The organism is Paenibacillus nuruki, from assembly GCF_963311185.1.
Classification (GTDB): domain Bacteria; phylum Bacillota; class Bacilli; order Paenibacillales; family Paenibacillaceae; genus Saccharibacillus; species Saccharibacillus nuruki.
The window spans coordinates 323,015-380,685 of the sequence record NZ_OY725677.1 but is presented as its reverse complement, the minus strand read 5'-3'; the positions used below and the strand labels follow the sequence as shown (position 1 = coordinate 380,685).

Here is a 57,671-nt window from a genome sequence, read left to right as displayed (position 1 = left end):
CACATGTGATAAAATACCTGAACGATGTTCTAAATCAAATGAGATCGTAATAATCTGATCTTTTTCCAAACGGTTAAGCGGATGAATTCCATCTTTGTATTTATAAAAAGCACTCCGGCTTAAACCTACTTTTTCAACAGCTTCATTAATTGTCCGTGTTTCTCCAGCAGCAAGTAACTCTTTCACACGCATCGTTTTGATCACTGCTTCAGGTAAAATATCTTCCCGTACTAAATAATAGCGTTCTTTCACAACGTCCTCTCCTCAAAGACTCATGTATTCGTATAGTGGACATTATAAAGTAACCTTTGGTGTTAGGCAACTATATTGCTAAAAAAGAAGATTTTGACTATATTCTGAACAGCAAAAAGACCGAACATCATGATCTATGTTCGGTCTTTTTATTTTGATATAGAATGTGCTTAGAAGTAGCTACTACCTTCAACAAATTCAAATTCAAGTTCGCCAATACGTACAAGCGTACCATCTTTAGCTCCACGTTTACGTAGTTCACTATCGACACCCATATGACGAAGTGTACGTCCTAATTTGAGAATAGAATCATGAGAGTTCAACTGCATCCGTTTCATCATGTTCTCAATCTTAGTACTTTCCACAACAAAAGTATCGTTCTCGCGACGAATAATAAAGCCATCGTCTTCTTTCTTTTCTAAAGTATACACTTTACGTTCAGCAATCTGTTCTACTTCTTCTACAGCCACAGCATCTGGTAATTTATCCAACATGTCGACTGTTTTGTAAAGCATCTCTTGAATGCCATCACGAGTCAGTGCAGAAATAGGAAGAATTTCTATATCTGAACGAACTTCACGTACTTTTTTAGAAAACTCTTCTAAGTTTTCTTGAGCTTGTGGATCGTCCATTTTATTTGCAGCAATAATTTGTAAACGATGTTCTAGCTCTGCATTGTATAGTTTTAGTTCTTCATTAATTTTCTGCCAGTCGTCAAAAGGATCGCGTCCTTCTGAACCGGACATATCCACCACATGAATAATCACGCGGGTACGTTCAACATGACGCAAGAACTCATGTCCTAGCCCTATGCCTTCATGTGCCCCTTCGATCAATCCAGGTAAATCAGCCATAACAAAACTACGTCCATCTCCTACATCAACTACACCCAAGTTAGGCGTGATTGTTGTAAAATGGTATGCACCGATTTTGGGTTGAGCAGCAGATACTACCGATAGAAGAGTCGATTTACCTACACTCGGGAATCCTACTAGCCCAACATCAGCCATCACTTTCAGTTCAAGGACGATATAACGTTCTTGTCCTTCTTCCCCATTTTCAGCAATCTGAGGAGCTGTATTTGCAGCCGTGGCAAAACGCACATTCCCACGTCCACCACGTCCACCTTTAGCAATAACAATCTCTTGACCATGACGAGTCAAATCAGCGATCACTTCGCCATTATCATCATTCACAATCACTGTGCCTGGAGGGATACGAACAACGGTATGTTCTGCATTCGCACCATGCTGACTTTTGTTACGACCTTTAACGCCACGTTCACCTTTAAAGTGACGTTGGTACCGGAAATCCATTAATGTCCGCAAACCTTCGTCTACACGGAAAATAACATCTCCACCACGTCCACCGTCGCCACCCGCAGGTCCGCCGTTAGGCACATATTTTTCACGACGGAAAGAGATAATACCATCTCCACCGTCACCGCCTTTTACATAAATCTTCGCTTTATCTACAAACATGATTACACCTCTAATTTTTAGAATCCACTAACACTTGCAGGGAAATGGAGGCCGGATCTTCTTCCGTTCGAGTTGCTGTAATTCCTGTATCTTGAATGATCAAGTTCACAGCTTCCCATGCTCCATCGGGATTAGGATACTCTTCTTCCGGTTCAAATATAAAATGAACTGCTCCTTCATATTCGCTAACCATCAGAAATAGTGTGGGGCACTCACCCCAGGACGATCCACCAAATTGCTCATACGCAGAGACCGTCTCTTTGATGACTCGGGTCAATTCCTCACTCTGTTCCGTTCCCAATCGATCTGCAAGCGTGATTCCGTCACTTAATTCGACTTCTAATTGAATCGAACGGTTCACTGCTTTAAAAGATTGTAAATAAAAAACAAGGGAATGGATACCCAGTTTGGAAACGCGACTCTCTGCTAGCATTTGCTCTTTAATTCGTTCTACACATTCTACTTGCTTATCACGCTTGCCTAATTGAACATAACCATACAATAATTGAAGTTCGTTCATCCAATCATGCCGATGATGACTTAGAGCATCAACTGCTACTGCATAGACTTCATCCAATTGTGTATACGCTTGATCAATTTCTGCACGCTGTTTTTGATGTTCTGCTTGATACTGTTTCTTTTTTACAGCCATTTTAGATTGTCCATTATGGTATTCTCCGAGTTGCACTTGCTCACGCTTCTCATAAAAATGACGTGTATACTGCACACCTTTGGCATACACAGCAACAATCCATACGCCGAGCACGATATAAGCAATCCAAGATTGCGTCCAATAAGCAATAATTAATGGGATGATAATAGAAATAAGTAACAACGTGGGTACTTGATTGGATTGCTTCATGGTCTCTCTCCATTCTTTCAATGGCTTTTTAACCAAGAACAAGTATAACATATTGCGCAGAATTTTATGACATTATTATACTAAAAATTACGTTAACGTCCAACTTATATGCAAATATAATAAGCCCCCGGCACATCAAGTACCGGAGGCTTATCTAATCTAACCTATCAGGTTTATGATTAATTTTCGATTGCTGCTGCTACTGGTGCAACGTCAACCGGGTAGACGCTCACTTTTTTACGGTCGCGGCCCCAACGTTCGAATTTAACAACGCCGTCCACTTTTGCAAATAGTGTATCGTCTTTACCGATGCCTACATTTGTTCCTGGGTGAATTTTTGTACCGCGTTGACGGAACAAAATATTACCACCAGTTACGAATTGTCCATCAGCACGTTTTGCTCCCAAACGTTTAGAGTGAGAATCACGTCCGTTTTTTGTGGAACCTACACCTTTTTTCGATGCGAATAACTGCAAATTAATTTTTAACATGTGGTCTACCTCCTTCTTACGAGATTGTGACTTGCTTTATTTTTATATACTTATCATATTCATCTTCAATTCCAATAAGAATAACCTGCATAGATTCGAGTAACAGTTGAATCTTTTCGACATTTGCATTTTCCGAAAGCTTCGGTAAACGCGCACTTAGAAATCCGTCTTTCATTCTTGATTTCATGATTACTCCTGTTAAAGCTTCAACTGAGTTCACTGTTCCGATTGTAATGGCGGAAACAGCAGCACAGACAATATCTTCACCAGGATCGGCATAGCCGGCATGTCCTCGAGATGAAAAACCATCAATTGTACCATCTGGTCTACGTTCGATACGTACGATAATCAATTACCGCACCTTCTTATGCCTGGATTTTTCCGATAGTTACTTTTGTATATGGTTGACGATGACCTTGTTTCACGTGATAGTTCTTCTTAGGTTTGTATTTGTAAACTACAACCTTAGCTCCTCTGCCGTGTTTCTCGACAGTCGCTGTTACAGAAGCACCTTCTACCAACGGTAAACCAGTTACCAAACCATCTTCTTTAGATACTGCTAGAACACGGTCGAAAGTTACGCTGTCGCCATCATTAGCATCCAACTTCTCAATGAACAATACGTCGCCCTCTTGAACTTTGTATTGTTTACCACCTGTTTCGATAATTGCGTACATTTGAATTGCACCTCCTCATGTCTCAGACTCGCCTAATGTAGGTGTCATACGTTATACAACATATGAACTTGTACCCCATCGGAGCGGTTACAGCATGTGAAAAACTTATTACCCAGACACATACTTGACTATTCTATCACAGCCATTTTAAGAAATCAATCTTTTATCCAAGATGCTATTTTACCGGTTCCTTGACATACTGTACACGTCTCATAGGAAAAGCCACCTGTTTCTTCACGAACCTTTTTACGAGTCAATTCTAGAAGACCTAATCGTGTCCATCCTACAATATGTGTTTTGGTTCGATCTCTTTGTAAAATGATTTCCAGCGCCTCCACTACGGAGCGACGATTCGTTTCTTTATCCATATCTATAAAATCAATAATAATGATTCCACCCGTATCCCGCAAACGAAGCAATCGGGCAATTTCAGAAGCGGCTTGAAGATTCGTCTGAGTCACAGTATCTTCAAGGGTGACACCACCAGTAAATTTGCCTGTATTGACATCAATCACAGTAAAAGCTTCTGTCTGATCCCATACAATGTAGCCACCACTTTGCAACCATACTTTACGTTGAAAATCTCGATGCAATTGCTCATGTATATTCATCGCATGAAATATCGGTTCTTTTTCCGTATGAATAGATACAGGTGGATGAACATTCGCAGGCAGTAACGTTTGAAGAAAGGTAATAGCCGATGTCGCCCTTTCTTGGTTATCAATGATCAACTGATCTTGCAATGGATTAAATACATCACGAATTAATCGTTCTACCATACCTAGATCACGGTGCAACTCTGCTGGAGCTGACTTCTGTGCAAAAGATTCACGAATGCGTTGCCAGTGCTGTCTTAACATATTAAGGTCATTGGTAATTGCTTCATCATTTTCTTCTTCAGCAACTGTACGTAAAATAAGCCCTTCTTCGCCTTGCTTTAAATGAGAACCCAATTGACGTAATCTTGCTCGCTCTCCATCTGTACTAATCTTTTTGGATACAGCGATATAGTCAGCTTCAGGCATATATACAATCCATCGTCCTGGTAAAGAATAATGCGTTGTAATACGTGCCCCTTTATTAGCATAAGGTTCTTTGGTCACTTGCACTAAGATTTCTTGACCGGGCTTTAATAAATCAGCAATGCTCGGCTTCACTTTGGGTTGTTTATCTAAATGCGCATGCAGAACATCATCAATGTATAGAAAAGCATTCTTTTTCTGACCAATATCTACGAATGCAGCTTGCATACCCGGCAGAACATTCATCACTTTCCCTTTATAAAAACTTCCAGCTATTCCGCTACCGGATGATTGTTCTGAAGCAAATTCTACTAATTTATTATTATCAAGCAGTAACATACGTGTATCTTTGACACCACAGTTTACGATCATTTGCTTCATTCTATATTCCACCTCTATCTCTCCATCAAGGCTACTCATTATTCTAACAAACCTTATAGATTCCCTTGATTTCTAGACGCAATCTGTAAGTAAAATGTTTCATGATTACTATTGTATTCGCAAAAAACCGGTACCTTCCGGCACCGGCTATTCCAATTCGTATTTTTCTTGATAAATCTTAATACTCAGTACAAGTCCTATACTGAACATATTCAGCAGTAGTGACGTACCACCATAACTAATAAATGGCAATGTGATTCCTGTAATTGGCATCAGACCAATCATCATACCCACATTTTCAAAAATCTGAAATACGAACATGCTGACAATTCCGATAATAATATACGAACCTCGCCGATCGTAACACTGCAAAGCGATTAAAATCATCCTATAAATCAGTAAAAAGTATAGAAGTAGTAATACAGACGCTCCGATAAATCCAAACTCTTCTCCAATAACGACAAAGATAGAATCTGAATACGGATATGGCACAAATTTATTGTTTTTCAATTGTCCGTTCATATATCCATCGCCTAGCAACCCACCCGATCCTACAGCGATCAATGCATAACTTGATTGATGCTTATCATCGTCAGAAGCTTGAGCAGGATCTATAAACGTATTGATACGCTGGTACCAATGTAATTTACTATGACTTTCTAAATAATCATGAATCTGAGTATTAAATGTAGTAAACATCACGACAACCAATATCAATCCACCTACAATTGTCGTTAAACCAATCAATACATGGGTATACTTGGTATTTCCGATCCACAACATACCTACCAGAATAATCAGATAGATAATAGCATTTCCTAAATCCGGTTGAACCAATACAATCAGAAAAGGTACCAATGCAATAAAAGCCGTTGGTATTAGATCAGAACGAAAACGAAGAGGATCTCCATCTCTTTTACTCAGCATATGAGCCATAGTCAAAATCAGAACAATTTTTACCATTTCAGCAGGCTGGAATTGTAAACCTCCTGGAAAAGCATACCAACTTTTGGCACCATTAATCTCAGATCCAAAAGGATATAATAACAATAAGGAAAGTAAGCCTAATCCATATAAATACCAGTGTTTGCGTAATAAAATTCGATAATCAAATATACTGACTGCAAATAAAACAATGAATCCGATGACATAGAAAATGATCGTCCGCATATCATAGCCCTGAAATTTGGGATCAGGGGCAATTGCACTGCGCACGATCAACGTGCTAAACACCATAAAAATTACGAGTAAAGTAATAATACCCAAGTCTAGCTTTTTTAGCTTGTTAAGCAAAATCGATCAACCCATTCCAAAAAACTTCTTAAAGCGAGTAAATGCACTTTTCTTTTGATCCAGTGGCATCAAAGGAACTGTGTCTCCTAGAATACGACGAGCAATATTACGATAAGCAATCGCTGCTTTGGAATCAGGATTCATCACAGTAGGTTCACCTGAATTGGCAGCTTTAATCACCATTTCATCATCAGGTACTACCCCTAGAAGATCGATATTAAGCACTTGCAATACTTCATCAATATCCAGCATATCTCCTGATTTCACCATACTCTGACGAATACGATTGACAACTAATTTTGGAGCTGTAATATGTGAATTTTCAAGTAATCCAATGACTCGATCTGCATCTCGAACAGAAGCATTTTCAGGTGTAGTCATAACAATCGCTTGATCTGCACCTGCAATCGCATTTTTGAATCCTTGCTCTATACCTGCCGGGCAATCAATCAATACATAGTCAAAGTCTTTTTTGAGTTCCAAAATAATTTCTTTGACTTGTTCAGGTGATACCGAGTTTTTATCTTTTGTCTGCGCCGCTGGAAGCATGTACAACTCATCAAAACGTTTATCTTTAACTAATGCTTGATTCAGACGACAACGACCATCTGCTACATCACATAGATCATAAATAATACGGTTTTCAAGTCCCATTACAACATCCAAATTACGTAGACCAATATCTGTATCCACCAGACAGACTTTTTTACCAAGAAGCGCGAGCGCGGTACCTATATTAGCAGTAGTGGTTGTCTTTCCAACTCCGCCTTTGCCTGAAGTGACGACAATAGCCTCTCCCATGTACTACACCCCTTTGAACACATTGAAATCCCGACCAAGCCGGGCAATATTAGCCATTTTATCAATCTTCATAATTCCGTCCTGTAAGTAAGCAAATTCCATATGAGATTCTCGGCTTTCACCTTCATCCGGTGGACGACTAATCATATCTGCGATCCGAATCTGGGTAGGTGAGAAAAAAGAAGCAGCAATCACTGCTTGCTCGTTGCCATCTATTCCAGCATGAGCCATTCCACGAAGTGCTCCCAAAATATAGATATCACCTGTACTGATAATCGTACCGCCTGCATTTACATCACCTAGAAACAAAACAGTGCCTTCATGATGAAGTACCTGACCTGAACGGATCATACCACTGATCGTTTTGACCATATGCTTTTCTGGTAAAGGTGCTTCTACAGGTTCTTCATACGGAGAATCAAATGAACGAACAATCAGATTTCCTTTTTGACTAAGTATATCTAGCAATGTATCTTTTTCTTCATCTGTAATTTCCCGGTTCCCTAATTTCATATCAATATGAACTAGTGGACCTGTTAAAATATTTTGATGACTATGTTCCAGCTTATACGTCAGCTCTGTGACAAGGTCATTAAATTCACATTGATCATCAAATTGAAAAACCAATCCATCTTTGATCCCTTTGATGGTTACATATCTTGATGATTTTACAGCCATTCATCTGTCACCCCCACCTTACTATCAGTTCGTGCTAGTCGCGGGATTTTCCTGCTCCATCCGCAAATTAAGCAGGAACTGAATGTCTCTGCATGTGGGAATATTATACTTTTACTCATCTTCGGCATTCCGCTTACGCAACTTGGCTACTTTCTCTAGTTGGCGACGAACAGGAACAAACACCAGTAAAGCAAATATAAAATGAAGCAGCAAATTAGGGAACATATAATGTCCTAATGCCCAACTGTAAGGTTCTCTCGTCAAACCAAAGACCAAATAAAGTCCATACAACATATTATCCAGTAACAAGCTACCGATTAAGACCACTGTCATCATTAAAGGATAAGGTGCTCGAGGAGATTGGAACAACAGTCCTAATACATACGCAGACAGTCCCATAGAGAACGAATACGCACCAATCATATCGCCATAAAATACAACATCATGCAATAATCCAAACACCAATCCAAGCACAAGTGCTGTATGACGATGATAATAAACAGCAACAAACAATATCAAAATATACGCTAAATGCGGAATCAATCTAGTATGCAATACATCTGGAATCAGCCATGGCACGATGGTTGATTCACAGATAAATACTAGAAATAACAACAGCAACAATACGATACGACGTACCATTATTCCTGAGTCTCCTTGGTGTACACTACAAATACTTCTTTCCAGTCTTTAAAATCTGCCGCTGGTTGAATTGTAGCTGTATTGGTCAATCCAAAATCACCAACTTGACGACTAACGACTTTACCAATGATCATGCCACTTGGAAATAATCCACCACTACCCGACGAAACAATCTCATCGCCTTTTTTGAGCGGATCATTCTCTTTAATTTGTGTCATTGTAAGCATACCTGTTGCTTTATCATAGCTTTCTATCATGCCGAAAGATTCATTTTCTTTACCTACTACAGTGGCAGCAATTGCTTTGGAGTTCGAATCGAGTGGATCAAGTGTCGTTAACAACTTCACTGTTGAATGGAACGGACTTGTCTCACTAATGATTCCAACCATACCTTCTGTGGAAATAACCGGCATATCTTTACGTACGCCATCATTTTGCCCCAGATCAATCACAATTGTTCCTGTATCTGCATCTGTATCCACACTGGTTACATTTGCAATACGAAGATCGAATTGGTTTTGAGCAAGTTGCTGTTGTGTAAATTTAAGATCTTCTTTATACCGCTTATTGGCCTGTACTAATTTGTTGTAATTAGCTTGTTGCAGTAAGTACTGCGCAGCCGTCAGCTTCAACTCTTGGTTTTCTTCATACAAATTGTTCAAGTTGCCGATATCTTCAAACAAGCCCGCCATGTAAGAAGCGGGCTTGTAAAACACACCTTGAACAAAACCAACAGTATCACGGACGAATTTCTCAGGCCAGGACAAAGATGTACGATTCGTCAACGTAAATCCCATTAAAGCGATAAATAAAATGAGTCCTACAAGCAGGATAAACAGTTTCTTGTTACCCAGCAGCTTAAACAGTTTCAACACCCTCTTAATTAACGGTTTTTCTTTCCCTAGTAGGGGTTGACCATACCTGGCCGAAAATTAGCGTTTTGAACGAAGCGATGAACTGCTGCGTGATTTGAACAGGTGGATATTTTCCAATGCTTTTCCTGTACCAATTGCTACGCAATCCAAAGGATTCTCAGCAACAATAACAGGCATACCTGTTTCACCCGCAAGCAATTTATCCAGATTACGAAGTAATGCTCCGCCACCTGTTAACACAATACCGCGATCCATAATATCTGCTGCAAGTTCTGGAGGACATTTCTCCAACGTTACTTTTACAGCTTCTACAATAGCAGCTACCGTATCAGACAAGGCTTCAGCAATTTCATCTGAAGTGATTGTTAATGTTTTTGGTAGACCACTCACAAGGTCACGACCACGAATTTCCATCGTTTCTACTTTTTCAAATGGAGTTGCAGAACCCACTTCCATTTTCAATTGTTCTGATGTACGCTCACCAATCATCAAGTTGTACTGACGTTTGATGTACTGAATAATAGACTCATCCATCTCATCACCAGCAACACGCACGGAACGACTTGTTACAATACCACCAAGAGAAATAACAGCGACTTCTGTTGTACCGCCACCGATATCAACAACCATACTACCTGTAGGTTCCCATACTGGAAGATCAGCACCAATTGCAGCTGCAAAAGGCTCTTCGATTGTATAAGCTTCACGCGCACCAGCTTGCTTAGTAGCATCTTCGACTGCACGTTGTTCAACAGCTGTAATACCTGATGGTACACATACCATAACGTTTGGATGTTGCGGGAACATCGAACGTTGTTTTTGCGCTTGACGAATAAAATATTTAATCATCGTAGCTGTTGTATCAAAATCAGCAATAACGCCATCTTTCATCGGACGAATCGCACGGATATTTCCCGGTGTACGACCGATCATTTTTTTTGCTGATTCTCCTACTGCTTCGATTGTATTCGTATCTGTACGAATCGCAACAACAGACGGTTCTCTAACGACAATACCTTTACCTCTTACATATACCAACGTGTTTGCTGTACCTAAATCAATCCCTAAATCTTTTGAAAAGCCACCCAACATAACTATTAACTCCCTTTCTTCCTAAATCTCGACTATTATATTACATTAAGCCCTGTTCCTTCAAACTTACGAATTTCATATCGCCAATCACAAGGTGATCCAGCACTTCAATTCCGATAATTTTGCCTGCTTCTACAAGCCTTTTGGTTAATGCTACATCTTCCGGGCTTGGTGTAGGATCACCACTTGGATGATTGTGTGCAAAAATAACAGATGCACTACTACATTTGATCGCCGCTCGAAAAACTTCGCGCGGATGTACAATAGACGCATTTAAACTACCCATCGACAGTGTTTCTTGGGAGATAATATGATTTTTCGTGTTCAGAAACAGACATACAAAATGTTCTTTTTGAAGATAACGTAATTGTTCAATCAGTAAATCAGCTGCATCACGAGGGCTACGAATAGCTTTGACTTCTTCTTTGCCTGTACGAGTGATACGTCTGCCTAGTTCAATGCCTGCTTTGATCTGAATCGCTTTGGCTGTGCCGATTCCTTTGATCTCTGTTAATTCTTCGATGCTTAGATCAACCAGTTGCCTTATGCTGCCTACTTGACGCATAATGCGATTTGCCAAATGAACTACCGATTCATCTTTGGTGCCAGTGCGTAGTAGAATCGCTAGTAATTCTGCATGACTAAGCGCCTCTGCACCGTAATTCATCATCCGTTCCCGAGGTCTTTCTTCCTGCGGAACATCACGTAAAAGGTACTGTGGCGCCTCCATTAATATGTTCCTCTTCTCCACGACAGATTCAAATAATCTGCACACCAAATTGTTCCAACATATCGCTCAAAAGTGATACAGGCAATCCGACGACTGTAAAGTAACAGCCTTCTATTTTATCGATCAACACAGAACCTAGACCTTGAATAGCATAAGCCCCCGCTTTGTCAGCAGGTTCACCGCTAAGTACGTATGATTGAATTTTGGAAGGGGTGAGTGGCTTCATATGTACAAGAGTTCGCCGGTATTCCACACGAGTTACACCTGTAAACGTATCGATACAAGCCACACCTGTGTATACATAATGACTTCTTCCTTGTAGAGCATCTAACATCTCTACAGCTTCATTATCATCACGTGGCTTACCAAATACACGTTCATCCAAAACAACGATTGTATCGCTTCCTATAATGACAGCATTAGTTACTTGGGCTGTATGATTATGTTGGACAGCAACTGCTTTGCGCAGTGCGAGCTCTTTGACCATTTGTTCTGGTGACCAGTGTTCAGGTACCGATTCATCTGTATCACTGGGTAACACTTCAAATTCCAGTTGTAAAGAGGTCATTAATTCCTTTCTCCTTGGAGAAGCGGACGCCAAAATTAGGCGACGTGTAGATTCTCTGTTCATCGAAAGGTCCTCTCCTTTTTTTAAAAGTCAGATTTAATCTTTATAGTTTGCGATATGCCCAAATACTAGCAACAATACCGATCAAACTAAGTAAACTCACTTTAAAATGAATATCGAGATGATAACGAATCATGTCTAAATTAGCGCTCGGCTCCCAATCGATCGTTGTCGATCGAGTCAGAAAAGATACCATCGCTACAGGTTCAAGTAAAGTGGCCACCCATGTGCCAATAAACCAGCCTAGCAATAAAAATAAAATAAGCATACCTGCATTCTTTTTCATTCTTATTTCTCCTGCCTTTAATTTGACACTTCATCATTATACGTGTATTCCTACATCAATACAAACAAAAATGAAAGTAACAATTTTTTGTAACTTATCGCCTTCATTTCGCAAACTTTTTGTTATGATTCCAGTTAAAAAGACTGTCCGGAGACAGCCTTTTTGATCAAATTACTCTATTTTCTCCGTAGCTTGTAAATCAGTAGCCAGTGCTTCTGCGACTTTCCATATATCGCCTGCACCCATTGTGATCACAAGATCGCCGGGTTGAATACGAGTAGATAAGTCTGCAATAATATCTTCTTTTTGCGCAATATAGCGTGCTCCAGCATTACTGTTTTGCTTAATTAATTCTACAAGACGCGCAGAGTTAATTCCTTCAATCTGCTTTTCCCCTGCTGGTGAATAAATATCAGCAATGATCACTTCATCGGCTCCTGTAAATGCACGACTAAATGCATCTAGCAAAAAGAATGTACGTGAATAACGTTGAGGTTGAAAAACAGCAATAACACGTTTGCCTGTAGCTTGAGCCGCTACAATTGTTGCTTCGATCTCTGTAGGATGATGTGCATAATCATCTACGATTAGAATATCATTCGCATCACCAACGACTTGGAAACGACGTTTGGCACCATGAAAATGAACGATTGCTGCTGCAATCGCTGTAAATGAAATACCCGCTTCTAAACAGGCGATTACAGTTCCCATCGCATTATATACATTATGCAGTCCCGGAACAGACAATTCAATCTTACCTAGATCTGATCCTTGATATTGCATCGTAAACGAGATTTTGCGATCACCCGGCTGAATATCGGTCGCTGTGTAATCGTTGTTTGCTTCTACACCATACGTAATTGTTGTGCCTTGAATATTAGGTATAATCTCACGAATATTCTCATCATCGCCACAGACGATAGCTTTACCACCCGGTTGCAATTGACTCAAAAATTGCACATAAGCCGCTTTAAGGTTCGCAAAGTCTCCATCATAATTTTCAAGGTGATCAGCTTCAATATTCGTTACTACCGCAATCGCAGGATGATATTGCAAAAACGTTCCATCGCTTTCGTCGGCTTCAGCAACGACATAATCACCTTTACCTGCTTTGGCATTCGTACCTAAATTAACAATTTCACCACCGATAATATACGTTGGATCTGTACCACATTCTTCCATCACCAGAGCGATCATCGAAGAAGTGGTTGTTTTACCATGAGCACCAGCTACAGCTACCCCTTTACGTTCATTCAGCAATCTTGCTAGCATTTCAGAACGATGGATAACTGGAATATTTAGACGCTTCGCTTCTACCCATTCAGCATTATCATCAGATAGAGCTGTAGAATAAACAACTAGCTCTGCACCATGAACTTGCTCTGTTGCATGACCTATATGAATCATTGCTCCTTTTTGTTGCAATTTTGCTGCTAGCGCGCTCATTGCCATATCGGAGCCTGTTACTTTATATCCCATTTCTAGCATAACACGGGCGATGGCACTCATACCGTACCCACCAATCCCGATAAAATGTACATGTTCTGTCTTATTCATCTGACTCACCAGCCCTTTTCAGAATCGGTTTGATGCAAAAGAGTCGCTCTTACATCCGAAATTAAATACAGTGTTCCGGTTACGACCCCTAGATCTTCCCGTTCTGTTCGTGATTGAAGCAACTGAATACCTTGCCGCCAGTCACGCTCCACTATAACATTGACTTCTGTTCTGTTCATTTCTTGTTGTAATTTCGCTACTAATGTTGCTAATTGATCTGCATCCATTTTGCGTCGAAAATCAGGTTCTGTCAAAATAATTGTATCTGCAATAGATAACAGATGTCTAAATACAGGCTCATGGTGCTTGTTTTCTAACATTCCTACAAGCATATGAAGCTTCTTGTAATGATACGTCTGCGGTACACTTTTGACAAGCATAGCAGCCCCTTCAGGATTATGCGCTCCATCTAAAACAATCGTTGGCTCGCCCGGCATTTTCTCTAACCGTCCTGCCCAGAACGTATGCTTAAATCCCTCGAGCAATCGCTCATCATCTAATACAAAAGCAGAATATTGACGCAGTATTTCCAGTGCCATCATCGCTACACCTGCATTAGCACATTGATGTTCTCCTTGCATCGAAATCGTAATATCTAACTCACGAAAAAGACCTTTATAACGGAAAACTTGCTCTTCTTCATCACCGGATATACGCTCTGCTGTGTATTGATCACCAACGAGGTAAAGCGTAGATTTACAAGCTTCCGCTTTAGCACGTAGCACTTCAATCACTTCTGGCTGATCGACACTACTGACTACGGGAACACCTGGTTTAATAATGCCTGCTTTTTCACTAGCAATCTGCTCTAAGGTATCTCCTAGAATATCTGTATGGTCATAGCCTACGTTCGTAATGACTGACAGTATAGGATGTACGATATTGGTAACATCTAATCGCCCGCCAAGACCTGTCTCCCAGATAACAACATCGGGATAACACTCTTCTGCATAATATAAAATCGCAAGCGCAGTTGAGACTTCAAACATCGTTGGTGATCCTAGATCTGTTGTCGCCATTTGCTCCACTAAAGGATACAAACGATTAGCTAGACGGCATAACGTCTCTTCCGGAATATCTACACCGTTATATTGAAAACGATTTGTGAATTTGGTGATATAAGGTGATGTAAATGTACCTACATCATAACCGCACTCCAATAAAACACTTGTCAAAAAGGCACAAGTGCTTCCTTTACCATTGGTTCCTGCAACATGTACAAATTTAAGCTTACGATGAGGATTATTCAATAATTCCATAAGTCCTTCAATACGAGATAATCCCGGACGAATACCAAAAGGAATTAGACCATTAATCCATTCCACCGCTTGTTCATAGGTGTGAAAAGGGGCTTGTTGCCCCTCCGATGTTCTATGTTCCATCTTCTTCACCTTACCCTTTCAACTCTTCAATACGGGCAAGAACTTTTTCACGTTTTTCCGAATAATCTGCTTGTTTAGCACGTTCTTCTTCGATCACTTTAGCAGGTGCTTTGGCTACAAATCCTTGATTAGCTAGTTTTTTGTCAACACGTTCTACTTCAGAAGTCAGTGTAGCCACTTCTTTTTCCAAACGAGCGATTTCTTGACCAATATCTAGCAATCCTGCAAGTGGTAAATACAATTCTGCTCCTGTAATGATCGCTGTCATCGCTTTGTCTGGTGCAGCGAGATCAAGACCCGACTGGTACTCAGAAGTATTGCTGAAACGACGAATATATCCTTCGTTAGACTGGATAATATCGAGTGTTTTTTGATCTTTGGCTTTAACCATCAATTCTATTTTTTTGCTCATCGGTACATTTACTTCTGCACGGATATTACGAACAGCACGGATCAGATCCATCAACAGGTTCATTTCTTCTTGTGCTGTTGCATTTTCCAAAGCAGGATCAAATTCAGGCCAAGCTGCAAGTGTAATTGTGTTGCCTTCATGCGGCAAATGTTGCCAGATATCTTCTGAAATAAATGGCATAAATGGATGAATCATACGCAATGTACGATCTAATACATAAGCCAATACCGATTGCGTTGTTTTCTTCGCTACTGCATCTTCACCATACAAGGACAACTTAGCAATTTCGATATACCAGTCACATAGATCATCCCAGATAAAGTTGTATAATAAGCGACCAGTTTCACCAAATTCATAAGAATCGATTAGACGTGTAATATCACGTGCAGTCTCGTTCATACGATGTAAAATCCAGCGATCTGCTGTACTCAGTTCGCCACTCAAGTCAATATCTTCATAACGGAAACCTTCCATGTTCATCAATACAAAACGGGAAGCATTCCAGATTTTATTTGCAAAGTTACGTGCTTGTTCTACACGTTCGAGACGGAAACGTAAATCTTGTCCCGGTGTACTGCTTGTTGAAAGCATATAACGCATCGCGTCTGTACCGTACTGTTCAATCACTTCAAGTGGATCAATACCATTACCTAATGACTTGGACATTTTCTGTCCATCAGCTGCACGTACTAGACCATGCATCAATACATCTTTGAATGGAATTTGATCTGTAAATTCAAGTGCTGTAAAGATCATACGTGATACCCAGAAGTAAATGATATCGTATCCAGTTACCAATAAATCTGTCGGATAATAACGTTTCAAATCTTCGGTTTCATCCGGCCATCCCAATGTAGAGAAAGGCCATAAAGCAGAGCTGAACCAAGTATCCAATACATCTTCGTCTTGACGCAATGTTTTACCTGCATGTTCAGGCAAATGACTTGGATCTTCTGTAGCTACGATAATCTCGCCTGTTTCATCACAATGCCATGCTGGAATACGATGTCCCCACCATAATTGACGGGAGATACACCAGTCACGTACATTTTCGATCCAGTTCAAATATGTTTTTTCAAAACGATCCGGTACAAAGTTGACCCCTTCACCTTGTTTTTGCGCTTGAATCGCAACATCAGCAAGTGGTTTCATTTTAACGAACCATTGAGTAGACAAATACGGTTCTACAACAGCACCTGTACGCTCACTATGTCCTACTTGGTGTACATGATCTTCAATCTTAATCAATACGCCTGCTGCTTCCAAATCTTTAACGATTTGTTTGCGGCAATCGCTACGATCTAAGCCTTCATATTGAGCTGCATTTTCATTCATGGTGCCTGTCTCATCCATTACTACGATCTGAGGTAAATCATGACGATGTCCCATTTCGAAGTCATTCGGATCATGGGCAGGTGTAATTTTTACAGCACCACTACCAAATTCACGGTCAACATAATCATCAGCAATAATCGGAATTTCACGTCCGGTAATTGGCAAGACTATCATTTTGCCAATCATATCTTTGTAACGTTCGTCTTTGGGATGAACTGCTACAGCTGTATCACCAAGCATTGTCTCTGGACGAGTCGTTGCTACAACAATATGTCCACTACCATCTTGAAGTGGATATTGTAAATGATAAAGGTGTCCGTTCACTTCTTTGTATTCTACTTCGATATCGGATAGAGCTGTACGTGCTTCAGGGTCCCAGTTAATAATGTATTTTCCACGATAAATGAGACCTTTGTTGTACAACTTTACAAATACTTCACGAACGGCTTTGGACAAACCTTCATCCAATGTAAAACGTTCACGTGAATAATCGAGAGAAAAGCCCATTTTCGCCCATTGCTCATGAATGTTAGCTGCGTATTTATCTTTCCATTCCCATACTTTTTCTACAAATTTCTCACGACCCAAGTCATGACGAGTAATACCCTCTGCACGTAGATTCTGCTCCACTTTGGTCTGTGTCGCTATCCCTGCATGGTCTGCTCCAGGAAGCCAGAGTGCATCGAAGCCCTGCATACGTTTGGTACGTGTCATAATATCTTGTAATGTAAAATCCAGAGCATGTCCAATATGAAGCATACCTGTTACGTTAGGAGGTGGAATAACAATGGTGTACGGCTTAGCATCAGGACGTTGCCCTGCTTTGAAAAAGTCATTTTCCATCCAATAATCATACCATTTACGTTCTGCCGATTTAGGATCATACGTGGTCGGCATTGAAGTTGTTGCTTGATTCTCATTCGTATCTGCCATAGTAAATACCCCCATATTTGTAGTCATTTTGCTAAAATTCTCAATAAAAAAAGCCCTTCGTCTCAAAGGACGAAAGGACTTAGCTCTCGCGGTACCACCTTTGTTTCGCCCATGTATAAAAAAGCCCATGAACGACACTCCGAGGCAGATAACGGCTGCTACCGGTCTATTCTATATATAGTGTTAGAATAATCCTCCACTTTATATTCAAATAAACAACTCCCAGGCGACTTCAATATACCGTATCCTATAGAACCTTTCAGCGCAGCAGTTCTACTCTCTTGAGGACGATATTATCTACTATTCCCGTTCAAGGTTATTGAGATCATGAATAAATCAATATTTACTCCAAATCATACCTGTTGCTACTGTCAAAGTCAATAAAAAACCTGTCATAGAGCTGACTTAAGGACGAGGTATACCTAATTGATCGACTAATTCGGTCATATCTTCAGGTAATGGATCATTTACGGTCATCGTTTGCTCTGTAAATGGGTGTTCAAAGGTCAACTGTTCTCCATGAAGCGCCTGTCGGTAAAATTCCTGACTGCCTCCATAAAGCACATCACCTATCAACGTATGTCCAGCATCACTCATATGCACACGAATCTGATGGGTTCGTCCTGTTTCTAAGGTTAAACGAACAAGACTAGCTCGAGCTGAACCATATATTTTCTCAACATGAGTGATCGCTTCTTGCCCTGTAGGAGAAACACGGCGGCGCTGTTTGTGATGGCGATCTTTACCGATTGGTTGATCAATCACCGTTAATCCATCACTTACTTTGCCTTGCACAATCGCGATATATTTACGATCAATCGTTTTAGATCGCATCTGCTCATCTAACTTCGATAAAGCAAATTCATTTTTAGCATATAATACAGGTCCTGTTGTATCTTCATCTAAACGATGGACATGACGAACAGCACACTTCTGATCCGTTTGTTGATAATGATCTGCGACGGCATGTGCTAAAGTAATCGTTGGGTCAGAAGCTTCAGACGGATGAACATTCATGCCAGCTGGCTTATGCATCACCAGAACATAATCATCTTCATACAGTACTTTGACACGATCATGCGGCCGAGGATCAAATCCATAATCCATCGGTGGAAATAGGCGAAGCCGGATATGGGCTCCGTCTATTTTCACTTCACCTTTGGAATGAAGTCTGCCGATTAATTTAACTGGAACCGACACTTCTTCTAACCACTGCATAACTGCTTTATGTCTGGCATTGCCTTCTGCTTGTAGAAGATCATTATGCGGTGTGATTTCTAACCATTCTCCATCTCTTACCGAACATTCAGCAAGAATAGAAGGTGACTTGTGATCAGATACAGCATTAGATGCATTGATCATGATTGCAAAGACTTCATCACTTCATAATGAGCTGCTATCGTCTGTTCAATATCTTCGTCACTGTGAACACCCGATACAAACATACCTTCAAATGGAGATGGAGCTACACTGATTCCACGATCTAACATGGCTCCAAAGTAACGCTTGAACATATCCATATCACTTGCTTTGGCAGACTCATAATCAGTAACCGGTCCTGCTGTAAAGAATGGACAAACCATCGAACCTACACGATTAACAGTCAACGGAATACCAAACTCAGCCGCATTCTTTTCAAAACCTGCTTGCAAACGAGCAGAGATATTTTCTAAACGCTCATAGACTGCTGGTGTTAACAGACTCAATGTTGTATACCCTGCTGCCATCGCTAATGGATTACCGCTCAATGTTCCTGCTTGATAAATAGGCCCTGTTGGCGCAACTTGCTCCATAATCTCACGTTTACCACCGTACGCACCTACAGGTAAGCCACCACCAATGACTTTACCTAGACATGTTAAGTCTGGGGTTACACCATAACGTCCTTGTGCACAATTCAGATCGACACGGAAACCAGTCATCACTTCATCGAAAATAAGCAGACTGCCATATTGAGTTGTAATATCACGTAATCCTTGTAAAAATCCAGGTTGTGGTGGAACAACACCCATATTACCAGCAACAGGTTCTACAATAATACAAGCAATCTCTTCACCAAAGCGTTCAAAAGCCAAACGCAACGATTCAAGATCATTATAAGGAACGGTAATTGTATTGGTAGCTACTGATTCAGGAACACCCGGACTATCTGGTAAGCCTAACGTTGCTACACCAGACCCTGCTTTGATCAATAGACTATCAGAATGACCATGATATGAACCTTCAAATTTCAAAATCTTGTTACGCTTGGTATAGCCACGAGCGAGACGAATCACACTCATCGTCGCTTCTGTTCCCGAGTTAACCATACGAACAATATCCATAGAAGGAACACGTTCTACAACAAGCTTCGCCATTTTCGTTTCTAATTCAGTTGGTGCACCAAAGCTTGTTCCTTTGATCGCTGTTTCTTGTAGAGCACGTACCACATCAGGATGCGCATGCCCCATAATGAGGGGTCCCCAAGAACCGATATAATCAATAAAGACATTACCATCAATATCGTATAGACGTGAACCTTCACCACGTTCTGCATAAATTGGAGTCAATCCTACTGTTTTGAATGCACGAACAGGACTATTTACGCCTCCCGGAATATATTGTTTTGCTTCTTCAAAAGCCTCTCGTGAACGTTCATCACGACGAACAGAATGAGTAGATTCCATGAGCAAATACCTCCATCAATTTATTTATTTTTAGCTGAATTATTGTTCTTCACGTAACCAGCGTACAACGTCTTTGGAGAAATAAGTGATAATCATATCTGCTCCTGCACGTTTGAAGCCAAGCATCATTTCAGTTACGATCCCACGTTCATTAATCCATCCGTTTTGTGCAGCGGCTTTGACCATTGCATATTCACCACTTACATTATAAGCAACCAAAGGAAGATCAAAGTTCTCACGCACTGCACGCAATACGTCCATATAAGCAAGAGATGGTTTGACCATCAACATATCTGCGCCTTCAGCAACATCACTTTCTGCTTCACGCAATGCTTCACGCACATTAGCAGGGTCCATTTGATATGATTTGCGATCACCAAATTGTGGTGCCGATTGAGCAGCTTCACGGAATGGACCGTAGAATGCTGACGCATATTTAACTGCATACGACATAATCGGAATATCTTTATATCCTGCTGCATCTAAGCCTTCACGAATCGCATACACAAATCCATCCATCATATTGGAAGGAGCAATAATATCTGCACCTGCTTCCGCTTGGGATACTGCTGTTTTTACTAACAATGCTAATGATTCATCGTTATCCACTTCTGCTTCAATATGACCATCACATTCATGTGCATGCACAACACCGCAATGTCCATGATCTGTAAATTCACATAAACATGTGTCTGCAATCACTAATAGGTTCGGGTAATTTGCTTTGATCCAACGAGTCGCTTGTTGTACCAGACCATCTTGAGCATAAGCACCTGTACCTACACTATCTTTTACTTCAGGGACTGCAAATATTAATACTGCTGGAATACCCAAATCCACTATTTCTTGAATTTCAGCTTGCATCGTATCTAATGAAAAATTATATACGCCTGGCATGGACGAAATTTCTTCTTTTACATTCGTACCATACGTAACAAAAACAGGTTGAATAAAATCACTTTTATGCAATATGGTTTCTCTTACCATGCTACGAATAGCAGGCGTTTTGCGAAGACGACGGTGACGTGAAAAAGGTTGGCTCATGATAATGATATTCCTCCTTGAATGTATAGATCTTATTTGTACTTATCATTCTTGCTAGACTAGATAAATAAAACCGACCAGCACTTGCAAGGTCGGCATATCTGATGTCGATCATCAATTTACATATTACACATCTATTAATACATCAGCATTCCAACGACAAAGAACATCTAACAATCCTTCAATCGTTGCTTCTTCAGCTAATAATCCTACTTTGAGACCTGCTTGTTCAGCAGTCAAAGCGGTCTGTGGACCAATACAAGCAATCATCGAGTGCTCTAGTGCTTGTACAGGATCTTCGATGCCCATACTTTTCAAAGCAGCCAGTAAATTAGTGACTGTTGAAGAACTGGTAAATGTCACTGCATGAATGGCTTCTTCTTCCAGCAACTTACGCAATTCGATATCGTCTTCTCCAACCATAACGGTCTCATACGTATCAATCTCTGTTACTTCCATATTCATTGTACGCAGTGTATCGGGTAACCATGAGCGTGCTAGGTCGCCACGTGGTAATAGAATATGTTGTCCAGCTTGTAATTGACCTTCTAAGCTGTCCAGCAAGCCTTCTGCTTGGAACTTCTCTGGTAAAGGCATAGCTGTAATCCCATGCAATCGTAAAGCTTCTAATGTAGCAGGACCGACAGCTACAATCTTCGCACGATATAATGCACGAATATCTTGAGCATGTTGTCTCAAATGTTCAAAGAAGTACTCTACTCCATTAACACTTGTGAAGAATACCCAATCATATTTTTGCAAATTCGATAAGGCTGTACCGATATTTCGTATACTTTCTTCAGCAACAGGTAACCTTGTCTCGATCACTGGATACTCGTAAGGTTCCCCACCCAGTTCATCGATTCGGTTCACCAGTTCACTCGCTTGACTACGTGCACGAGTCACTAGAATTCGCTTCCCGAATAGAGGCAACTCTTCGACCCATTTTAAATGTTCACGCTGGTTCACCACTTCGCCTACCACAATTACAGCAGGGGGCTTGAATCGTGCGGCTTCAACTTTAGCTGCTATATCTTCAAGTGTACCTACCAATGTCTCCTGCTCCGCTCGTGTTCCCCAGCGGATCAAAGCGACCGGTGTAGAATTTGGTCGTCCGTGCTTAATCAATTGCTCGCTAATATAGCCGATCTTGGCAACGCCCATCATAAAGACAAGTGTACCTGTAGCGTTAGTCACCTTATCCCAGTGAATACTTTGATCTAATTTATCTGGACTCTCATGCCCTGTAATAATTGATAAAGAAGAAGCAAAGTCACGATGAGTTACAGGAATACCAGCATAAGCAGGCACAGCAATCGAAGAACTGATACCCGGTACAATTTCGTAGGGAATCTGATGTTGACGCAGTAATTCAGCTTCTTCTGCTACTCTACCAAAGATCGTCGGATCTCCACCTTTAAGGCGCACGACCACTTTGCCCTGTAGAGCTAAATCAACCAATAACTGATTAATCTCTTCTTGCTTCATTGTATGACGATCAGGCAATTTACCGACATAGATTTTCTCGGCTCCTGGCTTGGCTTGCTTGAGCAACCGTGGACTTGCTAGACGATCATATACAACGGCATCTGCAAGACCTATGCATTCCCAGCCCCGAAGCGTTATTAACTTCAATGCTCCCGGACCTGCCCCTACCAAATACACTTTACCGGTCATACACTCATCCCCTTACTTCTGCCAGTATCCGATCTGCTCCCTGACTTTTCAGTTGTGCTGCTACAGCAATACCCAGTGCTACAGGGTCTGTACCCTGCATCGTTTCTTTCAACATAATACTACCATCCGGTGTAGCAACCATTCCTGTTAATTGTATAATATTTTGCTCTTCAGTCCCATCCGAACTTTGTAGACGTACAGCATAGGCACCAATAGGAACCTGACAGCCCCCATTTAATTCAGACAAAAAAGTACGCTCAGCTGTTACAGTTACCGCAGTAAGATCATCATTATACAAAGACAGCAATTGCAACATTTCAATATCATCTGCACGACATTCGATTCCAAGTGCCCCTTGCCCTACTGCTGGCAGACAGATTTCTGTCGGTAAAAAAGAAGTGATTCGATCAGACCAGCCCATACGTTCCAAACCTGCCGCTGCTAACATAATAGCGTCAAAGCCTTCAGTTTCAAGCTTACGCAAACGTGAATCAATATTTCCCCGAATCGATTCGATTTGTAGATCAGGACGATATAATTTGAGCTGACTTGCACGTCTCAAGCTACTTGTACCCAGTCTAGCTCCTTGAGGAAGTTCTTCTAAGGAACAACCTGTACGTGTAATTAAGCAATCTCTAGGGTCGACTCTTGGAGGAATCGCTCCATTGATAAGCCCTTCTTGTAATTCAGAAGGCATATCTTTCATACTGTGCACAGCCATATCGATCTCACCATCAAGTAACGCTTGCTCGATCTCTTTGACAAATAGACCTTTTCCGCCGACTTTAGATAAAGTCACATCCAGAATACGGTCTCCTTTGGTAATAATCTTTTTAATTTCAAAATGAACATCTAATCCCTGCTCTTCACTAATCGCTGTTAACGCATCAATCACATGACCTGTCTGTGTCAAAGCTAGAGCACTTTGTCTACTCCCTACTACAATCGTACGCATATATTCATCTCCTGAGCTCATTGTATTCAATAGTCTATTATTCTATTGATTGGTTGATCCAGTGTTCTATTTGTTGTTCATTCCAGGGTTCAAAGATCCCCTGACGAATCTCTTCTAAAATAGAAAGTGACATCGCTTGATGTAGCAATGATTTACGTAAAGATTCATCGCTTACTTTTTGAGCAATGGTTTCTCGTAAATGATACAGAAAATCAATATAAATCTCATATTCGTTACCGAAATGTTGATTGATCTCTTTTGCAATATATCGACCTGCTAAAGGTCCTGCACCTGAGGTGGCTACAGCTATCGTCAATCGTCCACGACGAATCACATTCGGATTGATAAATGTACTTTGCTCACGCTGATGAGCTACGTTTATAGGAATACGATAAGTTTTGGCTTCGGTAGCAACCTGATTATTGATCTCTGGCACCGAAGTCACTGCATGTACTAGAAAATAAGGTCTGTAACCAAATTCACTAAGTTTCTCATCTGAAGTACAGTGATAAGCTATATCTCCTGTCTGATACTCACGAGCATGCCAGATCAGCTGTTGCTGATTGACTAACTGTTGTAACTTAGGAGTCAGTGTAGGGCTGATAATCGTAAGTATCGCTCCTGCTTGAAGTAGAGATATACTTTTACGTTCAGCCACTTGACCACCGCCTATAATCAGACAAGCTTGATCTCTACAGTCCAACATAATAGGTAGATAATGAATAGAATCACTCATACACCCACCCATTGATGAAAAGCAGACCAAGAATTAGAAACAAAATTTAAAATAAACAAGATATATCCTAAGATTGCCCAGATTGCCATCGTATTGGCTGAGTAATTGCGCATTTTCTTTGTTGCAAAGAAAGCTACATATACGCATAACGCTAACAAAGTGAACACCACTTTGGAATCGAGCAAAAGAATATATCGACCTTCTGCTACAATCGACATCAATGCCACAATCAAAGATACAATCAGTACCGGCGTACCGATTAACATCGCTGTATACGTATACTTTTCCATACTTTCTAAGCTAGGTAGACGGCGAACCGTATTATCCCATTTTTTCTGTTTTAATTTACGATGTAAAAATAGATACATTGAACCAAAAACAGCAGCTACTGTATAAGCGGCAAAACTAATATTAGCGAATATCACATGTAAAATTAATAGTCCATGAACCGTATCCCAACCTGTAGGGAGTACACCTTCACCCGGTGAATGAAGACGATTTTGCACCATAGCACAAAAGCCGATTACATTTAACAGCAATACGGCATAATCAGTCTTCAATACCTTTTCGATAAAAAAGGAAATCAATATTAAAATAAAAGTCAGTACAAAGAAAAAGTCATACGTTGAAAATAAAGGTAACGTTCTCTCCTCTATCGTTCGAATCGTAATACTGACAATTTGGATCACAAATACCAAAATAAGAAACCCTGTGCCTAACCGCTTCGCCCTCGGATTGCGACGAATGCAATCCGAGAAATAAAACAGAAGGCTCAGGGCGTATAAATAAATAATAATATCGTATAACAGGTTAAAAAGCGTCAAAGCGAATCACCTGCCTATAGGGTTGCGGGAGCGAAAGACCCAAAACTACCTTCTAATCCCAATTTATTAGCTTGCACAGGCGACTGTGCTTTAGAAACTTCGCTTTGATTGACTTGATCTGCTGCATCTTCAAGCTGATCTTCTAAAGCAAATATTCGAGTGAACAAATCAAGTGCTTCAGCCCCATCTTTCTCGGCAGCCATTTCTTTAATACGATGAATAGGTTCGTGATTCATCTGATTCACGATACTCTTGGTTAAACGACTGATCACTTTACGTTGTCTTTCATCTAACTCTGGTAATTTATTAAACAAACTTTCTAGTGTCTCTGCATGAATATCGGCTCCACGTTCTTGTAAAGCACGAATCGCTGGACGTACGCCCAATGTTTTGAGCCATTGATTAAAAGATTCTACTTCTTCACGGATCATACGCTCAATCTTAATCGATTCTGCGCGGCGCATTTCCATATTGCTTTCTACAATGCCTTCTAAATCATCAATATCATACAAAAATACATTGCTAATATCGCCAATTGCTGGATCAATATCGCGCGGAACCGCTATATCAATCATAAACAAAGGACGAGACTTACGCAATTTCATACTTTGAGCAAGCGTATCTGCACTCAGTACATAACCTTGTGCTCCTGTAGAACTGATCAGAATATCCACTTGATGCAAACGATCCATCGCTTGTTCGATTGTACACGGGGTACCGTTGAACTTATGCGCAAGCTCTTGCGCACGTCCAAGTGTACGGTTCGCTACAATCACTTCAGCTGCTCCATTTGCATAGAGATGCTTCACCGTAAGCTCACTCATTTTACCAGCGCCTAGAATCATAATCACTTTATTATGAAAAGCACCGAAAATGCGCTTGCCTAATTCTACTGCTGCGTAACTGATCGAAACTGCACTTTCACCGATCATTGTTTCTGAATGTGCACGTTTGCCCAGTGTGACAGCTTGCTTAAACAACATATTAAACCACGTACCTGTAGCTTTATTTTCTTGCGCCCATTGGAATGAACGCTTTACTTGACCCAAAATCTGAGTCTCACCGAGCACCATCGAATCCAATCCACAAGCTACACGAAAAAGATGACTAATTGCTTGTTCATCTTCATATATATATAAATGCTGTGTAAATTCCTGACGGGGAATACCGAACCACTGCTCCATAAAGGTACGAATAAAATGTCCACACATATGCAGACGATCCAGTACCACGTAAATCTCCGTACGGTTGCAAGTCGCTACAATAGTCCCTTCCAACACACTCTTAGTTTCTCTGAGCTGCCGGAGCGCCTGCGGTAAATCTTCGTCCGCAATAGCAAACCGTTCTCTCACTTCAACGGGTGCTGTGCGGTAATTCAATCCGACAACAACGATGTGCATTGCAAGTTCACCTGCCTAATCTAAAAGTCATTTCTCTATACGTTCATTAACAATACGTTAATTATATCACAGCTAAATTACGAATTTCGCCGTTTTTATGAAATGTTTATGAAATCATCATCGGAAAATAGACACAATTTCTTTATGATTGACAATAATCAAAATATTTCATATCATCCAATCCCATCTTTCAAAAGAAATAGCCATAGGTAAACCCCTATGGCTATTGTGTAAAACCTATTTCATTTTAATCTTTTGCTTGTACAAGCAAAGTTTATATTATTGATTGATAAGTTCAATGGATTTGATCTCAGGTGTTTCCACTTGAAGTTCTCCCAAACCACGAACTAATTTTTTGGCATACGTTTTCTCAGGTTTCAGAACGGATACCAGGTAGTCAATAGCTAACTGTGGATCTACGGTTTCTCCGCAGGTATAGCAGTCAATAGCCGCGAATCCTCTCTCAGGATATGTGTGAATTGAGAGGTGACTCTCCGACAACAAAACAAGTACTGTAGCACCTTGTGGTTCGAATTGTTTGGCTTGAACAGACATTACTGTTGCTCCGCATGCTTCAGCTGCATCAACCATATGAGCTTGCAAAACCTCAGCATTATTCAGCATATCAAAATCTACACCCCAAGTATCAACAGCAACGTGTCTTCCGAAAGTTGAGTATTCCATCTTCCGGTTCCCCCTTCCTAGGAATAAAATGTTTGAAAAATTTCATCCGCTAGGACCTACGTCATTCACTTCCCGAGGGTTTTAGCTCTCGCAACATTACTATGTCCTGAGTGAATCCTGGTTCCTAATATTATTTTCAACGAGATTAAAAATAACATCTATCTCCATGAAATGCAAGCCTTTTTGCAATATTCATTAAATATTTAAAGATTCATTATTACAGCAGATTGCTCATTCATTTTTATGTATAAATATAATACGGGTGAAATAAAAAAACCTGTTCTCCTTCAAAGGAAAACAGGCGTTAGATCTGATGTTAAGCTTCCATACGGAACAATTGACTTGACTGAACCTTTAATTCTTGATCAATCTGATCGTACGGTCCTTCTGAAGCTAACCGTTGATCTAATAATCGATCCACTATACTCCGTACTAATTCAATATCAGTCTCAACAGATACGGATTGCCATTCGCTCTTCATATCTATTGCTGTGTTTTTGTGTTGGTAAATCATTTTTTCATGTTCGCCTGTACATTCTACAATCTGGCGAACAGAACCCTGTTCGTAATGATATCTCATCGTAAATCCATGATAAATGCGATTTACAACACCATTACCTTTAAAAGCAACAAATAATTTGCGTACTATATTTGTTAACTGCGGATTTACCAAGCGGAAAGACAACTCACAGACATAGCTTCCTTCTCTGAGGTCAAAAGGTAAATGCACTTCTTCTCCGTTTTTCACTCCGAGAACAATTTCCTGATTTCCGTTATCAAGTATTTTCACTCGATGATGGATCTGAGGGTCTTCGGCATAATGGACAAACTGGGACATTTGAGCTTTCGACAACTGTAAACTGGCTTTAATATATTCTGTGGCTAACCGCTGAGCCATAAAAATCTCCTCAATTCTTTTAACATTCCAATATATTCATTATACATCATCTGCGAAACGCTATGCTTGTGATCAAGATGAATGATTTTCACCATATTCCAGAAAAAAACGGAACAATCCCCGTAAAGTTCTAAAGAACGGCCTGAATACTCACTTTTCTATACAAACTTCTTCGTTTTGCTGACCTGTTCGTGACTTTATTGATTGCTATGAGGGGGTTCGGACTCTTCTGTTTTTGGTTGGTGCTCTTCGTTATCATTCTCTACTTGTGCATACTCTTCTTCCTCTTCTGACTCTGGAAGTGCAAAAGCATAACGTTCGATGACGGACCATAATTCATCTTTACCCAATCCTGTTTCAGATGAAAACAGCACAAAATCATCTTCAGGTACAAAGCTCAAACCGTGCTTAACGATTTTGACATGCTTGTCCCATTTACTACGTGGAATCTTATCGGCTTTGGTCGCTACAATACATACATCACGTTCGTAGTATTTGAGCCATTCATACATAATCACATCATCTTTGGAAGGCGGATGACGAAGGTCGATTACCAGTACTACCATACGTAATGTTTCACGCTCAAGTAGATACTTTTCAATCATTTTACCCCAAGCTTCACGCTGGCTTTTGGAGACTTTGGCATAACCATATCCAGGAAAATCGACGAAATACATCGATTCGTTGATCATATAGTAGTTAAGATGTTGAGTTTTACCTGGTGTTGCACTGGTACGTGCCAGGTTTTTACGGCTAATCAAGCGGTTAGTCATTGAAGATTTACCTACATTAGATCGTCCTGCTAGAGCAATCTCTGGCAACCCATCTTCCGGGTATTGGTTCGGACGCACCGCGCTAATAATAAATTCCGCGCTATTTACTTTCATAATTACAAGTTCCCCTTTAGTTAGAAGTTGAAGGTAAATCGCTGAACAGTTAGCTTCAATCGCTCCATAAATAGATTATTCTTTCGATCGCTGTTAAGATCAAATATCTTGAAATACTGCTGATCGCAGTAGATATTTGATCTTAAAGGCGAGCGCTTCGCTTCTATCGAATAATTCTATTTACTTCGCTACGGCTAAAAAAGTTCTGCTATCCCTTACAACGGATTAGTAATAGTATAGCACATCAAATAAACGGAATCGCTCTATTTTACTGCTTATAGAACGATTCCGTTGGTTGGTTGTTATGAAGTTGAGCTTTTTTAGATTAAAGGTTGGATCGTTTCAGGTGTTTCTTTTAGAGCGATAAGTGCTTCTTCTAGTACCTGATCCATATGAGATACTGGAACAAAGGTAAGATCATTTCTTACGCTTTCTGGGATGTCACGTAAGTCGCGTTCGTTATCCATAGGAAGTAAGATTTTTTTGTATCCTGCACGGTGAGCAGCTAGCGTTTTTTCTTTTAAGCCACCAATCGGCAATACACGTCCACGTAGTGTGATCTCACCTGTCATAGCAACTTCTTTAGATACAGGGCGACCGGTCAATGCGGAAATAAGAGCTGTTGCGATCGTGATCCCTGCGGAAGGGCCGTCTTTGGGAATAGCGCCTTCTGGAATATGAATATGAATATCATTTTTTTCATGGAAATCGTCTGCGATATGCAGGGTTTTGGCTTTGGAGCGTGTGTAACTGAATGCAGCTTGTGCTGATTCTTTCATGACATCGCCTAGTTTACCTGTCAGCATTAATTTACCACTACCCGGTACAACTGTCACTTCGATCGTTAGCGTTTCTCCGCCAACTTCTGTCCATGCTAGTCCGGTTACACTACCGATTTGATCTTCTTTTTCAATCAAACCATAACGGAATTTAGGTACGCCTAAATAATCTTTGATTTGATCAGGTTCAATCGATACTTTTTCTAAATTATCTGAGACAATCGCTTTCGCTGCTTTACGACACAATGCAGCGACTTGCTGTTCTAAGTTACGTACACCGGATTCACGTGTATACTCACGAATCATGCGTAACAAAGCATCTTCGCCAATTTCTAATTGCTCAGGCGTTAGACCATGTTCTTCGGTCTGCTTAGGCAATAGATACTGCTTAGCAATCTGCATTTTCTCAAGTTCGGTATATCCCGGAATAGAAAGCATCTCCATCCGATCCAATAATGGACGAGGAATACTTTGTACACTATTGGCTGTCGTTACAAACATAACGTTCGATAGGTCAAACGGCACTTCGATGAAATGGTCACTAAACGTATTGTTTTGCTCGGGATCAAGCACTTCCAACAATGCCGCCGAAGGATCACCACGGAAATCAGAAGCCATTTTATCAATTTCATCCATTAAGAATACTGGATTGGTTGAACCAGCTGTTTTCATCCCTTGAATAATACGTCCAGGCATAGCACCTACATACGTACGACGATGCCCACGAATCTCAGCTTCATCACGTACACCACCTAATGAAATACGCACAAATTCACGTCCTAATGACTTGGCAATCGAACGAGCGAGTGACGTTTTACCCACACCCGGAGGTCCAACTAGGCAAAGAATAGGACCTTTTAGCTTTTTCACTAATTTCTGTACCGCTAGATACTCAAGTACACGTTCTTTGGGCTTGTCGAGTCCATAGTGATCTTCATTCAAAATCGCTTCTGCATGATGTAGATCCAGATCATCGTCTGTCGATTTCGACCACGGCAAGCTGATTAACCAGTCTACATAGTTGCGAATAACACTACCTTCCGCAGAACTAGCAGGCATTTTCTCTAAGCGATCGATTTCTTTTTCAATCTTCTCTTGCACTTTCTCAGGTACTGTAAGTTCAGATAGTTGCTGGCGCAATTCTTCCACTTCACCCGCTCTACCTTCTTTTTCACCTAGCTCTTTTTGGATCGCTTTCATTTGTTCACGCAAATAATATTCACGTTGTGTTTTTTCCATTTGTTTTTTAACACGTTGGTTGATTTTGCGCTCTAATTCTAGTACTTCACGTTCATTATTTAAAATATCTAACAAACGTTCCAAACGAGCACGAATATCTACAGTTTCCAAAATATCTTGTTTGTCTTTGATCTTGATCAATAGATGACTGGTAATTACATCTGCTAATCGACCCGGTTCTTCAATATCAGATACCGCTGCTAATGTCTCTGGCGTTACCTTTTTGGACAAATTAATATAATGTTCAAATTGAGTCAATACCGTCCGCATCAATGCGCTAACTTCCGGATCATTGGTTTCTTCTTCCGGTAGCTCTCTCGCTTGAACTTCATAATATTCTTCATTATCAATATATTGAATAATTTCTGCACGTTCCAGACCTTCAACAAGTACACGAATCGTTCCATTAGGCAGCTTCAACATTTGTCTGACTTTAGCTACCGTACCGATTCTAAAAATCTCGTCCTCGCTCGGCTCTTCGATGCTGACTTCCGATTGCGAACAAAGAAGAATTAAATTATCGTCAACCATCGCTTTTTCTAATGCCTTTACAGATTTATCTCGTCCTACATCCAGATGCAATACCATACTTGGATAGACAAGTAGTCCTCTCAAAGGCAGTAAAGGAAAACGACGCCCCTTATTTTTATTTGGTCCCATCGCTTTCAACCTCCTATGCTTGTGCGTATCATACTGCCTATATCATTCCTAGTTTACCAAATATCACATTGAAAAACCAATGATCCTCCAACCGATCAAATTTAGCTTAAATTCATGTAAAAAAAGATACTGATTGAGGCAACTTCCTCTACCAGTATCTTTAAGTTTACGTTATATCATTAATCAAAATATTTACTTAGCTGCAGGTGCATGACGTTCTTCGCGACCTGGAATTTTACCTGTTGCTTCAAAAGCGACAACAATCGCATCGATTTCTTTTTTCAATTCGACAACCATGTCTGCTTCTGGCACTTTACGAATCATTTTACCGTAGCGGAAAAGTAGTCCTTCTCCACGAGCACCAGCGATACCGATATCAGCTTCTTTCGCTTCACCCGGTCCATTTACTGCGCAACCCAATACAGATACTTTAATCGGCACTTTCAATTTGGAAATATACTCTTCAACCTCATTCGCAATCGAGAATAGGTCGATATCCAAACGTCCACAAGTTGGGCAAGATACCAATGTTGCTGCATTCGTAATCAATCCGAATGTTTTGAGAAGTTCACGAGCTACTTTCACTTCTTCTACAGGATCAGCACTCAAGGAAATACGTACAGTTGAACCGATTCCTAAGGCTAATAGGGCACCGATACCTGCTGAACTCTTGATTGTTCCTGCATTCAATGTTCCTGCCTCTGTAATTCCTAAATGAAGTGGATAAGGAATCACTTTAGCCGCTTGGCTATAAGCTTCGATCGCCATTGGCACATCAGATGCTTTCAGCGAAACGATAATATCGTGGAAATCCAGTTCTTCCAAAATACCGATATGGAATAATGCACTTTCTACCATTGCTTCTGGTGTTGGGTAACCGTATTTCTCAAGCAAATGATTTTCAAGTGATCCTGCATTTACACCGATACGAATCGGAATATTTTTTTCTTTACAAGCACGTACAACAGCTTCGACTTTATCACGTCTACCGATATTACCCGGGTTGATACGTACTTTGTCGATTCCATTTTCGATCGCAAGTAAAGCTAACTTATGGTTAAAATGTATATCCGCTACTAGAGGGATATGAATACGTTTTTTGATTTCTTTAATTGCTTCTGCTGCTTCTTCGTTATTAACAGTTACACGAACAAGCTGGCAACCTGCTTCTTCTAAACGAAGGATTTCAGCTACAGTTGCTTCTACATCTGCTGTTTTGGTTGTACACATACTTTGAATCAAGACTTCATTACTGCCACCAATTGTCAAATCTCCGACTTTCACCGGTCTTGTGTTTTCTCTCAAAAACATTTATTTTGCTCCCTTACATGTGGGCTTAATCGCAAACCAGCCTTTATTCCACAAAGGAAAAAGGCCGGCGCGTTATCTATGAACATCATAGAAGAAACGCATACTCAACCTTTACGTCAAGTTATTATGCACTTTCTTCTTGCTTTTTATCTTTGCCTGTCTGCAATTCTGGAACCACTTTGTCCTCAACGACTTGTTGAGTAATAACACATTTGGTTACATCGTCACGAGACGGTACTTCATACATCACATCAAGCATAATGCTTTCGATGATCGCACGAAGTCCACGAGCACCTGTGTTGCGTTTGATCGCTTCACGGGAAATCGCTTCAAGTGCACCTTGTTCGAATACTAATTCTACATTGTCCATTTCCAACATTTTGGAATATTGTTTTACCAATGCATTTTTAGGTTCGGACAAAATACGTACCAATGTCTCTTCATCTAGTGGTTCTAGAGCAGAGATAACTGGCAAACGTCCTACAAATTCAGGAATCAATCCGAATTTAAGCAAATCTTCTGGCAATACCATACTCAAGTATTCGCCTGCTTTCAATTCTTTTTGACCTTCATTGTTAGAGTTAAAACCGATTACTTTTTTACCGATCCGGCGTTTGATATATTGTTCCAGACCGTCAAAAGCACCACCTACGATAAACAAGATGTTAGTGGTATCGATTTGAATAAATTCTTGATGAGGATGCTTACGTCCGCCTTGTGGTGGAACAGAAGCAACAGTACCTTCTAGGATTTTCAGCAATGCTTGCTGAACACCTTCACCGGATACGTCACGAGTGATTGAAGGATTTTCAGATTTACGAGCTACTTTATCGATTTCATCGATATAGATAATGCCGCGTTCTGCTTTTTCTACATCATAATCAGCAGCTTGGATTAATTTAAGCAAGATGTTTTCAACATCTTCCCCTACATAACCTGCTTCTGTTAGTGAAGTAGCATCAGCAATAGCGAAAGGCACATTCAAGATACGAGCCATTGTTTGCGCAAGCAACGTTTTACCAGAACCTGTTGGTCCTACAAGCATAATGTTACTTTTTTGCAATTCAACGTCTTCGATTTTACTTTGTGAATTTACACGTTTGTAGTGATTATATACAGCTACAGACAATGATTTTTTGGCTTGATCTTGTCCGATAACGTATTGATCCAAAATCGCACGGATTTCTTGTGGTTTTGGGATATCTTTAAGATCTAACTCTTCTTCATGTCCCAATTCCTCTTCAACGATCTCTGTGCAAAGTTCGATACATTCATCACATATATAGACACCAGGACCTGCTACAAGCTTACGGACCTGATCTTGAGATTTTCCGCAAAAAGAACATTTAAGTTGTCCTTTTTCATCATTAAATTTAAACATGCAAACACCCCTCTTTAGCTTGTGATCGGACGAGTGAGAATTTGATCTATAATTCCGTAAGCTTTCGCTTCCTCAGCTTCTAAGAAATAATCGCGATCAGTATCTTTTTCAATCTTGTCTAAAGATTGACCCGTACGTTCTACATAAATTTGGTTCAATTTTTGACGTGTTTTGATAATCCATTCAGCATGGATCTTCATATCTGAAGCTTGTCCGCTAATACCACCAAGCGGTTGATGAATCATAACTTCGCTGTTCGGAAGTGCATAACGCTTGCCTGGAGCACCTGCTGTTAACAACAGTGAACCCATGCTTGCAGCCATACCGATACAGATCGTCGATACATCCGGCTTAATGAATTGCATTGTATCGTATATACCCATCCCTGCTGTGACAGAACCACCAGGAGAGTTGATGTATAGGTGAATGTCTTTCTCTGGATCTTCCGCAGCTAAAAACAATAGTTGTGCAATAATGAGATTGGCTACATCATCATCAATCGCCGTGCTCAGAAACACGATACGGTCTTTGAGCAATCTTGAATAAATATCGTAAGATCGTTCACCTCTACTGGTTTGTTCGACAACCATAGGTACTAGACTCATAAGACCAACCTCTTTTCTTTGTCATGACTTGTGCCATGAAAATTAGGACGTATAAAAAAGCATAGAAATAATGACACAGAACTATTTTAACATGTACTGTGTCTCATGTCATTTTTTCAGTGCTAATCATTTTATATATAAATAGGTAAAAATAAGGCACGCAAATGTATACGTGCCTTATCTAAAAAGGTTGCAAATATTTGCAACGTCCATATAAAGTTAAAAATTACTCAGCTTGCTCAGCAGCTACAGGCTCAACTTCTTTGCTGTTATCTACCAAGACTTCGATTGTTTTACGCAATTTGATTTCGTCAGAAAGACTTGCAAGAGAACCATTCGCAGCAAGAATGTTACGAACTTCTTCAGCATCACGTTGGAATTGTCCAGCCATTTTTTCCAATTCCGCAGTTACTTCTTCTTCAGAAACTTCGATGTTTTCTTCTTTAGCGATTTGTTCCAACACTAGGTTGTTACGAACGCGTTTGGAAGCTTCTTCTTTCATTTGCTCTTTAAGATCATCTGTTGTTTGACCAGAGAATCCTGTGTACATTTCAAGGTTCATACCTTGTTGACGAAGACGGTTGTCAAAGTCACGAACCATGTTTTCTGTTTCAGAGCTGATCATTGCTTCAGGAATTTCTACTTCAGCGTTTTCAGCTGCTTTTTCAACTGCTGCTGTTTCTTTTGCTGCTTTTACTTCGTTTTCTTTACGAGTAGCGATTTGAGATTTCAAATCTTCTTTGAACTCATCAAGAGTATCGAATTCACTTACATCTTTAGCAAACTCATCATCCAATTCAGGAAGATTTTTGCGTTTGATTTCGTGAAGTTTTACTTTGAATACTGCATCTTTACCAGCAAGTTCTACCGCATGGTAGCTGTCTGGGAAAGTTACACTTACGTCTTTGAAGTCACCAGTAGACATACCTACTACTTGCTCTTCAAATCCAGGGATAAAGGAGTTAGAACCCAATTCAAGAGAATAACGCTCTGCTTGTCCACCTTCGAATTGAACGCCATCTACAGAACCGTCGAAGTCAATAACAACTACGTCTCCGTTTTCAGCAGCACCTTCTTCAAGTACAGACAATTCAGCATGACGTTGTTGCAAACGTGTCAATTCTTCGTTCACGTCTTCTTCGCTAACTTCAGCTTTAGCAACAGGTACTTCTAGTCCTTTGTATTCGCCCAATTTAACTTCAGGTTTTACAGTAACTTTAGCTTTGAATTTGAAAGTTTCGCCTTTTGCGAATTGCTCGATTTCGATTTCAGGACGATCAACCGGGAAAATATCTGCTTCGTCAACAGCTTCAGAGTAAGCTTCTGGAAGCAAGATATCGATTGCATCGTTGTAAAGACTTTCTACCCCAAAGCGTGCTTCGAAAATAGACCGTGGCACTTTACCTTTGCGGAAACCAGGGATGCTGGTTTTTTTAACTACTGTATTGAATGCTTTATCAAGTGCCGCGCTTACACGCTCTGCACCTACTTCTACCTCAAGAACCCCAAGGTTCTTTTCTGTTTTTTCCCATTTTGCTGTCATTTCAAGTATTCCCCTCCAAAAAATATTTCACATTGTATAAATGTTAATTTCACGTACAGAATAACCATTATAGTATATACAACTATCGATGGTTTTTCAAGCGTGATTCCTTTGATGGTCTGGACTCTCTGTTCTTGGATCAAGAACGTGGCAATTGTCCTGACACAAATTGATGCATAGCGCGATAAGCTTGCTCATAGCGGAAGCGAATATTATCGGTTACGCCGTAGAGGAGACGGATGCTTTCTTCCTCCTTGGTGCCTTCTAGCGTCTCAGAAACGGTCTGGTGAAGAGCAGCTGCCCAAATATCCAATTCGGCATCATCACCTCTGACAATGTACTGATAATTCGAAGTACCGTAAGCAGCCATCATAAATTGTGACCATAGTTCCTGAGCAAAATAAAACAGATTAGGCGCATCGCTTTCTGTTTTATCAGCCACTCGCTCCAAAATCTGAATAACCGGTAAAGGAAACTCGGCTGGCTCTAAAGGAACATTTTCAATCTCAACTTCTATCCATTCATGATCACGTTCAAAGCTTACATTACCCAAATGTCCACGCCTGCGCAACGTTTGCAAAATACGGAACTGAATTAACGGATGTTGCTTACCTGTTTTTAACCAATCAATCAATTCATCATCGATCTTCGGTTGATCGAGATAAGATAATTGTTCAAGTGCCAACAACGTACGTTCGGTTACCGGCTGTTCCATCGCTGTTTCTAATAATTTAGATTCATAAGAATGGTCTGCTGATTGCTTCCCTTTAATACGATCTCGCATGATTGTATCACTATTTGTATGATTTTCTTCATCTTCTTGTTGATCCAAAGCACTACTTTCGATAGCGGCTTCTGGAAAACTCATACGTAGCCAGCCCAAAAGCGATTCCCACTCTTCCATCTGTTGCTCGCTTTGTCCCTGACAATGCAGTAAAAAATCCAGCAAAGCCATGGCTTCACCGTATCGTTCGGTCTCTAACATATTGGTTAATTCAATCTGATAAAAGTCTAGCGTTTTGGGAAACAAAATAACATTCCCTGATGATTCTGTATGTGAATTCGTTGAGTCCGTTATAATAGCACCTCCTACATTTCAATGCTAACTGTATAATGAATAGGATAAAAATATTCATGAATATTAAGATTTTATGATTATAACATAGCTTGTCTCTGCTTCAAAAAGTATGTAACAGTTCTTGAATGACTACATCACCATATTTTACAATCTAAAAAAAGTGTTGTCTTACTTATTAATGCTGTGCTATACTATTTTTGTTACGCTTCAAACGCACATTCTATTTGTCTCAGTAGCTCAGCTGGATAGAGCAACGCCCTTCTAAGGCGTCGGTCGGGGGTTCGAATCCCTCCTGGGACGTAACGAAAAGAAGTATTCTATATTTTATAGAATACTTCTTTTTTTGTTTATTGATGTGTCTTTGCCGATAAAAACAGTTCTTTTTTATTATATAATTCATGCCACTAGTTTAGGATAAAATACGTTTTTGTCCTTCTAGTGCTTGGATCGGTTTGATATTTTGTGTGAATTCTAATGTTCCCATGTATTTACCTTCTTGATCTCGAATCGCAAAATAACGAATATAGATAAATTGATCTTTTAACGGAATCCAGAAATCTTCTATATCTTTCACGCCTGCTTTGAAATCTCGAAGCAATTCTTCAACGACATGGACACTTTGTGGAGGATGACAATTTTGTACAGTTCGACCGATCACAGCTTTGGTGCGAGCAAAGATTCGTTCTTTGCCATGGGAGAAATAACGAACCACATCATTTTCATCAATAAATGTAAGATCAACCGGTAAATGATTCATCATCAGCTCTAACTGCTGTACAGAAAGTATGCCTGTTTCGAGATGAATATAACCTGAACGTTCTTCAGTAGACTGTACAGGTAATGGCTGGCGGTCAGGCTTCCATTCATGTTCAGGATCAATTAAGCAAAATCCGATCTGGTCACTCTCCCGAGCAATCGATACCCATTCATCTTCTGTTAATTTATCCAGCGCCATAGGTAGTAAAATATGTTCTTCTTTGAAAATCATCTCACTGACTTCACGACTGACTTGTTCGATACAAGCAATCACTTGTTCTACATTGCCATTGTAATCGATCAGGTATTGTTTGGCTTCTTTGATCGCTCCACGAATCGCATCATCGACACCCCACATCACTTTGGTTGGTCCGAAAATGCCGTACTTTTCTAAAAACGGAAAAATCAAATTTTCTTTACGACTGTAATGTTTGTCCACATCATATAATAAACTTAAATCTTCCAGTAATTTAAGACGGTTATGCTCGTCATCTGATTTACGAAATTGATCTAGATGCAGACTGATTGAGAAATGCAATAAACGATCCAATTCTGCATTTTCTTTTTTTAATGTATATACAGGGTGTCCTGGTTGTTCTTCTGGTTGATGAGAACGATGAATATCTTGGATAGAGCCTTTGAAAATCGCTGCATGGACACTACATAATCGTTGTACCTCTTCAACAGGAATCCCTTCGTCTTCCATCAAGGATTGTTCTAAAATCGAAATTTCCTCTACCGTAATATCACCTACGGCTTCTGTAAATCTGGCTTTGACTTCTTCCGTACTTTTGCCTTGATGAAGTTCTTTGATAATTTCTTTAAGTAGTTGTTGGCGGTTGTTGGCTAACGAACTACGGTGTTCCCGGTTGTTAATTAATTCGCTCATGATATCCATTCCTTCCGTATCGACCCTGCTTGATAATCCTATTGTTAACTGAGAACTATTCTCAAACAGATCGTAACATGCGCTTAATACCAACGTAGTGATTGCAATCACTATCGATACGATTGACTGAAATAAGAAAAAGCCTTTCTTTTATCATCAAGAAAGGCAGGTGCATATCATGAATAGCTTCTATTGATTAAAATGAACCAAGCCATCGATTTTGACAGGTAAGCCGGTACGGATCGATTGATTAGCCGCTATGCCCGTTAAAATAGAACGTGCTCCATCGACATGATCGGCTGCGCGGTGGAAGGGATCTTCAACAGGATCGCCGAATAAATCGTTCAGAAGAACAGGATCACCGCCGCCATGACCGCCTTCTTTTTCTTCCACTTCTACTTCGTAGGCTTCCGCGAACATAGGGAATACTTTGATCGTTTTGCGCTTGAGAGCACCTTCGTCTGCTTTTTCTCCGCCTGCATTTACATAAGATTTCTCGACAACTTCCATTTCGATACGTCCTTTGGTTCCATTAAAAGCAATACGGTATCCTTCCCACGGCATATACGCATTTAGAGAGTACGTGAGCATCGCTTTATTTTTGTACCGAACCACAACGCTCATCGTGTCCTCTATATTAATTCCATCTCCAAACACACTCTGATCTCGAATATAGCCATCTTCATGTTCAGCATCCAGATACATCGCTTTTAGATTCGGATTGGTATCCAGTGGTAACGCAAACGGATCATTTTTAGCGACTTCGCTGCCTGTAGAACGTGCATAAAAATGAGTTTCTCCTCGTTCTTCTGCATTTTCACGTCCATAAAATAATAAGTCGCCCATAGCAAATACCGTATCCGGTTGTGAACCAATCCAGAAGTTCACCAGATCGAAATGATGAGTTGATTTGTGTACTAATAATCCACCGCTATTGCGCTTGTCTCGATGCCAGCGACGGAAATAGTCTGCTCCGTGTTCGGTATTCAGCAACCATTCAAAATGAACAGAAGTCACATCGCCAATCGTGCCATCTGCAATCAATTCTCGTGCTTTGGTATGATGAGGAGCATAACGATAATTAAATGTCACACGTACTTTCTGACCGGTACGCTCTACTGCATCGATAATTTCCTGACATTTATGTTCGTCTACTGTCATCGGTTTTTCTGTGATCACATCGCATCCTAATTCCAGTGCTTTGATAATATAACGATGATGGGTACGATCGACACTGGTGACAATCACAACATCTGGCTGTTTGTCATGAATCATTTGCTCGAATTGATCTGCGGTATATAGATCTACAGCATGGTAATTATATTTATCTTGTAATAATTGATTAGCATGACGTGCGCGAGTGCTATTGATATCACATAGTCCTACTAATTCTGAAGTCTCTCGGTATGTATTTGCTATAGCGCTATAGAAAAATTCAGCCCGTCCACCTGTACCTACCAATACATATTTTTTTAAAGTCATGCTGTTTTCCCCTCTCATCACTGTATAATTTGTTATCCAAAGAGTAGCAAATAAAGCATGATATTTCTCCGCAAATCTTGTTTTATTTCATATATACCGCTTATTTTGTTGTGATATACTTATTTTAAGAGAACGCTTACAGACATAAATATACATATTGTACATATAAGCTTATCCATCAGGAGGACGTGGAATATGAATCATGCAGATAAGACACGATCAAGCTTGACCGATACTCAGACTCCCCATTCACTCACGGTAGAATATGCAGGACGGAGCGATTATTTTGCGATGACCCATGAGCATTTTCATCCTCATTATGAAGTGTATATTTTGCTATCAGGGGAACGGCATTATTTTATACGAGATCAGATCTATCGTGTGCAACAAGGAGATATTGTTTTTATCGCCAAAAATGAATTACATCGTACACTTCCTGCTGAACTGCCTGAGCATGAACGTATTGTGATGTACTTTAATGATCATTTTGCTGAACACCATTTTGCCGCACACAGTGCCTGGATATTGTCTTTATTTCAGTCCAAGCAACCTGTTTTTCATTTATCTGCACGAGAGCAATCTCATCTGAATCCTCTTATACAAAAACTATTGCGTGAGTTAACCGTACAAGCGCCGGGCTATGAATTATGTATGCAGTGTATTGTGACTGAATTATTAATTACCTGTGCTCGTCTCCATCGTGAGCAAGCTCAGCTCCCTGCCACAATCGGAACTGAGGCTCATCAGCATATGTCTGAAGTGGCTCGCTACATTAAGTCTCATTATCAACAGGAAATTTCGTTGCCTTTGCTCGCAGAACAATTTCATTTAAGCCCGTCATACCTCAGTCGAATTTTCAAAAAAACAACAGGATTCAGTATCACCGAATATTTGAACACCATACGTATTCAAGAAGCACAGCGATTATTACGAGAATCTGAGCTTAAAATTATTGATATCGCAAATATCGTAGGCTTCGGTAACTTTTCGCATTTCGGTAAAATGTTTAAGCATCTATCTCAGGTAAGCCCTCGTGAATATCGGGACTCAGCCAAGCATCTGGGTATACAGATATCCAAATAAATTAGTGTATCGCTTGATGTTGTAGCCATTCTTTTTTGAGCAATGCATATTGAAATGTATTTTCGTATTTAGGAGTGCCATCTTCATAAGTGGTCATCGATACAAATTCAACAAAACAACCTTCTTGGCGCATATGGAATCGTTCACATAGTTTTTGTGATCTGTGATTATCATCTTCAACATATGCGTATAGTCTTCTTGCATCCATTTGTGTAAATAGATATGCTAGAAGCGCTTTTACACTTTCACTGGCATAGCCTTTGCCTTCACATCGAGCATTAAAATTCCAACCTATACAATAGGTATCCGGTTCTTCTTTTAACGCAAATAATTCTCCTATCAGTTCATTGCTTTCTTTCAAGCAGACTGCTATATAGGAATCATCTTTACTTCTTTTTTCAATTTTCAAATGTGCTTCTTGTAATGTACTGATCTTGTCATCCAGAAAACAATTCACTCTCGGATGTCCTAGATATTCTAATAGACCTTCGGCATCTGCTTCAATAAAATTTCTCAATCGTAATCGCTCTGTTTCAATATTGTGCATGATTGTTCTCCTATTATTTTTTTGATTAGAACCTATGTATACCATATCGCAATGCAATGCTACATTCAATTAAAGGAGCCTAAAGCAGTGAATGACTTTTATCATGCGCTAGCCTATGTCAATCAAATGATCTATACACCTAATCAATTCATAATCAAAGCTGTCCAAGAAGAAGCACAAAATGCAGATTATGGTGCAGGAATTTTTCAGTTAAATTCTAAATCTATTCGATTTAGAGTCGCAAAAATAACACCTACTAAGATCGGACAATTTGTTGCTTTTTGGGAAAAAGATGAGCATGATAAAAACCAACCTTTTTCATATGCAAAGGCTACAGATCTATTGGTGATCAATACGTTTACTAGCGATAATCATTGGGGGCAATTTGTATTCCCCAAAGAAGTACTTCTCAAACAAAATATTCTTAACACAGCTACGACAAAAGGAAAAATGGCTATTAGAGTGTATCCTAAATGGGAAAAGCCTACTAGCAAACAAGCGATCGACACACAGAAATGGCAATTAGACTATTTTGTGGAGCTCAATGATTCGGATTGCTTAGCTATACCCCAGTTATTGAATCTATACACCACTTGAAATGGAATGCCTAAAAAAAAGACTTCTATCTCCAACGATGGATATCATCGAAGTGTGAGGATAGAAGCCTTTTTTATTTGATACAGTTATTAAGCAGGTAACAAACCTCTTAAAACTAGCGAAATGGTGCCTTCACCCTGCTCCAGCACAACCCAGTTTACAGCCAGCGCATTTTTTAATTGTTCGATCTGATCAGGACTAAGCTTGATATCATCTAAGCGACCTTCGCCTTCAGTATAATCATCATCTTCCTCAAGCAAAAATCGGTAATCCAACCACATTTTAAGCCCCTGAACCGTATTAAATGTAATTCGGTATCCCTCTTTGACCGCTTGCACTAAAGGTTCTCCATGCTCTGCCGCATAGGTGAACCATTCTTGAAAATCAGTCTGTGAAGAAGTGATCTGTTCCAATGGAGCTACGTCTTGACGCTCCAAAGCATCGATCAGTTGGTCTTGCGTTATTCCATCACGACGTAAGCGTTCTAGAATCAATGCAGTACGTTGTGACACTTTAACTTGTACACTCATGATGATTCCTCCAAGATTAGTGGTCAGATTGATGGTTCGTTAATGTTCGTCTCTTCGCATAACTTTCATATTGGCGAGTACCAGTGCACCTAGCAATACAGCAATAGAAATCGACCATAATAATGTATTCGATGCATTGGTGTAATCAATAATAATTAACCTAATAATCGCTGTAATACCAATATAGATAAAATAACGTAACGGGAAATGGAATCCACTTTTGAAATACTGAATAATTAATGCAATAAATTCAAAATACAAAAAGAAGACCAAAAGCTGTTCTGTAAATTCATAATCGGTTTTACCTACATCTGAATCAATAAACATAAAGCTAAAAATATACCATGTTTCTTTCAATAGAAAAAAGGTCAATGTGAAACCTACCAATACAAGGGTTACATTTAATATCCCTTGTAAAATAGCAGGCACTTTATAAACATAATTCATCCACGGTTTCAAGGTCATCCTCCTTATAGCTTGCTCATTTCAGCTTATTACTTGTTGACGATTGGATTATAAATAAAGACAAAGATGTTGAATATTCATGCTGTATCTCTAGATTATACAGGCGGAATTGAGATGCCGCAATGAAACGATACAACGGTTTACATTCATATTTACATTTTACTTTTTATACCATTTATTCCTAAAAATTTATTTATTGATTAATTCATACAATTAACTTATTATAGATTCTGCAAGCCCATCTTATACTAAGAGGAGTGATTTGTTTATGGCTCAACGCGAAGTACACATTTCTGTGATTAATGTAACGGATAGTGAATTGGTTTTGGAAAGTAAAACAAATTTGGCTCATGGTGAATGGGTTGTCTCCCCAACTAATGTCCCTAACAATGCAAAACCAGCTACTTTTGAAGCAGATTCAGATGGATTCGCTACGGGTGTAGAAGGTACGCTATATTACAAGCTACCTCAAGGAGAGATCACTCTATATTTTGATGATCCGTATGTAGGTTCGGATGGATTTTCGGCACAAAGTAGTTCACCTGCTTACAATATACAGGTGATTGGTGGTAGTGGAAATGTATGTAATGTGACTTATCTAATTAGTAACACGTAAATAAAAAGATTTTTGAAGTGTACGCTCACTTATCTTTTTTATTTTTGTTATTAAACATAGAAAGAAGTCTCCCCATTTGAACAATGAGAAGACTTCTTTTTTTACGTCCCAGGAGGGATTCGAACCCCCGACCGACGCCTTAGAAGGGCGTTGCTCTATCCAGCTGAGCTACTGAGACAAATCAGATATGTATACAACACAACATTATTGATTATACTCTATTATGTATTTAATTTCAAAAAAAATTATTATATACTTATAATTACCTGTTTTTTGTGTGCTATATGTGGTACTTTATATTCAATTATAAGTTTCAATTGGAAAAAAGTGGATTAATATACCTATATCGAATCTCCCACGCATACATACCTTTGTTACTTGCAAACGCTCCCACATCTTTTTCAATAATACCCTTGTCGGTTTCCTTTTCCTATAGCATTTGCCTACAATTGAACTGAAATGGAGGTATTCATATGGCTACACCCATCTCCGAAAAGGAACTGGGCTTACTTATTCATCGGATGAACTTAGATTCATCTTCTGATGCTGACGATCGTAAGTCTGGTCAATCATCTTATTCATCGAACGGTAATGGATGGATTCAGGTAGAGAATCATCAGATTATGGTGACTTCACCAGATGAAGGTAAAAAACCGGCTACGATCTGTGCAGTCTCTCCGTTAACCTTATTGATTAATGGTATTCCTTTAAATGGTGCGACTGAAGTCACTGAAGACGATATTATTACTTGGGATATAAAATACCCGCCATTATTTGAAATCAAAGTCTCCCGCGACCGGATGGAAGCTGTATTGATTCTGTATTCGCGTGAAAAATATACATGGGAACTACAAGATGTACCTGCATCTGATCGTGCTTTTATTAAAGCCGCTCCCAATAAAGAACTTGTGATTGATGTAGTGAAATTTAACCATATTATTAACACGCTCGAAAAGCTAGGAATTCGCAAACATTTGGATACCGCAGCGATCATGGCAGAATTGGAACACCCTACGCATCAACCGATAGTCGTTGCGCGTGGCAAAGCATCCACCCCGGGCATAGATGCAAGGCTAGAGTTATTTTTCCCTGAACAAGTAGAGACGATCTTCCATGAAATTGGTGGTGTGATCGATTATCGTAGCCATCGCCGCATCCCTTCTGTACATGAAGGAGACGTGATCGCGGTAAAACATGCGCTGGTTGATGGAATTCCTGGCTATGATGTGTATGGAGATATGCTTCCGCCTACACCTGCTCAAGATATCATTGTTGTTGCCAAAGACTCCACCGAAATGAACGATAAAGGTGAGATTATTGCGCTTGCTCCCGGTAGACCCCGTTTAACAGGTAAAAAAGTGCATCAATTCGATATTTCTAATGCTTTTATCGTAGAAGGCGATGTCGATCTAAGCACAGGTAATATCGTGTTTTCAGGAGATGTGATTATTCATGGTCATGTGACAGATCATATGATTATTGAATCGCTAGGTAATGTCTATGTTCATGGAAATGTATACAACTCTACAATTACAGCGACAGGTAGTATTCTGGTGAAAGGCAATGTGATCAGCGGTCAATTGTACTCAGGTTACTTCGGTGTGATGTTCAATCGAATGTATATGGTCTCCAAACAGCTCAAGCAAGAAATGGAGCGCTTAGAAATTGCAGCTCAATTACTGAATAACGAAATTCGTGCTCGCAAGCAAACGGTGCGTTACGGGCAAGTCATTATGTTATTGCTCGAAAGTAAATTCAAAATCATTCCTGAACTGGCTCGTGAACTGTTACAAGTATTTGCTAGTATTCAGCAAGTACAGACTGAACAAAACGAACAGTTATTGCTCTTGCTTCAGCAAATTATTCAATCTGCTCAAGTAGCCGATGTCTTTTGTGAACAGACATTAGCACGTATGCGATTACTACTAGAACAATTACATTCGAATGTCGCCAGTATGCAAGAAACACAAGTGAGTATTGAAATGGCTCAGTGTCAGGGAGCTATTATCAAATCCAATGGTGATATTGTTGTTACCAAAGCAGGCGTGATTCAAAGTGAGCTGTATTCTGCTGGAAGTATTGCTTTTCTAGATGAACATTCAGTATGTCGTGGTTCTCAGCTAGAAGCGATGGATCGGATAGTAGCTCAAAATGTAGGTAGCGGTAGCAATGCACATTGCATTCTCAAAGCACTCACTCATATCTATGTGAACCAGATGCATAACGGCTGTATTATGATCGATAGCTATAAGTTGAATATTTGGGAAAAAGTCGAAAAACAGTTGTTCACAATGGAATATATGTTAGCTCAACAAAAGATTCCCCAACAATCTACGTTGACTTCACCTTAAATACAATCTACCAATACAATAAAATTTCAAAATAAAAACCGGTAATGGATCATCTCCATTCCGGTTTTTTTAGATGTGTACAGGCTTGGCTAGATTACGATACGATTGAGGCACGCGTTCTAAAAGACGTTCTCCATAAAGCGAGGCAAACGGTTGATCTTTCATATGAATATATCCAATATAACAACCGCATGTTTTCATCTGACACGGACGTTCTTGAGACAACTGCTCTAATGAATGTCGATACAAATGTCCAATCACTCGCTTATCCTGATAACAACGCTTCACAATTCCTGAACCCTGCACATAAAAAACATGCTCGCCTGCACGACAAGCTTGTCCAAGACTATCATAATCTTGCAAATTATCTCTAAAATAAGGATCGATTTCGCTTAATTCTTCAATCTCTGCTTCGCTATAATACCGTGGACGATCTTTAAATGCATTCACCCACACATATACATCTTCAGGTAACTTGGCTCGTAATTGATGAATCGCTGGAAAAGCTTCACGTAGACCGACTGTACCTGCACTAAACACAATCCCTTGGTTATACAAAGTCATCCCTTGTGCAATAAATCGGTCTTCACGTACTTGTCCCGGATGGTATGTTGCCCAGAACGATGCTTTGACTGGATTCAATTGAGCCGTCCAATCTAATTTGACCGATAGATTCGTCTGGATAGCCACTTTAGTAATATGAGACATATGAGATAACTCAATCATCGCTTCACGATACCAAGCATGTACCAGCGCTTCTCCATACGGATTGAAAAAGATAGACAGTTGATGACCTGCATACTCTTGTTGACGTACCCACTCCATAAATTGTGCTAATTGCTGGCGATCTTGCATCAGTGTTTCTTTGCTATCGACAGTTTTGCTAAATGGACAATAAGGACAACTATAGTTACAGGAAGATAATTTACCACGATAATAAATAGTCGTCTGCATACTCATGAGCCTACATATCCTTCCATCAAAGCATACACATCTTCAGAAATAAACCAATCTCCTATCCCATCGGAGTAAGCTAGCCCTTCGGTCGTCAATTGTAATACCTGTGGTTGATCCTCATTGTCGATCAGTTCTGCCATCCCTGTCCAGATCAAGTTCTGCAATTCTGGAAAATGCTCAAGCGGCGAAGCACCAAAACGTGATACATAATCGGTGATCGTCAATCCTTCACGGTGTAAAATAGCTTTGAGAATAAAGCGACGCTCACGTTCTTCTAGATTAAGCACAAATCCATAATTCGCCTGATCATGACGATCTGCGGTGACATAATCTTCGATAATACTGCGTGTTGTAGCGGCACTCACTCCATAATGAGAAGCATAGTGTACATTTTGCGTATACGAACGTGCTCCGCATCCAAGCCCTGCCATCCCTTCTTCCTGACAGCTATACGGCAATAATGACTTAGAGGACGATAATGGCTTGGCAAAACGTCGCATCGAGTACTGGGTGTATCCAGCAGCTTCTAAGCGAGTACGAGCAGCATGATATAACTCCAAGCGGATATCTTCTTCCAGCCCTGTATGTCCCGGCTTTAATATCGTATTTTCACGAATATATAATGGATAAATAAAGATCTCACCGGGATCATATGATAATGCTTGTTCTACCGAATATAACCATGTCTCTATCGTCTGCTCCGGTAATCCATAGATCAGATCCACATTGAGTAACGGAAAATCATAATCGACTAACATACGTAATGCTTCACGTACTAACTCCGGCTTTTGTGGACGGTAAATCGCTTTACTTTCAGATTCGACAAAGCTCTGAATTCCCATACTTACTCGATCCGTTCCACGACGCTTTAGAATCTCTAAGCGTTCAGGTGTTACGGTATCTGGCGAAGTCTCTACAGAAATGGAAGCATGTCTAGGATCAAGCCCCATAATATTTTCAGCAATATCAAATAATCGATTCAATTGATCAGGCTGTAGTAATGTAGGCGTTCCTCCACCGATCGCAAATCGTGAAAAAGGTCGTCTCGCTACTAAAGGTGCCCATTGCTTGGCTTGACGTTCTAGCGCATCCACATACTGTTCATGTACATCTACCCGCTTATCAGGCAACGTAAATAAATTGCAAAATCCACAACGAGCACCACAAAATGGAATATGCATATATAGAAAATAACTTTCCAATTGTTCTTGCTCCCATAATGATTGCAAATCATACGGTGGATCAAGTTCACGATAGGCAGTCTTATGTGGATAAGAGTAAAGATATGAACGATAAGGAGCACTCTTCATCTGTTGTTCCCATTCCTGCAACGCTGGTGTCCATTCTGCTGGTGGAAGAGCATGGAGCGGTAACTGCAATGATTCCGAATTCATAAGGCTACACTCCTTTTTGATCAATAACAGATGAATTGTACTAAATTCACCTTTTTATAATATAAATTCACGATAAGGCACGTTCCAGACCACTTCGTGAGCTAAACGATGCCCTTCGTACCCATCTTCTCCATACGCTGTTCCATGATCGGAAAAGACCAGACATAAGGTCGGTCGCTTCCGTTTGCGAAAAGCAGCAAACAAACGTCCTAATTCTCCATCAACATAACGGAGTGCCGCTCGCTGAGTCTCGATTGAATCTTTGCGAATATGATTAGGAATAAAATAATGATTCGGTCCATGAATAGCAGATACATTGAGAAATAAAAATAAACGTTGCTCTAGATCAGCTCCGTCTAACAATTGTAACGCATGATTCACTTGATGTTCTGTAGATCGTGGATTCGTCACTCCAAATGTCATTCGCCAATAACTTTCTTGAAAATAAGCAGGCAACACTTTGGCTAACTTATTTTTTTTGGTAAAAAAGATTACGCCACCGATACAGATCGTTCGATATCCTTCTTGCGCTAATCCCGATACGATGTCAGGAGCATCAAACAACCATGTATACGGATGAGTACGAAATCCACTATGCTTCCCGTGAAAAAGTCGAATATGCGAATCTTTATCCGTATTCGCAGGTGTAGGTAAAAATCCGCCGAAAAAAGCATGATGAGCCGCATACGTAAAACTGCCTGGACTATGACGCTTTTCCCATCCATCACTTGCACATAGATGAGGGCAATTGTCTTCTTCTAGCTTTGCCACATCATAGCGCAGTGTATCCAGTGTAATCATCAAAATATCGTGTGTACCTACAATTTCATTCATATTCATCATAACGCTAATCCTTTCATATACACTCATGCTCCAACCATTGCTGTAATTCCCACGCATAAGTGCCTAACCCTTGATGCTCTACATAATAAAGTAAATCTCCAAATGGATTCATATCAATAATATACGGATGTCCACCACTACTAGGAACCAACACATCTATACCTGCGCAGAATGAATTTGGAAAACAATGCAAACCTGCTGAAGCAATCTGTTGAATCTGCAATACTTGCTCAGCAGATAGATGAGATTGATCGACCAATAAGCGCTCATTACGCAAATGTAAATTCGTGATTGGCGTGTGACTTAACCGCATCACAGCATGACCTGATTCATAGCGGCAGACCAACTGACGAATATCATAAGCTTTGTTTTGCCAGCTGTCTTTGCTAATCCATCGTTCCACATGCATACCTTCTCGCCCTAACCAATCGATGATCTGCACAATTGTAGCTGAATCTGTATAACGACGTAATGTACCTGAATTATAATAAAAAGGTTCATGGCCACTATGATCAATCCCTATAGTGGTCGTTGCAATCTCTGCACCTGTGCGCGGATTATATTGATAAGCAATAACGCCTGAAGCCGCCGATCCACAGAATAACTTGATAAACACGCGATGAATTCGATGTTGCTCCATCGATTGTCGCAACTGTTCATAATTACTCTGTTGCCCTAACAGATCAGGCACAAGTGGCGGAACTGCTACACCTGCTGCATGTAACCATTGATGACAACGCCTTTTATCGAACATTACCGCAATATCAGCAGGATCATTCATCCACTGAGCTTGCGGTAACAGTATAGAAACTTCACGCTGAAGCCAAGATAATAACCGACAATACCCGCGAAACCACTGAGCAGGATACCAGATACGTCCATGTTGAGGCTGTAAACGGCGAGCTTCTGTTGCTGAAATCAAATGCCCTACCGTATATGCATCTAAAGGGACTAAACGATCATCTATATCCCCTTCTGCATCTGATGCACCTAAAGCAATCAATTCACGTTCCACTGCAAAATGATCACCCGGTGCATCCAGACGCAATAATAACGGCACTTGATGTGAAATAGATGATGCTACCTCAATAGGATGAGACTGATGAGACTGTCTCTGAAATACCGCTTGCAATAGATCATCCAGAGATTCTCCAGCACGAATCGTATGCAGTATACGAATATAAGGAACAACCAATGCAGAAGAGAGATGATGATGCGCTCTTGCTTGTTGCCAGCCAGCTGTCCGCTTATTATCCGGATTACCAAATAAAATACAAGCAGACACAGAAGCTAGCCATTGTTGATAGGAAGATGATGGAGATCTATTCATATATCATTCATTACTCCGTCAGTGCAGGATAACGCCATTCGTACTCGCCATCTTCGTCTACTTCTTGTTGGTCACCTGTATCCACAGATAAGCCTGTATCTTTCCAACGCTTAATCATCGTATCCGACATATAATGATAATTTAAATTCAAATGTTTAAGCTTTTTGACCGCATCACTATTAATAAGGGCTTCTGCCCCTTTATCAGATAGTGTTCCATTCGATAAGTCGAGCGTATCGAGTTGCTCAAGTACAGGCGCATTTGCGGCTGCGATAGCGATCTCATCTTGAATTTCACTATCGGTTAGACCTAAATATTTTAATTTAGGAAAAGGATTCTGATTCAAAAATGGCAAAATATCTTCGATCGAACCATCAAATCCATAATCTTCTACGCCTAAATATAAAGTAAGTGTTGTTAATTCAGGCAAATGCGCATTATAAATCTCATTCAAAACTGATTTGGGCAAGCCTCCGCAAATAATAGTTAATGTATGTAATTTATCATGATGTAAAGGTTCTAACGATAAGCCTGTACTTCCTTGAATCGTAAACGATTCAATCTGTGGATAAGCAGCAAGTAAAGGACCAAGATTGGTCTGATTGATCCAAGACACTTCACATTCTTCTGATGACATATCGCCAATATATAGACTTTTTAAGTTCGGTAATAGGGGACTCGCTTCAATCAGAGCTGGAATAGCATCATCCATTGTATCTTCATAAGCTGCACCCCAATCCCCAATAATCAGACTGGTAATTCCCCGACAAGGCTCTGGATCACTCACCAGTCCTGTGATCAAATCTTTTAAGCGTACCCCTTTTTCATTCTGATCATAATCAACTGAGAATTTCACTTCCATACATAAACCCTCCTCGAACTAGATTTCTTTTATTTTATAACACAGATAATACTACAATCAAAGTAGGATATATATACATTTAATATAAAAATAGCTTAACCCGTCTCATACAGGTTAAGCTATTTTTGATTTAAGTATTCAGATTCAATTGATCGACTAATTTACGCAAAGCTTCACCACGATGGCTAATCGCTTGCTTTTCTTCGATCGTTATATCTGCCATCGTTTTGTTATGTGTTGGCAAATAAAATAATGGATCATAACCAAAGCCTGCATTTCCAGAAGGTTGAGAAGTAATCCAACCATCCACCGAACCTTCTGTGGTTATAGCTAACCCTGTCGCTGGATCGTACAATACCAGACAACATACAAAACGTGCTGTACTCAGCAAGGTCTGATCGGTATCTTCACCCATCTGCAATCGCTCTAGTGCATCTAGCAACTTGGCATTATTATCTGCATCTGTAGCCGATTCGCCTGCATAACGAGCCGAATAGACACCCGGTGCTCCATCCAAGCGATCCACACATAGACCTGAATCATCAGCAAGTACAGGAATACCTAGAGCATCACCAACTGTTTTGGCTTTTTTCAGTGCATTCTCTGCAAATGTTGCTCCATCTTCGACCACTTCAGGCAGATCAGGATAATCAAACATACTGCGTACTTCTTTACCCAAAGAAGCTAGAGCATGTGTAAACTCTCTAACTTTCCCTTTATTCTGAGTAGCAACAACGACAATAGAGCTACTCATCATATTCATACTTGTGTACCTGCTTGACCCGAATTAATTTTCAAAGCGATCGGTCCTAGAATTTCTTTTTGCATAGCAATCATTTTCTCAATACCTTCACTACCCAGTGCAAGCAATTGATCCAATTCGTCACGTGAAAATGGACGTTCTTCACCTGTACCTTGAACTTCTACAAATTGTCCTCCACCGGTCATCACAACATTCATATCGACTTTGGCTTTGGAATCTTCTTCATAGTTCAGATCCAGTAACGCACGATCTCCTACAACACCTACACTTACAGAAGCTAAATAATCTGTAATAGGGAATTTAGTAAATTTATTTTGAGCTGATAATTTGTTCATGGCAATCGCTAAAGCGACAAAAGAACCTGTGATTGAAGTGGTACGTGTACCTCCATCCGCTTGAATCACATCACAATCGACTGTGATTGTACGTTCTCCAAGAGCTTGTAGATCAATCACAGAACGAAGAGCACGTCCAATCAGACGTTGAATCTCCATCGTACGTCCGCCTAATTTACCTTTAGCGGCTTCACGTTGGTTACGGGTGTGTGTAGCACGGGGTAACATAGAGTATTCTGCGGTTACCCAACCTTTACCCTGACCTTTCATAAAGTGCGGTACACGTTCTTCCACAGATGCCGTACATAATACTTTGGTATCGCCTACTTCAATATATACAGAACCCTCTGCATATTTGTTCACGTTCGGTGTTATCGTTAACGGGCGTAATTCGTTGGCTTGTCGTCCGTCTGTTCTCATAAATGGTTGCCTCCTGCGTCATATTCACCTTCTTATTCTAACAAACCTAACTTGTAAAAGCATCCTTATCTGACGATTGATTCTAACGTTGATGAGGAACCGTGAGATTTTCACAAAAAATAAGGTTAATACTACATAACGTTATCTATGAAAGAGGTGTCTACTCATGGAATCCAAACCAAGCAAAGTTCCTTATAATCTAAGTAGTCTAAATGTAGAACAAGCCACGAGAGAATGGTTGCTTAAACGTGGGGTAACGATTTTGGAAATAGCTGATATTGTGATGTTTCTACAAAAAAGTTATTATCCTTCACTTACGATTGAAGAGTGTGTAGAAAGCGTAGAAAAAGTACTGCTCAAACGCGAAGTACAGAATGCTGTCTTAACGGGTATTCAACTGGATATTCTTGCAGAAGAAGGAAAGCTTATCTCACCTTTACAAGAAATGATCGAAAATGATGAAGGTCTGTATGGTGTCGATGAAATTTTGGCATTTGCGATTGTAAATGTATACGGAAGTATCGGCTTCACCAATTACGGTTATGTGGATAAATTAAAACCGGGCGTTCTCGCACGATTAAATGATAAAAGTATCGGACCAATCCATACGTTTTTTGATGATATTGTAGGTGCGATTGCAGCAGCGGCAAGTAGCCGGATTGCGCATGGTAAATATAAAGAACAAGATCCCGCTGTTGATACGACCGATACTGAACTGCCTGAAGATGATGAACCGAAGCAACCAATGTAAATCCAACAAAAAAACTCTGACTCCCTGGTATGTTAAAAGGGGATCAGAGTTTTTGCTTAGGATAATTGTTATACCTATTGGAATACATTTTAGAATCCTTTGGAATGAAATAATGAAGAATCTGGTTTGGATTCTGGTTGTACATTAGATGAGGAGTGATGACCGACTTTGATATCAGGGCTAACCCACCAGTGTTTGCGTTCACGTCGTCTTTTGCTTTCTCCTGACATAAATTGCAATACGAATAGCCAGATTAAACATAACCCTGTAAATACATAAAATAAATGAATCGATATAACACCTGAATCATTGCGAGTCAATAATCCAGATAATAACAACAATTCTAATACGGGATACAATAATACCGAAATAAAACGGTGTGAAGGATGATGATTACGGCGTTGCCAGAGTAGAATAGCCGGAATCACATAAGCCAGAGTGATATAGAAAGCAATCAGCGCACAGCCATTTGCCAAACGCCCTGATGCAGTAGTAAATGGAATAATAGCAGCAGACCATCCTTGATGAATCATTATGTTCACCATACTGGTGAGTCCTTGAATAATACCTACACCAAGTCCCATATAGACCATCGTATTACGGCAACGATACCAGACAGAACGGTACTTTTCTTGTATCATAGACATATTACTAAATATTCCGATGACTGCACCAATAAGCAGTAATAAATAAGCAAGGAATCGCAATCCTTCGACTGTGATATCCAATATCGTTCCATTTGTGCTGAACATGTTAGATGCCCCTTTCACGTTTCGGGGTGTTGACTAGACTTATTGTAAAAGAATTAGCTTAATTTTGGATGAAAATGGACTTAATCTTAGTTAAAACTAATAATGATAGGTTGCGGAGGTTGATCTGATGTCACAAGAAGTGAGTCGAGTACACAAAATTCCTTTTCGTAAAATATGTGGGCTGTTGCATATCAGGCAAAAAATTGTGAATGTCTATCCTGATTATGCTAACAAAATGGTGGTTGTGGAAACAGAGCGTAATGCTCGTAGTACAGAAACAGTTATCGAATACAAAAATAGTTATCTTGATATTCGCAAGATGTCAGCTTCCGAGTACAATCAGATGCCACATGAGCCGAATGTAACCGATAAGCTCAAAGCATTATTCGATGAAAATGAACGTGATGTGCTTCTTCGCAGTCTGCAACACACGATTCATCAATCGGAAAGACAGTTAGAACAAGTTCAATCTGCTCAAAATAAAGCACACTCTGAAGAAACATTACAGATTGCCCGGCGTGCAATTGCTAAACTAACCGGCGATCTCACTGAATAATAGTCTACTACCCGTTAGCTAAATATAAAGTTATCTAAATACAAATATTTTGAATAAGATATACATTCCATAATAAAAAGCATGATAGAGACTGTAATCAGCCTATATCATGCTTTTTTAGTTATGGATGAGAGTTGATAATCTAACTCTATTCATGAGCTGTATAGATCCAAATTCCATCTTGCTGATATTTATGAGCACGCTCACGGCGAATTAATTCTTCTAGATGTGCCAGTGTCTCTGACATCGCAAATCGTAATTGATGTAAAGTGAGCTTACTATTAAATATAGACATACATACATCGTATCCATTTAAAGGTTGTATACGAATACGTTCTGTCATAGCATCCAATCGCTGTTCATGATGATCCAGTAATTTGACCGTTCGCTCTCTAAATCCTGTAAAAGGACGACGATGTCCTGGATATGCCCACTCTACTTCATATTCACCCAGTATACGCAATCCATCTAGATAAGATTGTAGTGGTTCAGGGTCACTATTTGGAATCAAACTAATATTAGGCGAAATCTGAGGTAATACAGCATCACCACAGATCATTAATTTCCAATCCGCTTGATAAAAAGAAAGATGCCCTGCCGCATGGCCGGAAGTCTGAATCGGTATCCACCAATGACCGGATATCTTAAAAGGTTGTTCTGGCGCAATTATGGATACTTGAGGTTGTGGCAATACCTGCGCAACAAAACTTTGTAAATGTTCTGGCAGCTGTTCTGTAATTTCGTTCGGCATGCCATTAACAGTGTAAAAATCAATAAGATCATGTGCTGCTGTATTGCCTTCTCCCCATGATAATCGTGCTTCTGCGAGTGAACGTGCTGACATATATACAGGTGCATCACTTTGTGCTTGTAACCAGCCAGCCAGACCATAATGATCTGGATGATGATGAGTTAAAATAATAGATTCCAATTGGGCAACGTCTAATTCTAGTGTTCCCCATACTTTTTGCCATGCGGCTTCATTTTCTTCGCTACGAGGTCCTGGATCTATAACACTCCATGTACGATCGCCAACGATAATATAACTGTTTACCCAGCGCAGTGGATAAGACATAGCTATTTTCACCTGAATAATCCCGTGTTCAAACATTGTGATTTCTGGTAATTCCATAATGTATGTATCCTCCGTCAATCCGTCTATATTTCTATTATAAACGATCCAAACACAAAAAACTCTCCTGATTGCACCTCTAT

At 40.0% G+C, this 57,671-nt stretch carries 56 protein-coding genes, 2 tRNA genes and 2 other annotated features (1 of these 60 cut by a window edge); of the genes, 7 read left to right on the top strand and 51 right to left on the bottom strand.

Translation table 11 applies throughout. The features are described 5' to 3' along the window. From RCP16_RS01890 to RCP16_RS01715, 36 genes are all read right to left on the bottom strand, one after another. Positions 1-252 carry the 5' portion of an ACT domain-containing protein gene (locus RCP16_RS01890; protein ID WP_069325500.1) on the bottom strand. The gene continues 186 nt to the left of window position 1, outside the view, so the window shows 252 of its 438 coding nt (coding positions 1-252); it begins with the start codon at positions 250-252; the stop codon falls past the left edge of the window. 170 nt (positions 253-422) lie between these two features. Then, positions 423-1,733, bottom strand: coding sequence for a GTPase ObgE (obgE, locus tag RCP16_RS01885; protein WP_069325501.1), 1,311 nt, complete (start codon positions 1,731-1,733; stop codon positions 423-425). Positions 1,734-1,743: 10 nt separating this feature from the next. Beyond that, on the bottom strand, positions 1,744-2,595 hold the full coding sequence (locus RCP16_RS01880) for a Spo0B domain-containing protein (RefSeq protein WP_241669371.1): 852 nt from the start codon (positions 2,593-2,595) through the stop codon (positions 1,744-1,746). A gap of 179 nt (positions 2,596-2,774) precedes the next feature. Then, positions 2,775-3,086 carry a 50S ribosomal protein L27 gene (gene rpmA, locus RCP16_RS01875; RefSeq protein WP_069325503.1) on the bottom strand — a complete coding sequence of 104 codons (312 nt, stop codon included), beginning with the start codon at positions 3,084-3,086 and terminating at the stop codon, positions 2,775-2,777. Positions 3,087-3,102: 16 nt separating this feature from the next. Beyond that, positions 3,103-3,438: a ribosomal-processing cysteine protease Prp gene (locus RCP16_RS01870; RefSeq protein WP_137223546.1), complete on the bottom strand. Its 336-nt coding sequence runs from the start codon at positions 3,436-3,438 to the stop codon at positions 3,103-3,105. A gap of 13 nt (positions 3,439-3,451) precedes the next feature. Further along, positions 3,452-3,763, bottom strand: a complete 312-nt coding sequence (gene rplU / locus RCP16_RS01865; protein WP_069325505.1) for a 50S ribosomal protein L21 — start codon at positions 3,761-3,763, stop codon at positions 3,452-3,454. A gap of 14 nt (positions 3,764-3,777) precedes the next feature. Further along, positions 3,778-3,862, bottom strand: a sequence feature (ribosomal protein L21 leader region). A 56-nt stretch (positions 3,863-3,918) separates the two neighbouring features. Then, positions 3,919-5,166 (bottom strand): Rne/Rng family ribonuclease, encoded by a 1,248-nt coding sequence (locus RCP16_RS01860; RefSeq protein WP_308641522.1) that lies wholly within the window; start codon positions 5,164-5,166, stop codon positions 3,919-3,921. A gap of 147 nt (positions 5,167-5,313) precedes the next feature. Then, complete coding sequence (locus RCP16_RS01855; RefSeq protein WP_308641521.1) at positions 5,314-6,459, bottom strand: FtsW/RodA/SpoVE family cell cycle protein; 1,146 nt, start codon at positions 6,457-6,459, stop codon at positions 5,314-5,316. A 6-nt stretch (positions 6,460-6,465) separates the two neighbouring features. Beyond that, positions 6,466-7,260, bottom strand: coding sequence for a septum site-determining protein MinD (minD, locus tag RCP16_RS01850; protein WP_069325508.1), 795 nt, complete (start codon positions 7,258-7,260; stop codon positions 6,466-6,468). 3 nt (positions 7,261-7,263) lie between these two features. Beyond that, complete coding sequence (minC, locus tag RCP16_RS01845) at positions 7,264-7,938, bottom strand: septum site-determining protein MinC (RefSeq protein ID WP_069325509.1); 675 nt, start codon at positions 7,936-7,938, stop codon at positions 7,264-7,266. 111 nt (positions 7,939-8,049) lie between these two features. Then, complete coding sequence (gene mreD, locus RCP16_RS01840) at positions 8,050-8,580, bottom strand: rod shape-determining protein MreD (RefSeq protein ID WP_069325510.1); 531 nt, start codon at positions 8,578-8,580, stop codon at positions 8,050-8,052. Continuing rightward, positions 8,580-9,452 (bottom strand): rod shape-determining protein MreC, encoded by an 873-nt coding sequence (mreC, locus tag RCP16_RS01835; RefSeq protein WP_175425091.1) that lies wholly within the window; start codon positions 9,450-9,452, stop codon positions 8,580-8,582. The genes mreD and mreC overlap by 1 nt, the downstream gene beginning before the upstream one ends. Positions 9,453-9,512: 60 nt before the next feature. Next, positions 9,513-10,547: a rod shape-determining protein gene (locus tag RCP16_RS01830; protein ID WP_069325512.1), complete on the bottom strand. Its 1,035-nt coding sequence runs from the start codon at positions 10,545-10,547 to the stop codon at positions 9,513-9,515. Positions 10,548-10,587: 40 nt separating this feature from the next. Beyond that, positions 10,588-11,277 carry a RadC family protein gene (radC, locus tag RCP16_RS01825; protein WP_137223552.1) on the bottom strand — a complete coding sequence of 230 codons (690 nt, stop codon included), beginning with the start codon at positions 11,275-11,277 and terminating at the stop codon, positions 10,588-10,590. A gap of 28 nt (positions 11,278-11,305) precedes the next feature. Then, the gene (locus RCP16_RS01820) at positions 11,306-11,908 is read right to left on the bottom strand and encodes a Maf family protein (RefSeq protein WP_069325514.1); all 603 of its coding nucleotides are present in this window, start codon (positions 11,906-11,908) and stop codon (positions 11,306-11,308) included. Between the two features lie 40 nt (positions 11,909-11,948). Next, positions 11,949-12,191 carry a DUF4321 domain-containing protein gene (locus RCP16_RS01815; RefSeq protein ID WP_069325515.1) on the bottom strand — a complete coding sequence of 81 codons (243 nt, stop codon included), beginning with the start codon at positions 12,189-12,191 and terminating at the stop codon, positions 11,949-11,951. Between the two features lie 171 nt (positions 12,192-12,362). Then, the gene (gene murC, locus RCP16_RS01810; RefSeq protein ID WP_137223556.1) at positions 12,363-13,748 is read right to left on the bottom strand and encodes a UDP-N-acetylmuramate--L-alanine ligase; all 1,386 of its coding nucleotides are present in this window, start codon (positions 13,746-13,748) and stop codon (positions 12,363-12,365) included. Between the two features lie 5 nt (positions 13,749-13,753). After that, positions 13,754-15,130, bottom strand: coding sequence for a bifunctional folylpolyglutamate synthase/dihydrofolate synthase (locus tag RCP16_RS01805; protein WP_308641520.1), 1,377 nt, complete (start codon positions 15,128-15,130; stop codon positions 13,754-13,756). Between the two features lie 10 nt (positions 15,131-15,140). Continuing rightward, positions 15,141-17,810 carry a valine--tRNA ligase gene (locus RCP16_RS01800; protein WP_137223560.1) on the bottom strand — a complete coding sequence of 890 codons (2,670 nt, stop codon included), beginning with the start codon at positions 17,808-17,810 and terminating at the stop codon, positions 15,141-15,143. A gap of 62 nt (positions 17,811-17,872) precedes the next feature. Further along, positions 17,873-18,133 (bottom strand) — a binding site (T-box leader). Between the two features lie 82 nt (positions 18,134-18,215). Beyond that, positions 18,216-19,172 carry an RluA family pseudouridine synthase gene (locus RCP16_RS01795; protein ID WP_308641519.1) on the bottom strand — a complete coding sequence of 319 codons (957 nt, stop codon included), beginning with the start codon at positions 19,170-19,172 and terminating at the stop codon, positions 18,216-18,218. After that, entirely contained in the window at positions 19,169-20,476 is a 1,308-nt protein-coding gene (gene hemL / locus RCP16_RS01790; RefSeq protein ID WP_137223564.1) for a glutamate-1-semialdehyde 2,1-aminomutase, read from the bottom strand. Before hemL ends, RCP16_RS01795 begins: the two co-directional genes overlap by 4 nt. A 39-nt stretch (positions 20,477-20,515) precedes the next feature. After that, positions 20,516-21,520 (bottom strand): porphobilinogen synthase, encoded by a 1,005-nt coding sequence (gene hemB / locus RCP16_RS01785; protein ID WP_069325520.1) that lies wholly within the window; start codon positions 21,518-21,520, stop codon positions 20,516-20,518. Positions 21,521-21,646: 126 nt separating this feature from the next. Further along, positions 21,647-23,197, bottom strand: a complete 1,551-nt coding sequence (cobA, locus tag RCP16_RS01780) for a uroporphyrinogen-III C-methyltransferase (RefSeq protein ID WP_308641518.1) — start codon at positions 23,195-23,197, stop codon at positions 21,647-21,649. A gap of 4 nt (positions 23,198-23,201) precedes the next feature. Further along, positions 23,202-24,152 carry a hydroxymethylbilane synthase gene (gene hemC / locus RCP16_RS01775; protein WP_069325522.1) on the bottom strand — a complete coding sequence of 317 codons (951 nt, stop codon included), beginning with the start codon at positions 24,150-24,152 and terminating at the stop codon, positions 23,202-23,204. A 37-nt stretch (positions 24,153-24,189) separates the two neighbouring features. Next, the gene (locus tag RCP16_RS01770; protein ID WP_308641517.1) at positions 24,190-24,888 is read right to left on the bottom strand and encodes a precorrin-2 dehydrogenase/sirohydrochlorin ferrochelatase family protein; all 699 of its coding nucleotides are present in this window, start codon (positions 24,886-24,888) and stop codon (positions 24,190-24,192) included. Next, on the bottom strand, positions 24,885-25,577 hold the full coding sequence (gene ccsA, locus RCP16_RS01765) for a cytochrome c biogenesis protein CcsA (RefSeq protein ID WP_308642435.1): 693 nt from the start codon (positions 25,575-25,577) through the stop codon (positions 24,885-24,887). Before ccsA ends, RCP16_RS01770 begins: the two co-directional genes overlap by 4 nt. A gap of 149 nt (positions 25,578-25,726) precedes the next feature. Then, complete coding sequence (hemA, locus tag RCP16_RS01760; protein WP_069325525.1) at positions 25,727-27,112, bottom strand: glutamyl-tRNA reductase; 1,386 nt, start codon at positions 27,110-27,112, stop codon at positions 25,727-25,729. Between the two features lie 279 nt (positions 27,113-27,391). Next, entirely contained in the window at positions 27,392-27,796 is a 405-nt protein-coding gene (gene speD / locus RCP16_RS01755) for an adenosylmethionine decarboxylase (RefSeq protein WP_069325526.1), read from the bottom strand. Between the two features lie 316 nt (positions 27,797-28,112). After that, the gene (locus RCP16_RS01750) at positions 28,113-28,694 is read right to left on the bottom strand and encodes a non-ribosomal peptide synthetase module (protein ID WP_308641516.1); all 582 of its coding nucleotides are present in this window, start codon (positions 28,692-28,694) and stop codon (positions 28,113-28,115) included. A gap of 197 nt (positions 28,695-28,891) precedes the next feature. Then, positions 28,892-29,581 carry a ribosome biogenesis GTP-binding protein YihA/YsxC gene (gene yihA, locus RCP16_RS01745; RefSeq protein ID WP_069325528.1) on the bottom strand — a complete coding sequence of 230 codons (690 nt, stop codon included), beginning with the start codon at positions 29,579-29,581 and terminating at the stop codon, positions 28,892-28,894. 320 nt (positions 29,582-29,901) lie between these two features. Further along, positions 29,902-32,259: an endopeptidase La gene (gene lon / locus RCP16_RS01740; protein WP_308641515.1), complete on the bottom strand. Its 2,358-nt coding sequence runs from the start codon at positions 32,257-32,259 to the stop codon at positions 29,902-29,904. A gap of 192 nt (positions 32,260-32,451) precedes the next feature. Then, positions 32,452-33,570, bottom strand: a complete 1,119-nt coding sequence (ispG, locus tag RCP16_RS01735) for a flavodoxin-dependent (E)-4-hydroxy-3-methylbut-2-enyl-diphosphate synthase (RefSeq protein ID WP_069325530.1) — start codon at positions 33,568-33,570, stop codon at positions 32,452-32,454. 124 nt (positions 33,571-33,694) lie between these two features. Beyond that, positions 33,695-34,951 (bottom strand): ATP-dependent protease ATP-binding subunit ClpX, encoded by a 1,257-nt coding sequence (gene clpX / locus RCP16_RS01730; protein ID WP_069325531.1) that lies wholly within the window; start codon positions 34,949-34,951, stop codon positions 33,695-33,697. A gap of 14 nt (positions 34,952-34,965) precedes the next feature. Beyond that, positions 34,966-35,556 (bottom strand): ATP-dependent Clp endopeptidase proteolytic subunit ClpP, encoded by a 591-nt coding sequence (gene clpP, locus RCP16_RS01725; RefSeq protein ID WP_069325532.1) that lies wholly within the window; start codon positions 35,554-35,556, stop codon positions 34,966-34,968. Positions 35,557-35,782: 226 nt separating this feature from the next. After that, the gene (tig, locus tag RCP16_RS01720) at positions 35,783-37,099 is read right to left on the bottom strand and encodes a trigger factor (RefSeq protein WP_308641514.1); all 1,317 of its coding nucleotides are present in this window, start codon (positions 37,097-37,099) and stop codon (positions 35,783-35,785) included. Positions 37,100-37,238: 139 nt separating this feature from the next. Continuing rightward, on the bottom strand, positions 37,239-38,129 hold the full coding sequence (locus tag RCP16_RS01715) for a hypothetical protein (protein WP_371748156.1): 891 nt from the start codon (positions 38,127-38,129) through the stop codon (positions 37,239-37,241). A gap of 274 nt (positions 38,130-38,403) precedes the next feature. On the opposite strand from RCP16_RS01715, the gene RCP16_RS01710 reads away from it, so the two are divergent. After that, positions 38,404-38,477 (top strand) — tRNA-Arg (locus RCP16_RS01710). Positions 38,478-38,586: 109 nt separating this feature from the next. Here the strand turns inward: RCP16_RS01710 and RCP16_RS01705 are convergent. Together RCP16_RS01705 and RCP16_RS01700 are read right to left on the bottom strand one after the other, a co-directional pair. Next, positions 38,587-39,822 (bottom strand): DUF438 domain-containing protein, encoded by a 1,236-nt coding sequence (locus RCP16_RS01705; protein ID WP_308641513.1) that lies wholly within the window; start codon positions 39,820-39,822, stop codon positions 38,587-38,589. A 189-nt stretch (positions 39,823-40,011) separates the two neighbouring features. Further along, positions 40,012-41,304, bottom strand: a complete 1,293-nt coding sequence (locus RCP16_RS01700; RefSeq protein WP_308641512.1) for a Gfo/Idh/MocA family protein — start codon at positions 41,302-41,304, stop codon at positions 40,012-40,014. Positions 41,305-41,499: 195 nt separating this feature from the next. On the opposite strand from RCP16_RS01700, the gene RCP16_RS01695 reads away from it, so the two are divergent. Continuing rightward, a complete protein-coding gene (locus RCP16_RS01695) occupies positions 41,500-42,387 on the top strand; it encodes an AraC family transcriptional regulator (RefSeq protein WP_308641511.1) in 888 nt (295 codons plus the stop codon). A 1-nt stretch (position 42,388) separates the two neighbouring features. Here the strand turns inward: RCP16_RS01695 and RCP16_RS01690 are convergent, their stop codons facing one another. After that, positions 42,389-42,934 (bottom strand): GNAT family N-acetyltransferase, encoded by a 546-nt coding sequence (locus tag RCP16_RS01690; protein ID WP_069325537.1) that lies wholly within the window; start codon positions 42,932-42,934, stop codon positions 42,389-42,391. Positions 42,935-43,021: 87 nt separating this feature from the next. On the opposite strand from RCP16_RS01690, the gene RCP16_RS01685 reads away from it, so the two are divergent. Further along, positions 43,022-43,531: a MepB family protein gene (locus RCP16_RS01685; protein ID WP_308641510.1), complete on the top strand. Its 510-nt coding sequence runs from the start codon at positions 43,022-43,024 to the stop codon at positions 43,529-43,531. Between the two features lie 89 nt (positions 43,532-43,620). Here the strand turns inward: RCP16_RS01685 and RCP16_RS01680 are convergent, their stop codons facing one another. Both RCP16_RS01680 and psiE read right to left on the bottom strand, forming a co-directional pair. Continuing rightward, on the bottom strand, positions 43,621-44,061 hold the full coding sequence (locus RCP16_RS01680; RefSeq protein ID WP_308641509.1) for a hypothetical protein: 441 nt from the start codon (positions 44,059-44,061) through the stop codon (positions 43,621-43,623). A gap of 39 nt (positions 44,062-44,100) precedes the next feature. Further along, positions 44,101-44,520 (bottom strand): phosphate-starvation-inducible protein PsiE, encoded by a 420-nt coding sequence (gene psiE / locus RCP16_RS01675; RefSeq protein ID WP_137223589.1) that lies wholly within the window; start codon positions 44,518-44,520, stop codon positions 44,101-44,103. Positions 44,521-44,794: 274 nt separating this feature from the next. Between psiE and RCP16_RS01670 the strand changes: the two genes are divergently transcribed. Further along, positions 44,795-45,142 carry an aegerolysin family protein gene (locus RCP16_RS01670; protein WP_069325540.1) on the top strand — a complete coding sequence of 116 codons (348 nt, stop codon included), beginning with the start codon at positions 44,795-44,797 and terminating at the stop codon, positions 45,140-45,142. A 104-nt stretch (positions 45,143-45,246) separates the two neighbouring features. Here the strand turns inward: RCP16_RS01670 and RCP16_RS01665 are convergent. After that, positions 45,247-45,320 (bottom strand) — tRNA-Arg (locus RCP16_RS01665). A gap of 295 nt (positions 45,321-45,615) precedes the next feature. On the opposite strand from RCP16_RS01665, the gene RCP16_RS01660 reads away from it, so the two are divergent. Continuing rightward, positions 45,616-47,493 (top strand): FapA family protein, encoded by a 1,878-nt coding sequence (locus RCP16_RS01660; RefSeq protein ID WP_308641508.1) that lies wholly within the window; start codon positions 45,616-45,618, stop codon positions 47,491-47,493. A gap of 69 nt (positions 47,494-47,562) precedes the next feature. Here the strand turns inward: RCP16_RS01660 and RCP16_RS01655 are convergent, their stop codons facing one another. The 7 genes from RCP16_RS01655 to rph all read right to left on the bottom strand — a co-directional run bounded on the left by RCP16_RS01655 (position 47,563) and on the right by rph (position 54,397). Further along, entirely contained in the window at positions 47,563-48,447 is an 885-nt protein-coding gene (locus RCP16_RS01655; protein ID WP_308642434.1) for an STM4011 family radical SAM protein, read from the bottom strand. A gap of 2 nt (positions 48,448-48,449) precedes the next feature. Beyond that, positions 48,450-49,760 carry an STM4012 family radical SAM protein gene (locus tag RCP16_RS01650; protein ID WP_308642433.1) on the bottom strand — a complete coding sequence of 437 codons (1,311 nt, stop codon included), beginning with the start codon at positions 49,758-49,760 and terminating at the stop codon, positions 48,450-48,452. A 138-nt stretch (positions 49,761-49,898) separates the two neighbouring features. Continuing rightward, positions 49,899-50,687 (bottom strand): STM4013/SEN3800 family hydrolase, encoded by a 789-nt coding sequence (locus tag RCP16_RS01645; protein WP_308641507.1) that lies wholly within the window; start codon positions 50,685-50,687, stop codon positions 49,899-49,901. Between the two features lie 13 nt (positions 50,688-50,700). Further along, positions 50,701-52,017, bottom strand: coding sequence for an STM4014 family protein (locus RCP16_RS01640; protein WP_308641506.1), 1,317 nt, complete (start codon positions 52,015-52,017; stop codon positions 50,701-50,703). 10 nt (positions 52,018-52,027) lie between these two features. Further along, positions 52,028-52,879 (bottom strand): STM4015 family protein, encoded by an 852-nt coding sequence (locus RCP16_RS01635; protein WP_069325545.1) that lies wholly within the window; start codon positions 52,877-52,879, stop codon positions 52,028-52,030. Between the two features lie 130 nt (positions 52,880-53,009). Continuing rightward, positions 53,010-53,636: an XTP/dITP diphosphatase gene (locus tag RCP16_RS01630; protein ID WP_137223829.1), complete on the bottom strand. Its 627-nt coding sequence runs from the start codon at positions 53,634-53,636 to the stop codon at positions 53,010-53,012. 2 nt (positions 53,637-53,638) lie between these two features. Further along, positions 53,639-54,397, bottom strand: a complete 759-nt coding sequence (rph, locus tag RCP16_RS01625; protein ID WP_069325547.1) for a ribonuclease PH — start codon at positions 54,395-54,397, stop codon at positions 53,639-53,641. Between the two features lie 166 nt (positions 54,398-54,563). On the opposite strand from rph, the gene RCP16_RS01620 reads away from it, so the two are divergent. Then, positions 54,564-55,148, top strand: a complete 585-nt coding sequence (locus RCP16_RS01620) for a phosphatidylglycerophosphatase A family protein (RefSeq protein ID WP_137223601.1) — start codon at positions 54,564-54,566, stop codon at positions 55,146-55,148. A gap of 89 nt (positions 55,149-55,237) precedes the next feature. Here RCP16_RS01620 and RCP16_RS01615 read toward each other — a convergent pair whose 3' ends face one another. Further along, a complete protein-coding gene (locus tag RCP16_RS01615; RefSeq protein WP_308641505.1) occupies positions 55,238-55,900 on the bottom strand; it encodes a hypothetical protein in 663 nt (220 codons plus the stop codon). Positions 55,901-56,027: 127 nt separating this feature from the next. On the opposite strand from RCP16_RS01615, the gene RCP16_RS01610 reads away from it, so the two are divergent. Further along, on the top strand, positions 56,028-56,456 hold the full coding sequence (locus RCP16_RS01610) for a hypothetical protein (protein WP_137223605.1): 429 nt from the start codon (positions 56,028-56,030) through the stop codon (positions 56,454-56,456). A 148-nt stretch (positions 56,457-56,604) separates the two neighbouring features. On the opposite strand, the gene RCP16_RS01605 is transcribed toward RCP16_RS01610, so the two are convergent. Continuing rightward, the gene (locus RCP16_RS01605) at positions 56,605-57,588 is read right to left on the bottom strand and encodes an MBL fold metallo-hydrolase (RefSeq protein WP_308641504.1); all 984 of its coding nucleotides are present in this window, start codon (positions 57,586-57,588) and stop codon (positions 56,605-56,607) included. Between the last annotated feature and the right edge of the window lie 83 nt (positions 57,589-57,671).

What these genes read in the sequence shown, in the direction of transcription:
- obgE (WP_069325501.1), bottom strand. Translation starts at nt 1,733, where the DNA reads ATGTTTGTAGATAAAGCGAAGATTTATGTAAAAGGCGGTGACGGTGGA.
- RCP16_RS01880 (WP_241669371.1), bottom strand. Translation starts at nt 2,595, where the DNA reads ATGAAGCAATCCAATCAAGTACCCACGTTGTTACTTATTTCTATTATC.
- rpmA (WP_069325503.1), bottom strand. Translation starts at nt 3,086, where the DNA reads ATGTTAAAAATTAATTTGCAGTTATTCGCATCGAAAAAAGGTGTAGGT.
- rplU (WP_069325505.1), bottom strand. Translation starts at nt 3,763, where the DNA reads ATGTACGCAATTATCGAAACAGGTGGTAAACAATACAAAGTTCAAGAG.
- RCP16_RS01860 (WP_308641522.1), bottom strand. Translation starts at nt 5,166, where the DNA reads ATGAAGCAAATGATCGTAAACTGTGGTGTCAAAGATACACGTATGTTA.
- minD (WP_069325508.1), bottom strand. Translation starts at nt 7,260, where the DNA reads ATGGGAGAGGCTATTGTCGTCACTTCAGGCAAAGGCGGAGTTGGAAAG.
- minC (WP_069325509.1), bottom strand. Translation starts at nt 7,938, where the DNA reads ATGGCTGTAAAATCATCAAGATATGTAACCATCAAAGGGATCAAAGAT.
- mreD (WP_069325510.1), bottom strand. Translation starts at nt 8,580, where the DNA reads ATGGTACGTCGTATCGTATTGTTGCTGTTGTTATTTCTAGTATTTATC.
- RCP16_RS01830 (WP_069325512.1), bottom strand. Translation starts at nt 10,547, where the DNA reads ATGTTGGGTGGCTTTTCAAAAGATTTAGGGATTGATTTAGGTACAGCA.
- radC (WP_137223552.1), bottom strand. Translation starts at nt 11,277, where the DNA reads ATGGAGGCGCCACAGTACCTTTTACGTGATGTTCCGCAGGAAGAAAGA.
- RCP16_RS01820 (WP_069325514.1), bottom strand. Translation starts at nt 11,908, where the DNA reads ATGAACAGAGAATCTACACGTCGCCTAATTTTGGCGTCCGCTTCTCCA.
- RCP16_RS01815 (WP_069325515.1), bottom strand. Translation starts at nt 12,191, where the DNA reads ATGAAAAAGAATGCAGGTATGCTTATTTTATTTTTATTGCTAGGCTGG.
- murC (WP_137223556.1), bottom strand. Translation starts at nt 13,748, where the DNA reads ATGAATAAGACAGAACATGTACATTTTATCGGGATTGGTGGGTACGGT.
- RCP16_RS01805 (WP_308641520.1), bottom strand. Translation starts at nt 15,130, where the DNA reads ATGGAACATAGAACATCGGAGGGGCAACAAGCCCCTTTTCACACCTAT.
- RCP16_RS01800 (WP_137223560.1), bottom strand. Translation starts at nt 17,810, where the DNA reads ATGGCAGATACGAATGAGAATCAAGCAACAACTTCAATGCCGACCACG.
- RCP16_RS01795 (WP_308641519.1), bottom strand. Translation starts at nt 19,172, where the DNA reads ATGATCAATGCATCTAATGCTGTATCTGATCACAAGTCACCTTCTATT.
- hemL (WP_137223564.1), bottom strand. Translation starts at nt 20,476, where the DNA reads ATGGAATCTACTCATTCTGTTCGTCGTGATGAACGTTCACGAGAGGCT.
- hemB (WP_069325520.1), bottom strand. Translation starts at nt 21,520, where the DNA reads ATGAGCCAACCTTTTTCACGTCACCGTCGTCTTCGCAAAACGCCTGCT.
- cobA (WP_308641518.1), bottom strand. Translation starts at nt 23,197, where the DNA reads ATGACCGGTAAAGTGTATTTGGTAGGGGCAGGTCCGGGAGCATTGAAG.
- hemC (WP_069325522.1), bottom strand. Translation starts at nt 24,152, where the DNA reads ATGCGTACGATTGTAGTAGGGAGTAGACAAAGTGCTCTAGCTTTGACA.
- RCP16_RS01770 (WP_308641517.1), bottom strand. Translation starts at nt 24,888, where the DNA reads ATGAGTGATTCTATTCATTATCTACCTATTATGTTGGACTGTAGAGAT.
- hemA (WP_069325525.1), bottom strand. Translation starts at nt 27,112, where the DNA reads ATGCACATCGTTGTTGTCGGATTGAATTACCGCACAGCACCCGTTGAA.
- speD (WP_069325526.1), bottom strand. Translation starts at nt 27,796, where the DNA reads ATGGAATACTCAACTTTCGGAAGACACGTTGCTGTTGATACTTGGGGT.
- RCP16_RS01750 (WP_308641516.1), bottom strand. Translation starts at nt 28,694, where the DNA reads ATGGCTCAGCGGTTAGCCACAGAATATATTAAAGCCAGTTTACAGTTG.
- yihA (WP_069325528.1), bottom strand. Translation starts at nt 29,581, where the DNA reads ATGAAAGTAAATAGCGCGGAATTTATTATTAGCGCGGTGCGTCCGAAC.
- lon (WP_308641515.1), bottom strand. Translation starts at nt 32,259, where the DNA reads ATGGGACCAAATAAAAATAAGGGGCGTCGTTTTCCTTTACTGCCTTTG.
- ispG (WP_069325530.1), bottom strand. Translation starts at nt 33,570, where the DNA reads ATGTTTTTGAGAGAAAACACAAGACCGGTGAAAGTCGGAGATTTGACA.
- clpX (WP_069325531.1), bottom strand. Translation starts at nt 34,951, where the DNA reads ATGTTTAAATTTAATGATGAAAAAGGACAACTTAAATGTTCTTTTTGC.
- clpP (WP_069325532.1), bottom strand. Translation starts at nt 35,556, where the DNA reads ATGAGTCTAGTACCTATGGTTGTCGAACAAACCAGTAGAGGTGAACGA.
- tig (WP_308641514.1), bottom strand. Translation starts at nt 37,099, where the DNA reads ATGACAGCAAAATGGGAAAAAACAGAAAAGAACCTTGGGGTTCTTGAG.
- RCP16_RS01705 (WP_308641513.1), bottom strand. Translation starts at nt 39,822, where the DNA reads ATGAGCGAATTAATTAACAACCGGGAACACCGTAGTTCGTTAGCCAAC.
- RCP16_RS01700 (WP_308641512.1), bottom strand. Translation starts at nt 41,304, where the DNA reads ATGACTTTAAAAAAATATGTATTGGTAGGTACAGGTGGACGGGCTGAA.
- RCP16_RS01695 (WP_308641511.1), top strand. Translation starts at nt 41,500, where the DNA reads ATGAATCATGCAGATAAGACACGATCAAGCTTGACCGATACTCAGACT.
- RCP16_RS01690 (WP_069325537.1), bottom strand. Translation starts at nt 42,934, where the DNA reads ATGCACAATATTGAAACAGAGCGATTACGATTGAGAAATTTTATTGAA.
- RCP16_RS01680 (WP_308641509.1), bottom strand. Translation starts at nt 44,061, where the DNA reads ATGAGTGTACAAGTTAAAGTGTCACAACGTACTGCATTGATTCTAGAA.
- RCP16_RS01670 (WP_069325540.1), top strand. Translation starts at nt 44,795, where the DNA reads ATGGCTCAACGCGAAGTACACATTTCTGTGATTAATGTAACGGATAGT.
- RCP16_RS01660 (WP_308641508.1), top strand. Translation starts at nt 45,616, where the DNA reads ATGGCTACACCCATCTCCGAAAAGGAACTGGGCTTACTTATTCATCGG.
- RCP16_RS01655 (WP_308642434.1), bottom strand. Translation starts at nt 48,447, where the DNA reads ATGCAGACGACTATTTATTATCGTGGTAAATTATCTTCCTGTAACTAT.
- RCP16_RS01650 (WP_308642433.1), bottom strand. Translation starts at nt 49,760, where the DNA reads ATGAAGAGTGCTCCTTATCGTTCATATCTTTACTCTTATCCACATAAG.
- RCP16_RS01645 (WP_308641507.1), bottom strand. Translation starts at nt 50,687, where the DNA reads ATGATGAATATGAATGAAATTGTAGGTACACACGATATTTTGATGATT.
- RCP16_RS01640 (WP_308641506.1), bottom strand. Translation starts at nt 52,017, where the DNA reads ATGAATAGATCTCCATCATCTTCCTATCAACAATGGCTAGCTTCTGTG.
- RCP16_RS01635 (WP_069325545.1), bottom strand. Translation starts at nt 52,879, where the DNA reads ATGGAAGTGAAATTCTCAGTTGATTATGATCAGAATGAAAAAGGGGTA.
- RCP16_RS01630 (WP_137223829.1), bottom strand. Translation starts at nt 53,636, where the DNA reads ATGATGAGTAGCTCTATTGTCGTTGTTGCTACTCAGAATAAAGGGAAA.
- rph (WP_069325547.1), bottom strand. Translation starts at nt 54,397, where the DNA reads ATGAGAACAGACGGACGACAAGCCAACGAATTACGCCCGTTAACGATA.
- RCP16_RS01620 (WP_137223601.1), top strand. Translation starts at nt 54,564, where the DNA reads ATGGAATCCAAACCAAGCAAAGTTCCTTATAATCTAAGTAGTCTAAAT.
- RCP16_RS01615 (WP_308641505.1), bottom strand. Translation starts at nt 55,900, where the DNA reads ATGTTCAGCACAAATGGAACGATATTGGATATCACAGTCGAAGGATTG.
- RCP16_RS01610 (WP_137223605.1), top strand. Translation starts at nt 56,028, where the DNA reads ATGTCACAAGAAGTGAGTCGAGTACACAAAATTCCTTTTCGTAAAATA.
- RCP16_RS01605 (WP_308641504.1), bottom strand. Translation starts at nt 57,588, where the DNA reads ATGGAATTACCAGAAATCACAATGTTTGAACACGGGATTATTCAGGTG.